We start from the raw sequence: 54,766 nt of genomic DNA, 5'->3' as shown, positions 1-54,766 counted from the left end.
TGGGGATCAGGGCGGGTTCGGCGCGCCGCGCAAGCGGGTTCAGCAGTCGCTCGGCTCCGGTGTTATCATTTCCGCCGACGGCGTCATCATTACCAATCATCACGTGATCAAGGATGCGGACGAGATCCGTGTGGCGCTGGCCGATCGGCGCGAATTCGACTGCGATATCGTGGTCGATGACGAGCGCACTGATCTAGCGGTCCTCAAGATCAAGGACGGCGACGGCGATTTTCCGCATATCCCTTTCGGTGACAGCGACAAGCTCGTGGTCGGCGATGTCGTGCTGGCGATCGGCAATCCCTTCGGTGTTGGACAGACCGTGACGCAGGGCATCGTCTCTGCGGTTGCGCGCACACATGTGGGCGTGTCCGACTACCAGTTCTTCATCCAGACGGATGCATCCATCAATCCGGGCAATTCCGGCGGCGCGCTCGTCGACATGTCGGGCAATCTGGTGGGGATCAACTCCGCCATCTATTCCCGTTCGGGCGGTTCCAACGGCATCGGGTTCGCCATTCCGGTCAATATGGTCAAGCTGATCGCGGATGCAGCCAAGCATGGCGGCAAGGTGCGTCGTCCGTGGATCGGCGCATCGATGCAGGTGGTGACGGCGGATATTGCCGAAGGAATGGGGCTCGACCGGCCGCGCGGCGTGCTCGTCACTCGGATCGCCAAGGGCTCGCCCGCCGATGAGGCGCATCTTAACGTGGGGGATCTAGTGCTTGCGGTCGACGGCGTGCCCGTGGAGGATCCCAATGCGTTCGGCTACCGCCTTGCCACCAAGCAACTCGGCAACAGCGCGGATCTGACCGTCCTGTCGGATGGCAGAAAGCACACGCTCTCCATCAAGCTTGAAGCCGCGCCTGAGAACGTTCCGCGCGACACCCGTCAGATCGGCGGCCGTTCGCCGTTTACCGGTGCGACGGTTGAGAACCTGTCTCCGGCGGTGGCAGAGGAACTGTCGGTTCCCAGCGACGAAGAAGGCGTCGTCATCAAGTCCGTCACCCCAGGCTCTCCGGCCGAGCGTGTGGGGCTTCAACCTGGCGACATCGTTCTGTCGGTCAATCAGGAAGATGTGGTGAACACGCGGGCTCTGGCCTCCATCGCGAAATCCGACCCGTATGTCTGGCGTGTGGAAGTCAGTCGCGACGGCCGCACGTTGAGGTTCGCGGTTAGAGGGTAGAGCTGCAACGGGGCCTGCAAGGCGGGCCCCGTTGCAGCTCTACCCCGGAAAGGGGGACATGGTACCTGAGCTTCATGTCCCCCTTTCCATTCCTTTTTCGCAAGGGTTATGGCTCCGCGTTTTCTCGCGGGGCCATAGTCTTATTTTCAAACGTCAATCGACCATTGTCCGCGGCCCCTCATGGAGCCTATATCCAAGGGGGAACGGACAAGGAACAATATCCCAATGAGCGATCTCTTCGCCGTCTCCGGCATGGCCAATGATGCGCCTCGGCCGCTCGCCGACAGGTTGCGCCCCGAAAAACTCGAGGATGTGGTCGGGCAGGATCACATTGTCGGGCCGGACGGTTCCTTGACGCGGATGCTGCGGTCCAGCTCGCTTGGCTCGCTCATCTTCTGGGGGCCGCCGGGCACGGGCAAGACGACCGTCGCCCGACTGCTGGCCTCGGCGACCGATCTCGGCTTCGACCAAATATCGGCCATCTTCTCCGGGGTCGGCGATCTGAAGAAGGTGTTTGAAGCCGCCCGCATGCGGCGCATGTCCGGACGCGGCACGCTTCTGTTCGTGGACGAGATCCATCGCTTCAACCGGGCGCAGCAGGACAGCTTTCTGCCCGTCATGGAGGACGGCACTGTCACGCTTGTGGGGGCAACCACGGAAAATCCGTCCTTTGAGCTGAACGCGGCGCTTCTCTCGCGTGCCCATGTGATGAGTTTCAAGCCGCTCGACGAGGCAGGGGTGGAGAAGCTTCTGGGACGGGCCGAGGCGTTGGAAGACCGTACCTTGCCGCTCGATGAAGAGGCACGCGCGACGCTCATTCGCATGACGGATGGGGATGGACGGGCCTCGCTGACGCTTGCCGAAGACATCTGGCGGGCGGCCGGCGAGGGCGAGATCTTCGATTCCAAGACATTGCAGGAGATCGTGCAGCGCCGCGCGCCTGTCTACGACAAGTCGCAGGACGGGTACTACAACCTCATCTCCGCGCTCCACAAATCTGTGCGCGGGTCGGATCCCAATGCCGCGCTCTACTATCTGTGCCGCATGATCGATGCGGGGGAAGATCCGCTCTATATCGGGCGTCGTTTCGTTCGCATGGCGGTGGAGGATATCGGGCTTGCCGATCCGCAGGCGCTGGTGATCGCCAATGCGGCGGTGGAGCAATACCGTCTTTTGGGATCGCCGGAAGGCGATCTGGGGCTGGCGGAGACGTGCATCTATCTGGCGTCATCGCCGAAATCGAATGCTGTCGAGGTCGCCTATCTGGCGGCCATGCGCTCGGCAAAGTCGGCCGGCTCCCTGCCGCCACCGCGCCATATCCTCAATGCGCCGACAAAGCTCATGAAGGCGGAAGGGTATGGCGAGGGCTATCGTTACGATCACAACGAGCCGGACGCCTTTTCCGGACAGGACTATTTCCCTGAGCAACTCGGTCGCCAGACTTATTACGAGCCGGTGGAACGCGGTTTTGAGCGCGAAATCCGGAAGCGGCTCGATTACTGGGCGAAGCTCAGGCGCGAACGCGGCGGGGCGTGAGCCCCGGGGGCCTATCCGGCCAAACCTCGCACCAGCCATAGCGCTGCGAAGAGGGCGGCGATGGATGCGACCACGGTAACCAGTACATAGCCCGCCGCGAGTTCGAGCTGACCGCGTTCCCACAGGGTCGCGGCGTCGAGCGAAAATGATGAAAACGTTGTGAAGCCGCCCAGCATGCTTGTGGCGATGAGAAGACGCAGGCTCTGGAAGGAGCCGTCCAGGCGCGCCAGCGTCGCGATGAACAGCCCCATGATGAACGAGCCGAGGATGTTCACCGTCAGCGTGCCATAGGGAAAGCCGCTGCCGAAGTGGCGCATCATGAAGAGACCGACAAAGTGGCGACCCGCCGCGCCGATGCCGCCGCCGATCGCGACGAGAAGAAGATTATTCATGCTTGAGTTTGCCTGCTGCGCCTATTCCGCTGCCTCGGTCGCCTTTTCTGGCGCCTTTCCGAGCCGCTCGAAGCCTTTGACCGCCTCATCGTATTTTTCGGGTCGATCGTAGCCATCAGTCGGTCCCATAAGGAGAAGAAGTTGGCGTAGTTGTATTTGAAACGTGAATGGTGCTGGTTATGGAAGGTGACGCAGACCATGGGGGAGGGCGCGCGCGAAGCTGGGCTCGCCCAGAATTCGAAGCCGGAATGACCGGATCGTGCCGTTGAAATGGTCGTAAAGCCGATGGCCGATCAGGACCAGAGCCGGGATGGGCAGAATCAGCGGCGCCCACAGGTAGTAGCTTTGCATCCCGAAGGCGTCGACCAGATCGTCGTTATAGGTGCTCCACACCGTCGGCGCGACGGAGCGATGGTGTTCCGCATGGAAGCGGTACATCAGTTTCGTGTGCATGAAGCGGTGAGCCCAGTAGAACCAAGCATCGAACACCACGATCGACAGCACGAAGGTTAACGGCATCGACCACCAGGACAGGGCCGGCGGATCGATGAGCGTCAGCCCCTGATATTGCAGGAACAGGCCTCCCGTCAGGCACCCGTCAGTCACCAATAGTGAGATCACCGATTGGCGGATCTCCTTGGCCTTGCGTTTTTCTCCGCGCCGGTTGGGCTGGGTGCGGAGTTCCGGATGGCGGTTCTGGATGGCGACAAGCGTCCAGCCGGTGATGAAATAGAGAAAGAGATTAACGGCATAGACCGCCGCCCACCACGGCAGGAAGGCGAGGAACAGATTGCCCGCGTTGAAAAGCGCGTCAGCCATGGGCGCCGTCTCCGGTTTCCGTTGCCGTCTTGCCGGTATTCGCCGGGTTTTCCATCTCTTCCACCATCGCATCGTATTTCGGGTCGACCGTTCCCATCATCCGGTCCCAGAGGGAGAAGAAGTTTCGGTAATTATAGCGAAAGTCCGAATGATGCGGGTCGTGGAAAGTCGTACAGATAAATGGCGAGGGCCAGCGTGAGGTGGGCGAGGCGAAATACTCGAAGCCCGCATGGCCGATCATGCCGGAAATCTGGTCATAAAGCCGCTGGGCGAAGATCGCCGTTGCGGGCATCGGCAGCAGGAACCAGATGATCAGGTGGTAGCCGTGCTCGATCAGCGTATCCACGGTGGTGGAGGAATCGTTGCTCCAGGCGGTCGGCGCGATGGAGGCGTGATGCGGGGCATGAAAGCGGTAGAAGGTCGGAAGGTGGAGCAGACGGTGTCCCCAGTAGAACCAGGTATCGAAAAGCACCATCGAGACGACGAACATCAGCGGGAGCGACCATCAGTATGCTTCGAGCGGTACGACCGCCCAGCCTTCAAGCTGAGCCAAATAACCCGGCCGACAGCAAGGCGGAGGAGACGGCCAATGCCTTCATGGAGGCCCGGATTTCGCGGCGCATGCGTTTCGAGCCGTCGCGCGTCATCTGGATGCGGCGTTCGGGATGGCGGCGGTTCAGCCATGTGAGAGCGAGGCTGGTCGCGAAATAGACAACCAGCGTCACGGCATAGATCGCGGCGAACAGTATCGCGTACTGGACAAGCAGTCCCAGACCGGCGGCAGCAAAGATCATCTCGATTATCCCGAAATACTGACACCCATCGTGCGACGTTCCGTCGGGACCGGGGATCGCTAGGGTCAGAAAGCGCGAACGTAGTTCACGAGCCGCTGCAATGCAAACCGGCAGCCGGTCGATCCTCCTGGTAATTCGGCAGAGCGGTGCGGTTTTTCTCGCTCATCACGGCAATATGTTCGCGAATGTGGGCGATGAGCGTGGGATCTGCGGTCAGGTTGGCCTCTTCTTCTTCCAGAATGGCCTCAAAGAGGTTTCTGCGCAGGGCTTCGGTCTGAAGCCCTTGCGGGGCGTGTTCGCCGATCGCGGTCAGGACCGTGGAAAACAGCCGGTCGGCGGCATTGAGCCGTCCCCACAGATGGTCGTGCTCGCGCCAGGCCCGGTTGAAGAAGGCTCCGAAAAGCGACAGGGCGACGCCCTTCAGCTTGCCCGGCTCGTCGTTGAGCGCGCCGGGATCCGCCGCGGATATCCGCTCCACGAGGATCTCGTTCACCTCGGTGAATTCCCTGCGATGCATCACGGGGAAGGTCACCAGATCGTAGAACGCGAAGCCGATATAGGCCTCGCTGAGGCGGCGGCGCAGCGGGGCGGCGATGAAGGCGAAGCTGACCACGGAAAAGATGTCGTCATGCAGATCGTCGAGTGTGGGCAGGGCGGTGGTGCGCGCAAAGGCGCCGAAGAAGATCTTGAGCTGCTTGTCGTCGTTGTCGTCGTCCGCACACAGATCGCGCGCGATCTGGCGCAGATCCTCGTCGTGGTGGTTCGGCTGCCAGTAGAGCGCGAGATGCTCGATCTGTTCGTAGAGCGTTGCCTTCAGTTCATCCATGCGTTGAGAGGATTTCTCGAAGGTACGAATTTCAGGGCGATGGTAGAGTCCGTTCAGGCGGCGGATGACGAAGCGCAGACGCCGGATCCGGTAGTCGACGTCCAGATCGCGCAGCAGGTTCACGATGGGCTCCGGTACGGCTCCCATCGCCTCTTCCTGGCCCGCATCAAGGCGGCGCGCCTTTTCTTCCAGACGGTTCAGGTAGGCGGTGATCCGTCGCTCCAACGACCGGGTCAGGGAGAGCGTGTCGTCGGTGTCCGCAAGTCGCGCAATAAGCTCCGCCAGATGGTCGGACAGGGCTGCGAGCTTCAGTTTCAGATAGGGCAGGTGCATGAAGCCCGCCTGATGGTGGGCCTTGGCGTTCGCTTCCCGACGACAGGCGCATATGTGTTGCGTGGCCGGGGCATCGTTGCCGCCGCGGCTCAGGATCGTCGCGACTTCGCTGGTCACAAAAGGGTCGGTCGCGGTGATCAGGTCGCTTAGATGGCGGGCCTTGCGGTTCGCTTCCTCGATGCCCGCCAGTTCGTCCCCGACCGGTTCGCTGCGCGGGATATGGGCGAGCGAGGCGAGGATGATGCGGAAGAAGCCCGGCACCGTTTCCCTGTCGACCGGGCGGCGCTCCGTCTCCGGTATCGCATCGATATAGATCAGGCGGCGCACCACTTCGCGCATGGCCGGGCGCTCGCCGATCGCCGGCGCAAACGGCTTGTTCATGACGACCGAGCCGTCAACGAAGACGCTGGGGATGGGATCGTCCGGATCGATGCCGAGCGTGTGGCGCAGGGACCTGTCTCGATCCGGCCAGGGATCTCCGCGCTCGGCCAGCAATTCGTCCATCTCGGCGACGGTCGCAGGCGGAAAGGCGCCGGGAAAGGAGGCGGTGGCACGCGCGGCGAAAATGAAAATAATGTCGGCCACGTTCTCGCTCCCATGTCGCTGACGATGCCCTTGGCGCGATGGTCGGCGCGGAAGTGCAGGATCCGGCGGTGGTTGGTCTCTTCCAGCTCGGTGGAGCCCTCCACCAGGATCTTGCGGCGTTCTCCGTGAAAATCGGTCAACGTCACGAACAGGTCGAGCCGCTGGCCGCGCGGAAGAAGGCTGGCACCCGGCTTCCAATGGGCATCCATGTGCGCGCAGGCATCGAGCATCCAGCCCGCGAAGCGTTTGTCGGAAAAGGTCGGGGTGAACCAGCGCAACTGGACGAAGGCGCGCAGTTTCTCCCGTGTCTCGGGATCGTCGATCTGACTTTTCAGTGTGGTGGTGACTCGCCTGTCGATGACGGGGGTGACAGAGCGCTTGAGATACCGGATGAGCCCGTCCTGGGGCTTGGCGAGGCGGGTAACATCGGCATTTTCGAGCCACAGGACGCGATGATCGGTGAGCGGCAGGTCGTGGGCGCGCGCGGGCGAGCATGATGCCGTTCACGCCGCTTGCCGAGGCCCCGGATATGGCATCGACCACGACACACAGTTCGACGCGGTTTGAAAGAGCGTCGAAAAGCTTCGCCCAAGCGGCTTCCAGGGGAGACGTTGTGTCGTCGGGGGCCGGATCTGTGCCGTTGTCGCGATGTCGGGTGGCGGAGGCGCGCACAAGGGCCAGCACGTCGCGTGAAACGCCGTGCATGTAGATGGCGAGGGAAACGCCACCGTAGAAAACCAAGGCCAGACGCAGCTCCAGTTCCTTCATGGAAACTTCCTGCAGTCCCCGAACGTCGTGTTGCCCGGACTATCGCTCAACAAACGTAAGCCTATCGTGAATTCACGCCTTTTTGCGCGGATGTATTGTCGCTTGTCATCGTCAGTGATGGGGAGAACCGCTACGGCATCCCCGGATTTGGAGGAGACTGGGTCCTGATTGAGGATGTGTCGGCTCACAATCTCTTCAAGGAGATCTGATCGCCGCGATACTGCGTCTTGGCGTAAAGGTGGTGGCAACGAGGACATGCACTTCCACATGGGAGGCGAGGTGCCGTACCTGTCCGGGCGACCGATACGGGCGGCGCTTTTGAAAACCTGGAGGAACATCATGGTGGGCAGAACGATCAGCAGACGGAAGATGCTTCTCGGCGGAGCCGTCGCGGTGCTCTGGACGGTGGCGCCTATTATTCGGTCAAGGCGGAAACGGATGGATCGTTCGAGGTATCTCATTCGGAAGAAAAATGGCGCAAGCTTCTAACGGACAAGCAGTATGCCGTCCTGCGCGAGGAAGCGACGGAACCGGCCTTCACCAGTCCGCTGAATGATGAAAAGCGTGAGGGAACCTTCCATTGCGCAGGCTGCGACCTGGCGGTGTTCTCATCGAAGGACAAGTTCGACAGCGGGACAGGCTGATCGAGTTTTAAACGGGCCTTGCCCGATGCTGTTGCCTACCGGAAGGATTACAGGCTCTTCTTCGCGTGCACCGAAGAGCATTGCAGTCGGTGCGGCGGGCATCTGGGCCATGTTTTTGATGACGATCCGCCGCCGACCGGCAAGCGGCATTGCATCAACGGTGTGGTTCTGGTCTTCAAACCCGCTTGAGGAACGAATTCTCCCGGCGCGGGAATGGCGTTCCTGTCGCGCTGAGGCTATAAGGCGCGCAAATACCAACGCCAGCGAAAGCACCTCGATATGAGCGGCATCGAAACCCGCACCGTTACCTCAGATGAAGCCGGAATGCGTCTCGACCGGTGGTTCAAGAGCAATTTCCCCGGTCTCGGCTTCGGGCAACTGCAGAAGATCGTCCGCACCGGTCAGGTGCGCGTCGACGGCGGCCGCGCCAAGACCGATACGCGGGTGGCGGCCGGCCAGAAGATCCGCATCCCGCCGCTCGGCGTCGATCCCCGGAAGGTGGAAAAACAGGCGCCGAAAAAGATCTCAGACAACGATCGCGCGGCCATCGAGGCGATGATCCTCTATGAGGACAAGGACCTGATGGTGCTGAACAAGTCCGCCGGTCTGGCGGTGCAGGGCGGGTCCGGCACCAAGCGCCATATCGATGGCATGCTGAGTGCCTTTGCAACGAAGTCGGGCGACAAGCCGCGTCTCGTTCACCGGCTCGACAAGGATACGGCGGGGTGCCTCGTGGTGGCGCGGTCGCGCAAGTCCGCTAAGGCGCTCACCAAGGCGTTTCGTGCGCGCTCGGCCCGCAAGGTCTACTGGGCGCTCGTCAAGGGCGTGCCGAAGCAGCGTCAGGGCAAGATCTCGACCTATCTCGCCTGCGAGGAGCACGGCGAGAAGATGGCGATCGTGCATCACGGGGACGAGGACGCCCAGCACGCGATGACCTTCTATTCGGTGGTCGACAATGCGGGGCCGAATCTCTCCTGGCTGAGCCTGAAACCTGTTACCGGGCGCACCCATCAGCTTCGCGCGCACACCGCCCATATCGGCCATCCGATCATCGGCGATCCGAAATATTTTGATATTGAGAACTGGGAAATGCCGGGTGGCATGCAGAACAAGCTGCATCTGCTGGCCCGTCGGATCATCATTCCGCATCCCACGCGGGGCGGAAAGCTCGACGTCACCGCTCCGCTGCCGCCGCATATGCAGCAGTCGTGGAACCTGCTTGGCTTCGATACGTCCGATTATGATCCGGAAGAGGATGAAGAAGAGGTGTGAGATCCCGGATCTCTGGTCGAGGCACCGTCGTTTTCAGCGCGTCAGCGACCAGCCGACTACCACGACCGACAGGGCGAAACCGGCGGCCACGAGCTTCCAGGCATCCTTGCGACGTTTCAGACCCGGCCACCCGAGCGGGCGGATGATCTGGATGAGCGCAATGAGCGCGAAGAACAGAACGATGGCCTTGGTCACGATTCCCCGCCTGGCTGGAGATCTGTCTGCGGCCGACCAATAGGCGTCCCTGCGGGATGTGTCCAGCGGTGAGGCGGCAGGGCGAACACGGCTCCCGCCCTTGACCGGGGACGGAAAAGCCGCCACATCGGGGCCTCAAGGAACAGCTTCGGCACGCACATGTATCTCATCATATTCGATTGCGACGGCACGCTCGTCGACAGCCAGGACACCATCGTTTCCGGGATGGACGCCGCCTTTTCCGCGGTCGGGCTGGTGCCGCCGCGCGCGGCCTCACTGGGGATCGTGGGGCTCTCGCTGGAAGTGGCAATCGATCGGCTTGTCGAAGACGAGCACCGGCATCTCGTGCCTCAGATGGCGGAGGTCTACCGGGCCTCGAAGATCGCCGAGCGCAAGGTGGGCGGCGGGCTGGATCCGCTTTATCCCGGTGCTCGTGCGGCGATCGATGCGCTTCATGCGCGCGATGACGTGCTTCTGGGCGTTGCCACTGGCAAGGCGTTGCGCGGGGTGGTTCGTATGGTCGAGGTGCACGATCGTCTCGTGACCATCCAGACGGCCGACCGCGCGCCCTCCAAGCCGCATCCGGGCATGATCCTGCAAGCCATGGAAGAGGAGACCGGGGCCTCACCGGAAAATACCGTCATGATCGGCGATACCAGCTATGGCGATACCAGCTATGACGTGGCGATGGCACGCAATGCCGGAGTGACCGGGATGGGCGTTTCCTGGGGCTATCACGACCGCCCGCTTCTGACGCAGGCCGGGGCGGCCACTATTCTTGATGATTTCGCCGATCTGGTGCCGGAACTCGGCCGCAAGTTCGGTTGGCAGATCGAGGGCATCGCATGAGCCGTGAGACTTTCGAAGAGCACGAAGCGCAGGCCGGCAGCGATCCGATACACAAGGCGCAGGAGCTGATGCACCCGGCGCTGCCCAAGCGCTTCTACAAGGACGTGACAGTCGAAGAGCGTGACCAGGGACATGTGGTCCTTCTCGACGCTCGACCAGTCAAGACGCCTGGGAAACTGACCCTCGCGCTGCCTCTGGCCGGTCTGGCGAAGGCGGTGGCCGAGGAATGGCGGGCGCAGGTCGAGGTCATCGATCCCGATACCATGCATCTGACGCGTATCGTCAATTCGGGGATCGAAGCGGTGCCTGCCCGGCACGGGGAAGTCGTCGAGGCGGTGGCCGCTTATGCCGGGTCCGACCTGCTGTGTTATCGCGCCGAAGGCCCGGACCGGCTTGTGGCCCGTCAGACCGATACTTGGGGCCCGGTGCTGGCCTGGGCGGAAAGCGGACTCGGCGCACGCCTCATGCTGGTGGAAGGCATCATGCCGGTCGATCAGCCCGAGGATGCACTCGCCACGGTGCGCGAGGCCGTCGGCCGGTTCGGAGCACTGGAACTGGCCGCGCTTCATACGGTGACGACGCTAACGGGATCCGTCCTTCTGGCGCTGGCGCTTGCCGCCGGTGAGATTGATGCCGACCGAACCTGGGCGGCTGCGCACGTCGATGAGGATTGGAACGCGGAACTGTGGGGGCAGGACGCGGAAGCCATGCAGCATCGGGAATGCAAGCGGGCGGAGTTCGATGCTGCGGTGTTGATTCTGAAGGCGATGGTCGGGCGGCAGGATCCTCGCTGATACGGCGTTCTCGCCGTTTTTCGTGAACGATGCGATTTCGCAGCGTCCTTGCGAGAGGATCGGCACTTTTCTCTATCTATATGATCTTGTAATCAAATTTATTCCATTTCGGATGTTGTCGCCGAGGCCTGATACCCCACATACAAGACTGTATGCAACGACGAGTTGTGCCGTCCGTTTGCCGCTCTGAGCGGCATCCGCGCCGTTCGGGCGAGGATCAGTTTCTCCGACGAATTCCGAAAGGACAAAAGAATGAAGCTCGACTTCACAGGAAAGGTCGCCTTGGTGACGGGGGCGACCAAGGGGATCGGCTTTGCCACGGCAAAGGCGCTCGCAGAGTCCGGGGCCGACGTGATCGTGAACGGCCGCAGCGAGGAGAGCACCTCCGCTGCCGCCGGAAAGATCGGCGCGCGCGGTATCTCGGGGGATCTTTCCTCCGTCGGAGGCTGCGAGCGGTTGGTGAAGTCCATCGAGCACGTCGATCCTCGTCAACAATGCCGGGATCTTCGAGACTTCGGACTTTTTCGAGGGTGATGACGAGGTCTGGGAACAGCACTGGCAGGTCAACGTGATGGGCCCGGTGCGGCTTTGCCGGGCGCTGGTGCCTGCGATGGTGAAGAAGGGCTGGGGCCGGATCATCATGCTGGGTTCGGAATCGTCCTTCAACATTCCCTCCGACATGATTCATTACGGCGTGTCCAAAGCCTCCGACGTCGCATTCGCGCGCGGTCTTGCCAAGCGACTGGTGGGCACGGGCGTGACGGTCAACTCCGTGCTGCAGGGACCGACGCTGAGAGATGGTTTCGCGGCCATCATGGAGGAGGAAATGAAGAAGACGGGCAAGAGCTTGGAAGAGGCAGCCAAGAGCTTCATCATGGCGCACCGTCCGAGCTCGATCATTCAGCGCGCGGCAACGGTGGAAGAGGTCGCCAACATGATCGTCTACGCCTGTTCCGAACAGGCCTCCGCCACCACGGGCGCAAGCCTCCGTGTTGAAGGCGGCGTCATGGATTTTCTCTGAAGTCCGATATTGGTTCGAAAGAATTTGCGCGTTCCCTCTCCGAAGGGCGCGCACGTTTCCTTGTTCCTCACACGTCGAATCGCGGCAAGTGGGAGAAGGCGTCGCGCAAGGCGTCCGACCAGCTGTTTGACAACTGTCTGAAATACGGGTCGTCCTGCTCGATGCGGGTCTGGCGGTTCACCTCCAGCGTATCGCGGTTATAGAGTAGGAGATCGATCGGCATGCCGACGGAGAGGTTGGAGCGCAGTGTTGAATCGGATGAGATCAGCACAAGCTTTGCCGCATCGCCGAGCGTCATGTCGGAACGGGTGACACGGTCCAGGATCGGCCTGCCGTATTTGTGTTCGCCGATCTGGAAGAAGGGCGTGTCGTCGGTCGCCTCGATGAAGTTTCCTGCCGCATAGATCTGGAAGAGGCGAAGGGCCTCCTTGCCGATCTGACCGCCGAGCAGGAAGGAAACGCCGAAATTCTCGCTGTTGGCGGCCAGCGCCTCCCCGTCGATGGTACGGACGTCGCGCACTGCCTGGCCGACCACGCGTGCGACCTGAAAAATGGTCGAGGCGGTCATGATGGTGGGCTGGGAGATCGTTTCGTCGTGGGCGTGCTCGTGCAGCAGCGACACCACGGATTGCGTCACCGCAAGGTTGCCCGCTGCGCACATGGTGATGACGCGGTCGCCCTTTTTTCGAAGATGTGAAGCTTGCGGAACGTGGCGATGTTGTCGAGTCCCGCATTGGTGCGGGTGTCGGCGGCGAATACCAGACCGCGCTCGAGCCGCAACGCGACGCAATAGGTCATTTCCGTTCCTCAGAACGCCCGCGAAGATCAGTTCCCGCTCTGCGCGGCAAGTGGTTGTTATTTCTGTTGCTGTTGCGCGGCACGATCAACGCGAATCTCCACGGCCAGCGCCTCTTGTGCACCGCCCCAGCGTACACCGCGAATCGGAGCCGCGGAACGGGAATCGAGGCCCACCGAAAGGCGTACGTGGTGGTCCGTCGGCGAGATGCCGTTGGAGACGTCGAAGCCTACTCAGCCGAGCTGTTCGATCAGAACCCCCGCCCATGCGTGATGGGCCTCGGAGGATTCGTCGTCCTCCAGAAACAGGTAGCCGGAGACGTAGCGTGCAGGCACGCCCGCATGACGTGCCGCCGCGATGAAGATGTGAGCATGGTCCTGACAGACGCCTTCGCCCGGGTCCAATACCTCGGCCGCAGCCATATGGGGTTCCGTGACGCCGACGCGATAGGTGATCTGATCACGGATTTTGTCCATCAGCTTGTGGAAGCTGGCGACGTCATCCGGTTGGTCGACGAGGGAGGCGAGCTTGCGGATGCCGGCATTTGGATGCGTCAGCTCGGTCTGGCGCAGGTAGACGCGGGGCGGCATCATCTCCGGCAGATGGCCGATCACGCCGTGATTGTCGCGCGTCTCCACCGTGCCCGATGCGGTGATGGTCATGGTGTCGCCAATGCGGCCCTGCGAGATCAGGTGGACCACATTGCCGAAGGCGTCGTTGTAGGCCAGCGCCTTCTCCATGCCCGGGGTCTCGATGTGCCAGTCCAGGATGCTCTGGCAGGTATCGGAGGGCGGGGTGAGGCGCAAGTGCTGAACCGATTGTGAGACCGGTGCGCCATATCGGTAGTGGGTGGAATGGCTGATTTCGATGCGCATCGGTCCGTCCAGCAAGGGCCTGTCGCAGGCTTCATTGGGTGTCAGGTGGAAAGCATCGAGCGGGAAGCCCGGTTCAGGCGAAGTTATAGTTGGTTGCGAGGGCCGTCGTCAGTTTGTTGTTGCACGTAATGAAATTCTGCAGGAATTCGTGCAGCCCGTCGGAGAAGATCGAGTTCATGTCCCCGTTGCGCAAGGTGTCGTAGGTCTCGCGTGCGATATCCATCGAGGGGCTGTGTTCGGCATAAAGCTGCTCCAGCCCAGTCGTGCTCTCGTTCAGCCAGTTGTAGCAATGAAGCAGCGAGCGGGGCATCTCGCGGCGCAGGATCAGGAACTCCGCCACGTGCCAGGGGTTCGGCCGGAGTTGCGGTGGGCGGAGACGGATCTGAGGATCGTCGACCACTGGTAATTGTCCATGCCGCCGCCGATCATCTCGTTTTGCGGCAGGAGCAGGTGGTATTTCACATCGAGAATGCGCGAGGTGTTGTCCGCGCGTTCGATGAAGGCGCCGAACTGGCTGAAATGGAAGGTGTCGTTGCGCAGGCTGGTGCCTAGCATTGCGCCGCGGAACAACATGGAGCGTTCCTTGATCCAGTCGAGTAGGGTCGGCAGCTTGTTGCGCGTCATGTGATGCGGCTTGACGTCGGAGAAAACTCGATCCAGGTGGTGTTGAGGCTCTCCCACATTTCCCGCGTCAAAGCGGTGCGGACGGAACGCGCATTGTCGCGCGCTGTGCGCAGGCAGGAGCGCATGCTCGATGGGTTTTCCCGTCAAACAGCATGTAGTTGACGACGTCGCGCTCGTTCACCTCGTCGTATTTCTGCTTGAAGCCCCAGTCGCATCCGGCGCTGACCAGGGTGGAATTCCAGTCCGCCCTGTGGCCGCCGTTGCTGATGCCGGGAAGCAGTGAGATGCGATAGCTCACATCAAGCAGATGGGCCATATCCTCGGAGCGTCCACATAGCGTGAAAGCCAGGACAGTGAACTGGCGGTACGACCTAGCATGACGCGCCTTTCGTATCTGTCTTATCCATCAATCTTCCAGCACCCAGATATCCTTGGTGCCGCCTCCCTGGCTGGAATTGACGACGAGCGATCCCTTCTTGAGAGCGACGCGGGTGAGCCCGCCGGGCGTGATGCGCACCTTGTCGCCGACAAGAACATAAGGCCGCAGATCCACATGGCGCGGTGCAATGCTTGCGCCGACGAAGGCCGGGCAGGCGGACAGCGCCAATGTCGGCTGCGCGATGTAGTTGCTCGGTTGTGCCTTCAGCTTCTTCACAAAGGCGGCGCGCTCTTTCTTGGATGAGGTGGGCGCCCGACGAGCATGCCGTAACCGCCCACGCCATGGACTTCCTTCACGACCAGCTCTTCCAGGTGCTCGAGCACGTAGGCCAGGCTGTCCTTATCCTCGCATTTCCAGGTCGGGACGTTGTTCAGGATCGGCTTTTCGCCGGTGTAGAACTCGATCACCTCCGGCATGTAGAAGTAAGATCGCCTTGTCGTCGGCGATCCCGGAGCCCGGCGCATTGGTGATGGTCACGTGTCCTGCGCGATAGACGTCGAAAATTCCCGGAACGCCGAGCGTTGAATCGGGGCGGAAGGTGAGGGGATCCAAATAGGCGTCGTCGATGTGGCGGTAGAGCACGTTGACGCGCTCCGACTGGCGCGTGGTGCGCATGTAGAGATAGCCGTCATTGACGAAGAGATCGCGTCCCTCCACCAGTTCCACGCCCATCGTGTCGGCCAGGAAGGCGTGCTCATAGTAGGCGGAGTTGTATATGCCGGGGGTGAGGACCGCGATGGTCGGCGAGCCGTCGCAGGCGGGCGGTGCGACGCTTTCCAGCGTTTCGCGCAACAGTTCCGGATAATGCTCGATCGGTGCTACGCGGTGGCTTTGGAACAGCTCGGGAAACATGTGCATCATCGTTTCCCGGTTCTCCACCATGTAGGAGACGCCTGACGGGGTGCGGGTATTGTCTTCCAGCACGTAGAATTCGTTTTCGGAGACGCGGACGAGATCCGTGCCGATGATGTGGGCATAGACCTGCCGGGCGGGCGTATGGCCGACCATCTCGGGCAGGAACGCCTCGTTCTGAACCACCAGTTCGGAGGGCAGGCGCCGGGCGCGGATGATTTCCTGGCGATGATAGAGATCGTGGATGAGCGCGTTGAGCGCGCACACGCGCTGGTCGATGCCGGCGGAAAGCCTGCACCATTCGCGCGAATCAAGAATGCGGGGAACGATGTCGAAGGGAATGAGGCGTTCGGTTTCCTCGTCGGCGCCATAGACGGCGAAGGTGATGCCGTGGCGGCGGAATATCGTCTCCGCTTCGCTGGAAAGGCGCTTGAGTCTTTGTTGGGAATCTGTTCCAGCCAGTTTTCGAGTTGCCGGTAGGCGGCGCGCGGAGTTCCGTCATTTGTCAGCATCTCGTTGAAAAAGCTCGTGTTGGCCATGAGAGTATGATGTCTCCGTCTCCAAGGTGTCCTTGCGTTAAGAATGCAATACTGGCCGTTTGGTTCGTTCCACTGCGTTAGTTGCCTAAAATCATTGCAAATTCTATCACTCTCGCCAGGGACAAATGTAGCACTGTAAGTGCTCGAAAATTAGGCAAATAAGATGAATTGTGGAGTTCTCAGGGTGCGGCATGTTGCCGATTCCGGCAAACGGCGTGCTTTGCCGGAATCGCCGCGCGTGCTAATAGCCTGCTTCAGAGGAAGGTAGTGGAGGAGTGTCGACGATGAATGAGATCCTGGCGGAGCTCGAGCGGCGGCGGGATGTGGCGCGGTTGGGCGGCGGAGAGCGGCGTATCGAGGCGCAGCACAAGCGCGGAAAACTGACCGCGCGCGAGCGCATTGACATTCTGCTCGATGAGGGATCCTTCGAAGAATACGACATGTTCAAGCAGCATCGCTGCACCGATTTCGGCATGGAGGAGAGCCACATACCGGGCGACGGTGTCGTCACCGGCTGGGGCACGATCAGCGGTCGAACGGTCTATGTCTTCTCCAAAGACTTTACCGTCTTCGGCGGTTCCCTTTCGGAAACCCATGCCCAAAAGATCACCAAGATCCAGGACATGGCCTTGCGCAATCGCGCCCCGATCATCGGTCTGTTCGATGCGGGCGGCGCGCGTATTCAGGAAGGTGTGGCTGCGCTCGGGGGTTACGGCGAGGTCTTCCAGCGCAACGTGACCTCGTCCGGCGTCATCCCGCAGATTTCGCTCATCATGGGACCGTGTGCGGGCGGTGACGTCTATTCGCCCGCCATGACCGATTTCATTTTCATGGTGCGCGATACCTCCCACATGTTCGTCACCGGCCCGGATGTGGTGAAGGCCGTGACGAACGAGACGGTCACAGCGGAGCAACTGGGCGGGGCTTCGATCCACACCACCAAGTCGTCTATCGCCGACGGCGCCTATGACAACGACGTCGACGCGCTACAGCAGATGCGGCGTCTGATCGACTATCTGCCGATGAACAATCTGGCGGACGGTCCGGAGATTTCCGTTGTCGACGATCCGTCGCGCTTTGAGAAGAGCCTGGACACGCTGGTCCCGGCCAATCCGCACAAACCCTACGACATGAAGGAACTGATCTGCAAGGTTCTGGACGAGCGCGATTTCTTCGAGTTGCAGGAGAAGTTCGCCGCCAACATCGTGACAGGCTTCGGGCGCATCGAAGGACGTACGGTGGGGATCGTGGCCAATCAGCCGATGGTGCTGGCGGGCGTGCTCGATTCCGATGCCAGCCGCAAGGCGGCGCGTTTTGTGCGCTTCTGCGATTGCTTCAATATTCCGATCGTCACCTTTGTCGACGTGCCGGGCTTTTTGCCGGGAACGGTGCAGGAATATGGTGGGTTGATCAAGCACGGGGCGAAGCTGCTGTTCGCCTATGCGGAAGCGATCATCCCGAAAGTGACCGTCATCACCCGCAAGGCATATGGCGGCGCCTATGACGTGATGAGTTCCAAGCACATCCGCGGCGATATCAACTATGCCTGGCCGACGGCCGAAATCGCCGTGATGGGGGCCAAGGGCGCGGTGGAGATCCTTTATCGCGCGGAACTCAACGACAAGGAAAAGATCGCTGAGCGGACCAAGGAATACGAGGATCGCTTCGCCAACCCGTTCGTGGCTGCCGAGCGCGGTTATATCGACGAGGTGATCATGCCGCATTCCACGCGGCGGCGGGTTTCCCGGGCGCTGGCAATGTTGCGCACCAAGAAAGACGAGTTACCGTGGAAGAAGCACGACAACATTCCTCTGTAAAATGTCGGCGGGAGGAGAGAGGGAGCGCGGCCTCGTCCTCCTCTCCGCATTCTGTGCGTCAGTCGTACATTTTCAGGATGGTGATCGGCACACAGCGAAACCCGGCGAAGCACTGGCGAGAATCGTTTGAGGGCACGTAGGCGGGCTGGGTGATCTCCATACGCAGACAATAGCCCTTGTCGGCGACGACCCGCTCGTAGGTGTGGGCCCCCGTCGTGACCGTGATTGCGCCTCTATCGCGCACGAGAGCCTGCACTTGTGCACAGGTTAGAGTGTGTGTGTCGGCGCGCGCGTAGGCGGTTCCGGCCTTTGTGCCGAGGGCGGCGGCAGTGAGGAAAAGAAGCGTGCCGACGAAGGGGCTGCGCATTGAATGTCTCCTGTCATGGTCGCGTTGGGTGAGGGGCGGAAATGTTTGGCTTTACTTCCCTTTAGCTCCCCGCCTCGTCGCGCATGGCGGTCGTTGATTTTTTGCTGATAAGCGATCTTCGGCTGTAACACCATGATGCAGGTTACGAAAAAGCGACGTGACGGCATTCAAGGAAGACGACGAAGCGCAGCGCACGACCGTCTTTGCGGAAACTCTTGGAAATAAATAAATGCCTGACGGGGCGCGAGTTTTCTGCATAATCTCGCCATCATGTTCTCATCTGCCAATGTTCTTGTCGTCGAAGACGACCGTGAAATTAGAGCTCTCGTCTCTCGCACCCTGAGCGCTGAGGGATGGTGCGTTACACAGGTTGCTGATGGGCGGGAAATGGATGCCTACCTGAATTCGTCACGCATCGATCTGATCGTTTTGGATGTGATGCTGCCGGGCGAGGACGGGCTGAGCCTGTGCCGTCGTCGGCCATTCCAATTCTCATTGTTTCGGCCCGTGGCGACGACGTCGATCGGGTGGTCGGGCTTGAGATCGGAGCGGATGACTATCTGCCCAAGCCGTTCAATGCGTGCGAGCTTGTCGCTCGGGCGCGGGCGCTTCTGCGTCGAGCGATGCTGTCGGCCAACGAAGTGGTGGTGCGCGGCAAGCGGCTGATCTTCTCCGGATGGACGATGGATACCCGCCAGCGTATCCTGACCAATGTGGACGGCGCGCTGGTCATGCTGACGCCGGCGGAGTTCGATCTGCTGCAGGTACTGGTGGAGCGTGCGGGGTGGGCGCTCAGCCGCGAACAGCTCATCGATTTGACCCAGGGACGCGTTGCCGGTCCCAATGAACGCAGCGTGGACATCCTGATCAGCCGGTTGAGGCGCAAGATGGAAAGCGATACGGGCCAGCCCCGGTTGATCCGTACCGTTCGATCGGGTGGCTACGAGTTCGTCGGTGAGTCCGTGGAGGCTGCCGCGGAATGAGTTTGCGCTTGCCTCTGCCGCGCGGTGTCGCCGGGCGGATGGCCGTTGCGCTCGTTGCGTCTTTGATCGTGATCCACGGGGTTATCTTCCTCTATTTCGCCTTTGGCAGCGGCAAGAGCGAAGACGTGCCCGGTCAGATGCATCGGGTTGCCGCGGCTGTGTGGTTCTCGACCGATTGTCGGGCGAGAACCGCATGAACAGCCTGCAAGCCCTCAACGAAGGTGATCCCGACCTCAATCTGGTTCTGACCGATCAGGAGGTTTCGGGATTCTACTGGTCGGGGCAAGATGTTCCGATCCCCCTTATCGAGGAATTGGGCCCTCAGTTCGATATCGGCCTCTCCACCCAGGAGCGGGTTGACGATACGACCCGGATGGCCTTCCGGCTGGATGACGGCAAGATCCTGCTGGCAACGGGGTTCTCCTGCCGCCGGTGCCAAGCTGGGGCGGCCCTGTGATCGTGACAGGGTTGTTTCCTGCGGTCACTCTCATCGTTCTCATCGGTTGGGCTGCTCACGAGTTGATCCGTCCGCTGCAGCGGCTGGCCGCTGCGGTGGAGCGGTTCGGCAGCGATACGGTGGAGCCGGAAGCTCTGCCGCGTGAAGGTCCAGCGGAAGTCCGCCGCGTGGCCTCTGCTCTCAATCGGATGCAGCACCGGATTGATCATCTTTTGAAAAATCAGGTGCGCATGCTGGCCGCGATCGGTGCGGCTTCGCGCCGATTATGTAGAGGACGATGCCCTCCGGCAGGCCTTCGTCGACAATCTCGACCACATAAATGTGCTGTTGCAGAGCACGCTCACCTATCTGCGCGAGGGGCGCAGCGGCGAGGCGACGGTATCGGTCGATCTGGCGAGCCTGCTGTCGACCGTCAGCGATCAGTTCGCCGATCTCGGTCAGGATCTGCCTTTGGAGGGTGTTTCGGGCCGGGTGCCGGTCGAAGGGAGGCCGTCGGAATTGCTCCGCGTGTTCTCGAATCTGGCCGACAAAGCCTTCAAGCACAGTGGAGACGGCATGATCCGTCTGGTGGTGGAGGACGGTATGGCCCGCGTCGATGTGGTCGATTACTGGCCCGGCATAGCCGATGAGAACAAGACCGCGATGCTGGAGCCTTTTGTGAGCGGTGATGTCGCGCGCAACAAGGACTGGGCCATGGGCTTCGGGCTCGGACTGGCAATCTGCCGGTCGATCGTCTGGGGATACGGCGGCGCGTTCACGCTGCTCGATACGCCTGGCGGCGGATTGACCGTTCGGGTGGAATTGCCGCTTAAACGTAAGTGAGCATGGCGCAAGAGAGGCGGGATTTCCCGCCTCCGGCCCTTCAGGACTGCTCGCGCTCGATGGAGACCGACACGCTACCGGTGGCGATGGGAAGCGGGGCACCGGGTTTGTGCACGCGCACGGCAACCCGTTTGATGCGCTTATCGGCCAGAACGGCGTCCGCGATTGTCTGGGCGAGGCGTTCGATCAGCTTGAACCGACGTCCCATCACGACTTCTTCGACAGTGCGGGTGATGTGCGCGTAGCAGATGGCGTCGTCGTAATTGTCGCTTTCGGCTGCTTTCGACAGGTCTGCCCAGATGGTCAGATCGACGTGAAAGCGCTGGCCGAGGCGCGTTTCTTCGTCATAAACGCCGTGATAGGCGAAGAAGTTCAAATCTTCCAGAATGATGCGGTCCATCGGGGTGCCCGGTACGTGTGGGGGAAAGGCGGGCTTTAGCGCATTGTGCGCTCAAAGGCCAGCGGTGGTCTTGCCTCCCGCGGGACGTCCGCCTTCCTCCGTTCAGAAGAAGTCGTTGAGAAACGGCACCAGAAGCGCGGTCATCAGACCGTTCAGCCCCATTGCAAGACCTGCGAAAGTGCCCGCAAGCGCGTTGTGACGGATTTGGGCGCGAGCGACATCAGCAGGTTGCGCGGTGCGCCAAAGAGCCAGGCGGTGCCGACGGCCGAAACGATGGCGGTTGCGGATCCTGCCGTCAGCGCGAGCATAATGGGAATGACCGCGCGCCGGATTTGCGGAAGGTTGTCCACCAGCGGAATGGCAAGCGCGACCGTGGCCGGTCCGAGCATGAAATGAACGAACTGCGCCCCGCTGAAGTAGGTCTTGTAGTCCGTGCCCGACAGACTGAGCACGAGGACGATGATCGCGGTCGAGATCACGACCGGATTGACGAGCGGGTGACGCTTGGCGCGCAGGGCGATCCAGTCCGCAATCGTGTAGGCGGTAAGGGTGACCGCCAGCCACATCAGCGGCTGTTCGGCGAGATAGACCCAAAGTTTTTCGACATTCACCATGACGGGTCTTCCTCTAGCGCTCGTTCTTGTGGCCGGGAGTGGCGCGCAAGGTCGCCCAGCGGAAAACGATCGCGGTGACCGTCATGGCGAGGATTGTGGAAACGACGACGGAGGCCGCAAGGGCGAGGCTGTGCGCTTCCAGCACATGCACCTGGGTGATGATGCCCACGGAGGCGGGCACGAACATCAGGGCAAGGTTACACAGGATGCCGGTGGCTGCGCCTCGGCATTTTCCGGGACGTTGCCACGAATGCTCAGGCCAACTGCGAGAAGGACAAGGCCGGCGATCGGGCCGGGAAGGGGCAGGCTCAAGAGACGGACGATGATCTCGCCCATGAGCTGGCACAGGAGAAGGATGGTCAGAGCTGCTATCATGAAAGCACGTTTGACGCGTCGGCTGAGCCGCGCGTTTTCATGGTGACGAAACAATTTGGAGGTTGGTGCAAAACCGAACTCGGTTCTACCGTGGATTGCCGCAATGTATAGTCATGCATCCTGGTTGCCGCCATTGCGCCAAATCCCGGAAATTTAGCACAAGGCGCCATGTTTAGATCAACGTCCACCTATCCACCCCTTAATTGCCTGAAGCAAGTTGCCGACAATGTCTGGATTGTCGACGGTCCGACGATTCACTTCAGATTGCCTTGGCCGAAACTGACGTTCGCCACCTGGATGACCGTCGTCCGGCTTTCCAACGGCGACCTGTTCGTCCATTCGCAGACACCGCTCACACCGAAGCTCAGGAGCCAGATGGAGGCGGAAGGTCCGATCCGTCACCTGATCGGCCCCAACCGGATCCACTATTGGTGGTTGCCGGAATGGAGGGCGGCCTTTCCGTCCGAAGACGTCTGGCTTGCCCCTCGCATCCGCGAGCAGGCCGATATGCGTATCGACTTCCCGGCCTTCGAGATCGATACCGATGAAGGGTATCCGTGGGACGCGGATATCGAAACCATTCTTGTCCCCGGCGCCTTCATGAGCGAGGTCGATTTCTTTCATCACCCCAGCCGGACGCTGGTCCTCACCGATCTCATCGAAAATTTCGAGCCGGAAAAGGTGGGAAGCTGGCCGAAGCGCTTGCTCTATCGCCTGGGCGGTGTGCTCGATCCGCACGGCTCCATGCCGTCCGACCTCTGGCGGACCTTCGCGGAAAACAGGGGTGACCTGCGCCATGCGGTGGAGCGGATGATCGCGCTTGATCCGGAACGGGTGATCCTGGCCCACGGGCGCTGGTACGAGCGGGATGGCGCGGTGGAATTGCGCCGCGCCTTCGCCTGGCTGCTCGATTGAGTACGTGGAACGCTTCGTCTTCTCGTCAATGACCGATCGTGCGCGGTTGGCTGCAGGCGTGATGCGTGCATTCCATCTCAAGCGTCGTATGACTGACGTCGAATTCCTGCATCAGCCGGGCCTTCGCCGCCGCCTTGATTTCGTCGGCTCTGGTCCAGCATCCGTCGGCGATGACGAGATGGGCGTCGACCGCATTCTGGTGCTCGTTCATCTGCCACAGGTGAACGTGATGGATATCGGCAACGCCGTCGACGGCGCGCAGGGTTTCCAGCACGGATTCAGCGGCGATATGCGGTGGGCTTCCCAGCATCAGGATGCGGATGACAGGACCGATCTCGACAAATGACTGCCACAGGATGTAGCCGGCGATCATCAAGGTCACGATCGGGTCGATGAGCCGCCAGTCATAGAGCAGAATCAGCGTCCCGGCGAAAATGACGGCGACGGATCCCAGCGCATCGGCAACGTTGTGCAGGAAAGCGGCGCGGATGTTCACGCTGGTCTTCGACATGGTGAAGGTGAGGAGGGCAGTCCCCAGGTCGATCACGAGTGCGACGGCGGCAATGATGATGACAAGCCAGCCGTCGACCACTTCGGACTGAATGAAGCGCAGCATAGCTTCGTAGACGAGATAGAGCCCGACGATGATCAGGCCGGTGTAGTTGATCAGAGCGGCGACAATCTCGATCCGGTCGTAGCCGAAGGTCATCTGTGCATCGGAGGGGCGGCGGGCGATCTTGCGCGCGCCGAAGGCGATGACGAGGGAGATGGAATCGGAGAAATTGTGCAGCGCGTCTGCGATCAGAGCCAGGCTTCTGGCCATGACGCCGCCGATGATCTGGACGACGGTTAGCAGGAAGTTGATGCCGATGGCGAAAGCAATCCGCAAATCGCCGGCATTCGGATCGACGTGATGATGATGGCCATGACCATGCGAATGCGCGTGGCCGGAACAGTGGTCATGCACGTGGTCGTGATCATGCGTGTGGTTGTGGCTCACAGCGGCCTCCTTTGACAGGCGGTTTTGCTTCCCCTGACGCTCTGATTACAAGATGGAGGCGACGTTACACTATTGTCTGCGGTGCCGTTTTCTGTGCGGTCGCACGACGCGAACTTCTGGGCAGCCGTCAGGCCAGACGCCGCGGCTGGTGTCGGGAAATCTGCGGCATGTCTTCGGGCGGGGCAATGCCTTCGGTCAGATCCTCGGCAAAGACGCTTTGACCGCGGCCGTTGCTCTTTGCTGCGTAGAGCGCGTGGTCGGCGGCGGCGAGCAGTGCCGTCTTTTCCGTATCTGCATGACGGGCAATCGCAATTCCGATACTGGCGCCGACATCCGTGGTCGCCTCTTCGTTCACGGAGATCGGGGCGGACATGGCGGCAATTGCCTCGCCGCACAGTGTGGAAAGTCGCAGCCGGTCGACCTGACCGGAGATGAGCGCGATGAACTCGTCGCCCCCGGTGCGAGCCACCAGACCGTTTCCGCCGACAATCTGCGAAAGCCGTTCTCCGACCGTGCGGATGACGATGTCTCCCGCCGCGTGGCCGTAGGTGTCGTTGACGGCCTTGACGCGGTCGAGGTCGAAGGCGAAAATCGCGAAGAGGAGATCGGGAAGTTGCGCGAGCGCCTTGTACAGTGCGGTTTCAAACTGATGGCAGTTGGCGAGTCCCGTCAGATGGTCGTGACTGGCCAGATGTCGGTTGTGCCTTTCGCTCTCCTCAAGACGACGGGAAAGCCTGCCGATCCGGCGCGCCACGAACAGGGCCGCCAGGGCGAGGGTGGTGGCGATGAGCGCGATCAACGGTATGACCGTCGACCAGATCTGACTGCCCGGCTTGTGGGCACGCCAGGTGAAGGTACCCAACGGTTCATTGTCGATTGAGAGGAGCGGCTATCCCGTTTCCGCGGTCGTCTGGCCTGTCGACTGGCCTGGAGTGAAGGCGATGTCCTGGAAACCCAGTTGAGCGTTCAGGTTCTCGGTCAGGGTTGCGTCGATATATTTCGCCGAGACGAGGATCGTCGGCGGGTCGTCGGGCAGGGCGACGGTGCCGTCATCCGGTACGATCGCCATGGCGCTGATCATGGCGGGCCGCCCGTCGACCGTGGCGAAGCCTGTGGCGGACGCCCGGCCTGCGTGGTGGCGACCTTGCGCTGGCCGTATCCACCGGGGATGGAGATGCGGTTTTCCGTGTGCCGGCGGGCGGCTAGTTCGGCGATCAGGCGGACGTCGTGCCCCCCCCCGGGGAGTGTTTTGCCGGAAAAATCGACCTCGTTGCGCCAGGCTTCGGCCAGGACCTTGCCGTCGGCCGCGATGAACCAGGATCGATCGTGGCGGAAGTCGTGCCAAAGAGAGTCCACCATCTCCTCTTGCACGTAGATCTTGTCGAAGGTCAGCACGACGTTGGCGACGGTGCGATCCCAGCGGGCAAGCGTGTGCTGATCGCGCGTTATCAGGAGGAAGCGGCTGCGCAGGGTATTGTCGAAAAGGCGGCGGTCACCGGCCGAGGCTTCCTTGGCGGCGATCTGGGAGGCCAGATAGCCGAGCAGCAGAAGGGACGTGGCCGTTAGGGCAATCAGGCCGCCGAACGCAAGGAAGACAAGTCGGGCGAACCTTGGGGTCTGCCTGCGTTTGGTGTTGATCGTCATGGTGAGAGTGCTCCCCCCTTCGCTGCGGCGCATTACCAGTTTTACCTCGAGCGAAATACTGATGCGGAGCCGTTAATTTTACGTGCGCGGTTGTACTTAAGGGTTGTGCTTGGCGGGGCTTGCAGCTTTTTCGCGTCGCTTCCGTTCAGGACGAACGCGCGAACCATCGATTAGGTGGTTTCCTTGCCTTCCGTATAGTTGCGTGGCGCTTGAAGCGGGCTTACAACGCAGCCTGAGGAGCCGATAACGGGCTGGGAGGTCCAATGTTCGATAAAATCCTGATCGCCAATCGCGGCGAGATCGCATGTCGTGTCATCAAGACGGCGCGGCGCATGGGTATCGCGACTGTGGCGGTCTATTCGGATGCGGATGCGGACGCGCTGCATGTGGAAATGGCCGATGAGGCGGTTCATATCGGCCCGGCGGTCGCCGCCGAAAGCTATCTCGTCATCGACAAGATCATAGCCGCGTGCAAGCAGGCGGGTGCCCAGGCCGTTCATCCGGGATACGGCTTCCTGTCGGAGCGTGCGGAATTCGCCGAAGCGCTGGCGGCCAACGGCACCGTCTTCATCGGGCCGAACAAGCGTGCCATCAAGGCGATGGGCGACAAGATCGAATCGAAGAAATTCGCCAACGAGGCCAAGGTTTCCACGGTGCCGGGTTATCTCGGCGTGATCGAGAGCTTGGAAGAAGCGGTTCAGGTTGCCTCCGAGATCGGTTATCCCGTGATGATCAAAGCGTCTGCGGGCGGCGGCGGCAAGGGCATGCGCGTCGCCTGGAGCGAGAAGGAGACCCATGAGGGGTTTGAGCGCGCGCGCTCTGAAGCTGCTTCTTTCTTCGACGATAACCGGGTTTTCATCGAGAAGTTCATCGAGAACCCGCGTCACATCGAAATTCAGGTGATCGGCGACAAGCACGGCAACGTCATCTATCTGGGTGAACGCGAATGCTCGATCCAGCGGCGTAACCAGAAGGTCATCGAGGAAGCGCCGTCGCCGTTGCTCGATGAAGAGACCCGCCGGAAGATGGGTGAGCAGGCCGTCGCTCTGGCGAAAGCCGTCGATTATGACAGCGCGGGTACGGTGGAATTCGTCGCCGGGCAGGACAAGAGCTTCTATTTTCTGGAGATGAATACCCGTCTTCAGGTGGAGCATCCGGTCACCGAACTCATCACCGGCATCGATTTGGTGGAGCAGATGATCCGGGTTGCGGCAGGCGAAAAGCTGTCGATCGCGCAGGATGACGTAACGTTGTCCGGATGGGCGGTGGAAAGCCGCATCTACGCCGAAGATCCGTTCCGCAACTTCCTTCCCTCCATCGGCCGGCTCGTGCATTACCGCCCGCCCGCCGAGAAGTCCCATGTCGGCATGACAGTGCGCAACGATACCGGGGTCGTGGAAGGCTCCGAGATCTCGATGTTCTACGATCCGATGGTCGCCAAGCTGATCACGCACGCGTCGACCCGCGCAGACGCGATCAAGGCGATGGGGCTGGCGCTCGATCAGTTCGTCATCGACGGTATCGGCCACAACATCCCGTTCCTCGCGGCGCTGATGAAACATCCGCGCTGGCGTTCGGGGGAGCTTGCCACTAGCTTCATCGCTGACGAGTACCCGGAGGGGTTCGTCCCCGTCGAGCCGACCCATGCGGATCATGTGGTTCTGGCTGCCGTTGCGCTTTCCATGGAGGTCGTGCGCAAGGATCGGCTGACCGGACGCCTGCGGCCGCATTCCGGCAAGCTTCGGCGCGAATGGGTGGTGAAGATCGACGGCGAATATATCGATGTCGGGTTGGCGGAAGGTTATCCCGATCTGCCGGTTGAAATCGACGTAACCATCGAAGGGCAGACCTTCCCGGTGACCAGTGACTGGGTGCCGGGCGATCTGCTATGGAAGGGCCGTGTCGGCAGTGAAGTGGTCGCCGTCCAGGTGCGTGCGGTCGAAAACGGCTGGAAACTGGACTGGCAGGGCTGTTCGACGGAAGTTCACGTCATGCTGCCGCAGATGGCGGAACTCGATCGGCTGATGCCGGAGAAGGTGCCGGCCGACACGTCCAAGATGCTGCTTTGCCCGATGCCGGGGCTCGTTGTTTCCATTCACGTGGAAGAGGGCGAAACGGTCAGCGCGGGGCAGAGGCTTGCCATCGTGGAAGCGATGAAGATGGAAAACGTTCTGGTAGCGGAGCGCGAGGTCAAGGTTTCCACGATCAAGGTGGGGCCGGGAGACAGTCTCGCGGTCGATGCCGTGATCATGGAATTTGAATGATCTCAACCCTGTCTGGCGATAGTTGCGGGCGTGCCGTTCTGTTCGATCTGGACGGCACGCTGACTGATCCCTTTCCCGGTATTACCCGCTCCTTCCAATATGCCCTGGAATGCATGGGCGTGGAGGACGTCCCCGATGCGGATGACCTGCGGTACATCGGGCCGCCGCTTTCCAACAGTTTTGCGGTGCTGCTCGGCAAGGACGATCCGCAGCGGATTCAAGAAGCAATCGGTCACTATCGCGTGCGCTACGGCGAGACGGGATTGTTCGAAAATCAGGTGATCGACGGCGTCCGCGAGGTTCTGAGCGCATTGCAGGACCGCGGTCATGCGCTTTTATGTGGCGACCTCGAAACTGCTCGAACGGCGGTCCGGATCGTGGAGCATTTCGATCTGGCGGACTATTTCTCCGGCATTTACGTTCTCCGGCATTTACGGCGCCCGTCCCGATGGCAGTCTGGATTCAAAGTCCAAGTTGATCGGGTATCTCCTGCGCGAAGAAAAGGTCGATGCGTTGCAAAGCATCATGATCGGTGATCGCAAGCACGATCTTGTCGGCGTGCGCGCCAATGCCGTCGCGGTGATTGGAGTGACTTACGGCTACGGGTCTCGCGAGGAACTGCAAGCCGAAAAGCCGATGGCGATCGCCGACATCCGACCGAGGTCGGGGATCTGGTCGTGGAATGGAGCGCAAACGCGACGCCCGTCTGATCGATGCGGATAGAGCGGGAGGCCGGCCATGAACGCCAATGACGAGCCCGAGATGCGCGCCGTGCACGTCCTCATCAGCGGACGTGTGCAAGGTGCGGGCTATCGCGCCTGGTGTGCTGACAAGGCTCGAGCATTAGAGCTTTTCGGCTGGGTGCGTAATCTGCGCTCCGGTGAGGTGGAGGCGGTCTTTTCCGGCAGGTCGGAGAGTGTGGAGGCGATGCTGGCCGCTGCTTTCGAAGGCCCCGGTTGGGCGCGCGTCTTTGGTGTTCGAATGCTGGGCGAGGCTGGCCTCGTCGGTGGAGCGTTCGAGGTGTGCCGCTCCGAGTAGCGGGCGATATATATCTATGGTTTCGCGGGCTCAGGTGCGCTCAGCCAAACTTCCAGGGTGTCTTGCGGGATCTGGAAACGGCTCGATGTGATGTGCCTCAGGCCTATTTTCGGCGCTTGTCCGTCCACCTCATCCACTTCCTGCTCCAGAAGTTCCGCCGCCTTCAGCGCACTTTCCTGAGAAAATCGGACCTCGTTGAAGCCGCGGGCGTTTGCCGTCCACTTTCCTCCATTCGAGGTGTCTTGAACATTCCAGCTCAACGCGGCCAGTTTGGCTGCAGTCTCGCGTACGGCGTCCCGCTTCAAAGGTGTTGCGAACTGGATGAACACCTTGAAGGCGCTGCGGTCGATGGCGGGCTTCGGCAATGCCGGTGGAGAGGGGCGTTTGGCCTTGGCCGCAGTTTCCGGCGCACTTGTCACTGCGCTTGCAACCACCATGGGACCGAGATGGGTATTGGCCGCGATCTTGAGGTTGGATTCGCAGGGGTTCCAGGCCTTGATCAGACAGATGGCCGGCGGCAGGATGTTCAAGGTCGGCATAATGGCGGCAACGAACAGGCATTCGGTGTAGGCCATGACGATGATCAGGACGAACCAGGACAACACCATTTGTTGCAGGGCGTTGCTAAGAATCTGGCGGATCAGAATTAGCACAAGACCGAAGGCGAGAATATAGATTCCCGCAATCATTGCGGAATCCAGGTCGACTGCCCACGACATGAAAATTGTTGCCGCGGCCAGTGCCGCGAGGCCTGCCATGATGGGAAGTATGAACCTCTTGTCCGCCTTGAAGGTGGTCGTGAGAATGTCTATCGGCGTCATGACAGTCCAGAAAGGCTATGGGAAAACTTCAGAAGGAAATGAATGCCGCTGCTCTAAACAGAAAATGACGTTAGGGAAAGTATTTAAAGTATCTGATGAGGTCTTGGAACGGACGTTCCTGCCCTTAGAAACCTCTCCGGAACCGTGTCAGGCCGAGATCGTCTCGCCGAAAATCTCTTCGAATTCGCCGCGCATGATCGAATCTACCTCCGCCATGGTGACGGGGAGGCCTAGATTCACCAGGCTGGTCGCGCCGTGGTCGGAGATGCCGCAGGGCACGATACCGGAGAAATGTTCCAGCTCCGGCTCCACGTTCAGACTGATTCCGTGGAGCGTGACCCATTTGCGCACCCGGATGCCGATTGCGGCGATCTTGTCTTCCGCATCCAGCGCTTTTTCCGGTCGGCGAACCCATACGCCGACGCGGTCATTCCGGCGCTCACCGCGCACGTGAAACTGCCAGAGCGTCTGGATCAGCCACTCCTCCAGCCCGGCGACAAAGGCGCGCACGTCCTGCTTGCGGCGCTTGAGGTCCAGCATCACGTAGGCAACCCGCTGGCCGGGCCCGTGATAGGTGTACTGGCCGCCGCGCCCGGTATTAAAGACGGGGAAACGGTCGGGACTTACAAGGTCTTCTTCATGCGCACTCGTACCGGCGGTGTAGAGAGGTGGGTGCTCCAGCAGCCATACGCGCTCCGGCGCGCTGCCCTCCGCGATAGCCGCGGCGCGCGCTTCCATGGCGGCAAGAGCCTTCGGGTATTCGACCAGTTCGTCCTCGACATGCCATTCCACCGGGCCTGAGCCGGGCTGCGGCAGCATCGACACGGTCAGGGAATCGCGCGTCTCATGGGTCATGCATTAATACCTGTTAACCATCGAGTAACGCCTGGCTGGCAAGGTTTTGTTAACGACCCGAAACCGGGTATCTGTTTTCCCGTCTTGAGGTTGCCACAGGGGAAGCGTACACTCCATGTCTCTTGAGCGCCTTCATAGGCCCGGATCGTTTGTATGACCAGCGTAGACAAGATTTCCGTCCATATCTCCGTCGTGCTCGGGCGTGCGGAGATGCCGATCCATTAGCGCATGGGCCGCGGCGCGGTGATCGAGCTCGACGTTTCCGAGGACGACGACGTGGAGATTCTCGCCAATGACATCCCTGTCGCGCGCGGTCAGGTGGTGCTTCGCGGGGACCGGATCGGCATCTCGATTACCGAGGTTTTGATCCGCTCGCCGGAATTCCGTCCACAGCCTGAGAATGTCCGTATCTGATTTTCCCCAAATGCTTCTTGAACAGGGGCAGGGGGTTTGATACATGGTCCTCCGCCGAGGGTTCGCCCCCGGCTTCAGTCACATGCGGTCGTGGCGGAATTGGTAGACGCGCAGCGTTGAGGTCGCTGTGGGGTAAAACCCGTGGAAGTTCGAGTCTTCTCGACCGCACCACTCTTCACCTGTCCCGATATCGGGTGAAGCATCCGGATGAAGCGAGCATTCGGTGTTCGTTTTGGAAAGCGGCGGCCCTTGGGTCGCTTTTTTTGTTTTCCGCCAATACGCCTTCTTTTCGAAAATCGACATTCCAGCACTCATCAGCATGAAAAGGCTGTTCCTTAAGCGCCGATAATTTCGTAGCTTTTGCGGGTTGCTCCCGTACCTGTGCGACGCGTACCGGCACGCTCATCCCAACCGCAAACATACCAACCGCAGGAGGAGGAGATCGTGGCTGAGACCGATTCTGTCGATGCTACCGACATCGCCCCTGCGGAAATCGCCTTTCGCGATGAGAATGGCTATGTCTCCAAGGAATTCGTGGCCCTCGTCGAGGAGGCCGTGGAGGCCGATGACGAGGAGCATACGCTTGAGCTTGCCGGCAATCTGCATGAGGCCGATCTCGGCGATCTGATCGAGACGTTGCATGCCGAAGAGCAGGTGAAACTGGTTCGCCTGCTGGGCGATTCCTTTGATTTCGCTGTTCTGACCGAGCTCGATGATTCCGTCCGTGCGCGCCTGCTGGAGGAAATGCCCGCCCGCAACGTGGCGGAGGGAATCGGCGAACTTGATCCGGACGATGCGGTCTACATCCTGGAAGACCTGCCGCAGGAAGACCAGGAAGCGATTCTTCAGGAACTGAAGCAATCGGACCGGCTGCAGCTGCGTCGCGCACTGGATTATCCGGAAGAATCGGCCGGTCGGCGCATGCAGAGCGACTTCGTCGCCGTGCCGCCGTTCTGGACTGTGGGGCAGACGATCGACTACCTGCGCGAATCCGATGCCCTGCCGGATGATTTCTACCAGATCTACGTGATTGATCCGGAGTTCCGGCTGGTGGGCACGGTGGCTCTGGACAAGCTGTTGCGCACCAAGCGCAGCGAGCAGATCAGAGGCATCATGGGCGAGACGGTGCATGCCATCCTGGCAACCGAGGATCAGGAAGAGGTGGCGACGACATTCGAGCGCTACAACCTGATTTCGGCGGCCGTGGTCGATGATTCGAACCGGCTTGTCGGTGTGCTGACCATCGATGACATCGTCGATGTCATCCAGGCGGAGGCCGAAGAGGACATCTTCGCGCTGGCCGGTGTCGGTGGCGATGCGGAGATTTCCGACTCCATCTTCGAAACCGTGTGGGGGCGTTTCGTCTGGCTTCTGGTCAATTTGGGGACAGCGGTTCTGGCCTCGTTCGTCATCGGGCTGTTCGACGCGACCATTCAACAGATGGTGGCGCTCGCGGTGCTGATGCCGATCGTTGCCTCCATGGGCGGCAATGCGGGCACCCAGACCATGACGGTTGCCGTTCGCGCGTTGGCCACCCGGGATCTGGGCAGCTTCAACACCATGCGCATCATTTTGCGTGAAACGGCGGTGGGGCTCATCAACGGCGTGCTGTTCGCCGTCTTGATCGGTGCTGTGGCTGCTTTCTGGTTTTCGAGTACGCAGATCGGCGGGGTCATCGCGGTGGCGATGATCATCAACATGCTGGCGGCCGGGGCGGCGGGGATCCTTATTCCTCTCACCCTGGACAAGCTCGACATCAACCCCGCCGTCGCCTCGTCGGTCTTCGTGACGACGGTTACGGATGTGGTCGGATTTTTTGCATTTCTGGGCATTGCGGGCCTGGTGGTTCGGGCTCAACTGAACAAGTCGGGGGGCAGGGCGCGGGAGCGGGTCGCAGGGGGCAAGGGAGGGCCCGTGATGCAGACACCCAAGATCGGCGGCATTTTGGAAACGGTAGTCTATGTGAACGACATGGAGGCCGTGCACGGTTTCTATTCCGGCATGCTGGGGCTTCAGCGCATGGATGGGGGCAGTCGGCTCCATGCCTACGATGCGGGGCCCGGCGAGACGTTGCTGGTCTTTCGGCGCGGACGACGGACGAGGACATCAAGTCACCCGGGGGGACGGTGCCGGGGCATCACAGCGTGTGCCACAGCCATTTCGCATTCAAGATAGCCAAAGCCGATCTCGACGCGTGGCGGAGGACCCATTTGCGGGAAAACGATGTCACAGTCATTTCCGAGGTCGTCTGCCTGCAGGCGGCACGAGCCTTTATTTCAGAGAGATACCGGCGGCAAAGTGCTGGAACTGGCGGCCCCGCCGCTTTGGGCGAACTACAAGGAATAGGCTGCTTCACGTCGGCGAAGACGGGGTGGGGCCCCATTTCGCGACGGGGCTTTTCTCTCTTGTCCGCATCAAAGGGCTGGCGGATTTGTGCGTTGCCCTTTAGGTTTCCTTGGTAATTTCCGCCAGAAGAGGAAACTGTTGAGCTCGTTGCATCCGGTTTGACCGATCTCGTCTGCAATCGGCGTCAGGCCGACGTCTGTCGTCGATTTCCGGCGGCAGTGGGACCGGTGCTGGTGAAGCCGCATGATCGCCAAAGTCAGGCGGACAGGGAGATCCGCCAGGGAGGAGAAACGCATGATCCCCAACGCACCCGCAGCGTTCAATTTCAATCTCGGCGAGACGATCGACATGCTGCGCGATAGCGTGCAGTCCTTTTCGCAGGATCGCATCGCGCCGCTTGCTGAAAAGATCGATCGCGACGACTGGTTTCCGCTGGAACTGTGGCCCGAGATGGGAACGCTCGGCCTGCACGGCATTACGGTGGAAGAGGAATGGGGCGGCGCAGGGCTCGGGTATCTCGAACATTGTGTGGCGATGGAGGAGGTGAGCCGGGCCTCTGCTTCCATCGGGCTTTCCTATGGCGCGCATTCCAACCTGTGCGTCAATCAGATGCGGCGGTGGGGGAACGAGGCGCAGAAGAAGCGCTATCTCGAAAAGCTGATCACGGGCGAGCATCTCGGCGCGCTTGCCATGTCGGAACCCGGAGCCGGATCCGATGTCGTCTCCATGAAGCTGAAGGCGGAGAAAAAGGGCGATCGTTATGTCTTGAACGGATCGAAGATGTGGATCACCAACGGTCCGCAGGCTGATACCCTTATCGTCTACGCCAAAACCGATCCGGATGCCGGGCCGCGTGGCATTACCGCTTTCATCATCGAAAAGGATTTTTCGGGTTTCTCGGTGGCGCAGAAGCTCGACAAGCTCGGCATGCGGGGCTCGGAGACCGGCGAACTGGTGTTCCGCGATTGCGAGGTGCCGGAAGAAAACGTGCTGGGTGAGGTTGGCAAGGGCGTCAATATCCTGATGTCGGGTCTCGACTACGAGCGTGCCGTCCTGGCCGCCGGATCGATCGGCATCATGCAGGCCGCGATGGACGTGGTGATTCCCTATGTCCACGAACGCGAGCAGTTCGGCAAACCGATCGGGACTTTCCAGCTCGTGCAGGGCAAGGTCGCGGACATGTATGTGACGATGAATGCCAGCCGGGCCTATGTCTATGCGGTGGCGCAGGCCTGCGACCGTGGGGAGACGATCCGTCAGGATGCGGCCGGTGCCATCCTCTACGCTGCGGAGAATGCCACGAAGGTGGCCCTGGATGCGATCCAGCTTCTAGGGGGCAACGGCTACATTAACGAATACCCGACCGGTCGTCTTCTCCGGGACGCCAAGCTCTATGAAATTGGGGCGGGGACAAGCGAGATCCGGCGCATGTTGATCGGGCGTGAATTGTTCGAAGCATCACGTTAGATGCTTGTTTCGGCTGGCTGGTATCAACCCGACCGACAAGAAATCATTCCGGTGGCTTTGCATTCTCGCTGTAGTCGTCCGTTCGTTGGAAGTCAGTTCAAGATTTCGATCTTGAGACTTTCAGCGCTCGGGCGGCTTCCATTGGCCAATCAGAGGCGTTCATACTCTGGTATGAGAGCATCTCCGGATCTGTTTTCTCTCGCGATATGTATAGATGTATATTGTAATATCAGACCATTCTGCCCGAAGTGCTATGACGTAGCGGCAATATTGCGCTTTTGAGAAAACTTTTCTGTTAAGTAATTTGACAATGTTTCCAACTTCCGGTCATTAACACCCGCTCAGGGGTGTGCCCGGCTCGCCGTTTCTGAGAAAACGCGGTCGGGGCGGGAACCATAGTATGCGGTTGGACATCTTTACACTTCTTGTTCTGTTGGGAACGGTTTGCCTGACCGTGGCGTTCGCCTTTCTGGTGAATTGGTGGCGAAATCCTTCTGACCGTCTGCTCGGCTATTCGACCGTCACTTTCGGGCTGACCGGCAGCGGAATGCTGCTGCTTGCCTTGCGCGGTCACGTCCCGAATTTCCTGAGTATCGATATCGACAATATCCTCATATTCGCCGCCCTGGCGCTTGGGTGGAACACCTTCCGCTTCATGAACGGTCGTCGCGTATTGATGGCGCCGCTCGTCTTGCCTGTCGTGGTGTGGTTCGTCTCCTGTCGGATCCCGGCCATCTATTCGGATACGTCCATGCGCACGGCAATCGCCTCTCTTCTGGCGTGCGGGCTGTTCTGCGGCTACTGGTGCGAGTTCATGCGGACCCACGCCACCAAGGCGTCGAACCGGAAGGTTCTGCTGTTTGCGGCGGGCGCGAATGTGCTCGTTTTCGGGGCCAAGGGGATCTACAGCCTGGTGACTGGGCAGCCGAACAAGTTGCTTGACGGCAATATCTGGCTCGCTCTGGCCTTGTTCGCGCCGGTGATCTTTGTGGCGTTGATGGCGATGGCGGGGTTCTGGCTCTGGCAGGCGCGCGCGGTCGGGCAATTTGCAGCACGAGGTCGAGATCGATCCCCTGATGGGCGTCCTCAACCGTCGCGCGTTCGACCGCAATGCGGAGATGCTGTTGAAGCGGGTTTGCTCGCCGCACGACACAATGGCGCTGCTGCTGATCGATATCGACCATTTCAAGGTGATCAACGACGACTACGGGCATCTGGCTGGGGATCAGGTTCTGCGGGTGTTTGCCGGGCACTGCAGGAATTGCTCCGCAAGAGCGATCTTCTTGCGCGCTATGGTGGGGAGGAGTTCGTCGTCCTGCTGCCGGAAGCGGATATCGAGGATGCGCGGCAGGTGGCGGAGAAGCTCTGCACGCACATTGCCGATTTGTAGGTCGAGTGGGGGGAGACGCGTCTCCAGGTCACGACGAGCATCGGTGTGGCGGCTACCCAGGGCCGATCCACAACATTGCTCGATTTGATCGATCTCGCCGACCGCGGGGCTTTACGGCGCCAAGGACGGCAGCCATAATCGTGTGGCGATCGCCGCCCCGGTTTGAGGCAAAGGGACGAACGATTGGCCGCGAAGTGTGGTGCGTCGTGCTTGCTGGCGGGCGGAATGGCCGGGGCAGGGCGGCTATCCCTGTTTTTATCGCCGCATGCCTTTCTTCTCCTGGTGCAGGACCCCATGTTGAGAGTTGTGAATGTTGACTAACCTTTTTACGAAAAGGTTGGGTGGGGATGGTTTGCGAGGCGCGACGGCATCTCATACACATGGAGTTGGAAAACGGAGCGGCCGATACGCCGCCCTGCAATCAATGGAGCCTATCCAGCGCATGAACACTTATTTCACGTCGGTTCCTCCGCACCTCGATGACGAGGAAGAAGACGAGGAAAAGACCAAGACGCCTGGGTCGATCCAGGTCGACAAGCATCTTTTCGATTCGCGCACGGTGCTCATCATCGGTCAGATCTCCATGGAGCTTGCCCGCGATGTCTGCGCGCGCCTGCTGGCCTTGGCCCAGGTCTCCGACGATCCGATCAACGTGATCGTTTCGTCGCCCGGTGGGCACGTGGAATCGGGCGATATGATCCACGACACGATCAAGTTCATCTCGCCGAAGGTGCGCATGCTCGGCATGGGCTGGGTGGCGAGTGCCGGGGCGCTGATCTATGTGGCCGCGCCCAAGGAAGATCGCTATTGCACGCCCAATACGCGCTTCCTGCTTCACCAGCCCTCGGGCGGTGCAGGCGGTCCGGCGACGGATATCGAGATCCAGGCACGCGAGATGCTGCGGATGCGTGACCGTCTCAACAAGATCTTTTCGGTTGCGACCGACCAGTCGATCGAGCGCATCGACAAGGATACCGACCGCGACTACTGGATGACGCCGGATGAGGCCATCGAATACGGTCTCGTCGGCAAGGTCGTGCAGTCCGCTTCCGAACTCGGCTGAAGCGGCGACTGCACATGATCGAAAAACAATTTGCGCGGCGGGCGATTGCGTCCGCCGCGATACTGTTCGTCTCCGGCCTGAGCTGCCTCTCCCTTCTCGTCTCTTCCGCTTCGGCACAACCACCCTATCACCAGAGCTACTGGGCTCTGGCGGATCTATAGTGCTCAATGTGGAAATGGATCCGGATTCTTGATCGCTGGGAGGGTTCGCACCAGTACAGGCGGCATTCGCCTGCACTGGTGCGAACCGGAAACCCCTGCGGCCGAGTGGGGAAAGGGGCGGACGCCGATGAGCAACGGCCGCTGATGTGAGGTGGAAACCCACAACAACGCCGGCAATGTCCGGTCCGAGCTGTTGGCTCCCGAACAATGATTGCCGTTCCGGCGAGCCAGACCCGCAATCGGTTTGGCTCGCCGGAACGTTTGCCTTTTTAGGCCAACTGCCGTTCCAGCATGTAATCACGCACCAATTCGATCACGGCCTGCGCTTCCTGCCGGAGCGTGGGGGCGATGCGGCTTGCGTGAAGGGTCGTCTGGAAGTGGTTGGCAAAGCGGTTGTAGTGGTGATCCGTCTCTAGCAAGGATTTGAAATCCGAGCGTATGGAGTCGCCTTCGTAAAACGGCGATCCCTCGAATATGAATACCAGCAGGGAATTCAGTCGATCGTGAACCCAGGAATGGTCGATCCTGTCCAATTCCTCCGCAAGAATGTCGTCGTGGCGCATCAAATCGATAAGTATGAATGTAAAACGCTCAATAACTTTCGCGTCCGTCTAATCTCAGATAGAGCGTCGTCATTGCCGCACCTCGAAAACCAGCTCTATGCCTCCAGCGGAACGGAGCTAAACATTTCAGTGCGGACACTACTGTGACTATTCGCACGTTTCGGGAGATTCCCTTTGATTTCAGTGGCTTGACCGGTGACGGAGAGGTTATTCGTTTCCTGCCGATCGCAGGCACGCTGCCCTGATATTGTCCGCTGGGCACGAAGGAAGAAATTCTCGTAAAAACGCCCAATGAATAGTCACTTTTCGCGAATACGTTTCCTGCTCACAATACGTGCAATACGAAATGCTACGGGTTCCTTCCTTAATATATATGAAAATCAACGGCTTATTCCCGTCATAAGCCGCGTTTTGAGGTTGATTTCCCGTTCCCTCCACAGGCGATCCCTTTTCAAGCTTGCGAAGAAGTTACCAAGTCGTTAAATGAGCGCAGCTTCACGGTGCCGGGTGCCGGTTTTAGATCGGTGGCCTTTGGCCCTGTTCAGCAATTAGGAGTTCTATGGACGACCACGTGCAGAAGTCCTGCTGGGGGTTCATGACCTGGACGGTTTTGACCCTTGGAGGCGCTATGTTGCTCATCTACCTGTTCGGCAGGTTCGACCCTGCGGTAACGGCAAGCGCCGCTCAATAGCTTGCAGCTGGTACGATGACTCTAGTAAGAAGGGGCGCGGTAAGAAGGGGCGCGGGGCGGACCGTGCCCCTTCTTCGTTTTTTCTCCCCCTTTCCACATTCCTGTCCTCTCGAATTCTCGGCACGTGCGGGATTGCCTCTTGTGAATCTCGTCAAGGCACACGACACTCCGTCGCTCAAAAAGGGAGGGGTTCGATAGCGATGAAAAAGGGATACCGCCAGCTCATCGAGGAGGCTGAGGCGGAAACCGTCACGTTGCCGGTGGAGGAGGCGATCACGGCTTTCGGTGAGGCGGATACGGTTTTCGTCGATCTGAGGGATATCCGCGAGTTGTCCCGTCAGGGGCGCATGCCCGGGGCCGTCCATGCCTCACGAGGCATGCTCGAATTCTGGGTCGATCCCGACAGTCCCTACCATCGCCCGGTCTTTTCGGAGCCCAAGCGCTTCATCTTTTTCTGTGCCGCCGGGTGGCGGTCGGCGCTGGCGACCAAGGCCGTGCAGGACATGGGACTGGAAAACGTCGCGCACATTGCGGGCGGATTCGGCGCATGGCAGGAAGCCAGCGGTGCGGCTGAGCTTCCCGATCCGAAGTGGTAATTCCTTTGGGGGGCGTGTGAGGAGTGTCAGGCGTGAAGATTGTCATCGGCAACAAGAACTATTCCACCTGGTCGCTGCGCGGCTGGCTCGCCCTGAAACAGACGGGGGCGGAATTTACGGAGGTGATGGTTCCGCTCGATACGCCGAATACGCACGATGCAATCCGTGATTATTCGTCGGCGAGGCGCGTGCCGGTTCTGATCGACGGAAGCCTTTCGGTCTGGGACCGTCTGGCGATCGTCGAATATCTGGCGGAACGGTTTCCTCAGGCGGGATTGTGGCCGGCAGATCGGGAGGCTCGGGCTCACGCCCGTGCGGTCGTTGCAGAGATGCATTCCGGCTTCACCGCCTTGCGCGGCTACTATCCGATGAATATCCGTCGGGTTCCCGCGGCACGCTCGCGTGTCGACGATGTGGAGGCCGATGTCGCGCGGATCGTCGAGATCTGGCGCGAGATGCGGACGCGGTTCGGCGCGGGGGGATTTCCTGTTCGGATCTTTCAGTGCGGCCGATGCGTTCTATGCGCCCGTTGTCAGTAGGCTCGTCACCTATGACGTGGCCGTGGACGATGTGGCCCGCGCTTATATAGATGCGGTTCTCAACCACCCGGCCATGCGCGAATGGTATGAGGCCGCTCTCGCGGAGGCCTGGATCGTTCCGTCCGATGAAGTCGATTGAAATCATAAAACAAACATAGTCCGGCGACCGGGGGGGACCTTTGCGGTGGCACTGTTAAAGTCTGAAATCTCTTCTTCTTCCGATCTCTTTCGCGCTCAGGCAGCGGAAATGGGGGCCTTGGTCGAGGATCTGCGCGCGCGGCGGGTGGAGGCGGCGCTGGGCGGTCCGGAGCGGGCACGCGAACGGCATGTGGGGCGGGGCAAGCTGCTGCCGCGCGAGCGCGTAACGCGTCTTCTGGATTCGGGCGCGCCGTTTCTTGAAATGTCGCCGCTGGCAGCCACCGGCATGTATGACGCTGCGATCCAAGGCGCGGGCGTGATTACCGGTATCGGGCGTGTTTCGGGGCGCGAGTGCATGATCGTGTGCAACGACGCGACCATCAAGGGCGGCACCTACTATCCGATGACGGTGAAGAAGCACCTGCGCGCTCAGGAGATCGCGCTGGAGAATCGTCTGCCGTGCATCTATCTGGTCGATTCCGGCGGGGCCAACCTGCCGAACCAGACCGACGTCTTTCCCGATCGGGAGCATTTCGGGCGGATATTCTACAATCAGGCCAACATGTCGGCAGCGGGCATTCCGCAGATTGCCGTGGTGATGGGATCGTGCACCGCGGGCGGTGCCTATGTGCCGGCGATGTCGGACGAGACGATCATCGTGCGCCAGCAGGGAACTATCTTTCTGGCCGGTCCGCCGTTGGTGAAGGCTGCGACCGGGGAAGAGGTCTCGGCCGAGGATCTCGGCGGGGCGGACGTCCATACCAGGATTTCCGGTGTGGCCGATCATTATGCCGTCGATGATGATCAGGCGCTTGCCATGGCGCGGCGTGCGGTGGCAAACCTCAACTCGGTGAAGCCTGCGACGCTGGACCTCGCTCCGCCTTGCGAGCCGCTCTACGATCCGAGCGAACTCGATGGGGTCGTTCCGAGCGATCTGCGCAAGCAATACGATATCCGCGAAGTCATCGCCCGCCTGGTCGACGGCTCGCAGTTCGACGAGTTCAAGAAGCTCTACGGCACGACTTTGGTGACAGGCTTTGCGAGAATTTTCGGCGTGCCGGTCGGAATCGTTGCCAATAACGGCATTCTTTTCTCCGAGTCAGCTCTTAAGGGCGCGCATTTCGTTGAATTGTGTTGCCAGAGGCGCATTCCGCTTCTCTTTTTGCAAAACATCACCGGATTCATGGTCGGGCGCGAATACGAGGCGGGCGGTATCGCCAAGGACGGCGCGAAGCTGGTGACGGCCGTGGCCTGCGCCAGGGTGCCGAAAATCACCGTCATCGTCGGCGGCTCCTATGGAGCGGGCAACTATGGCATGTGCGGGCGCGCCTATTCTCCGCGCTTCCTCTTCATGTGGCCGAATGCAAGGATTTCCGTGATGGGCGGAGAGCAGGCGGCCTCCGTTCTGGCGACCGTCAGGCGGGACAATATCGAGGCCGACGGCGGGGAGTGGAGTGCGGAGGACGAGGAGACCTTCAAGGTTCCCATCCGTGCCCGCTACGAGGAGGAAGGCCATCCCTATCACGCCACGGCGCGACTTTGGGACGACGGTATCATCGCGCCGTCCGAGACGCGTCGCGTGCTGGGTCTTGCCTTCTCCGCAACCTTGAATGCGCCGATTGGACCGACTCCCCTCGGAGTATTCCGTATGTGATCTTCGGCTTTGTGTTAAAATATCAGAGTAATAACCCCTAGTGCAAAATTACGTTTATCAAACGTAACGATAGGAATATAAATTGAACTATTTCATTTATTTATAATTTAAGTTCCTTCTGGTAATCGGTTTGAGAAGTTGGATAATTCTTGGATCGGTGCTGCGATGCTGTCTGGGCATTTCATAAGAGAGAATGTAAAGGACACGGCTCTCGTTCCGGCCCTGTTGAGTTCGATTCATCAGGACATTGCGCTTCTTGATGACGATCTCAATGTGATCGTCTTCAGCCGCATGGCGAAGGATCTGCTCGATCCGCCGGAGTGTCTGTTCGATACGGCTCCGAACCTGTCCGATATCATCCGCTACTTCGCCCTGCGCGGAGATTACGGGCCCGGCGATATCGATGAATTGGTGGCGCGGGTCACGGCGGAATCGAAGAGGACGAAGGTTGAGGCCTTCGATCGCGCTTTGCCGAACGGCCGGATGCTGAAGGTTCAGGTGACGCCGCTTCCCGAAGGGGGGCAGGTCACCGTCTATTCCGATATCACCGACTATCGCAAGGTGGAGCTGCAGCTTGAAGAAAGCCAGCTTCAGCTTGTGAGGACCCTGCAGAGCCGGTCGCGGGAACTGGAACTCAGCCGCGATCTTCTCTCCTCCGCGGTGGACGCGATCCCCGATGCTTTGGTGATGACAGACGGTCGGGGTCGGTTGATGCTCGCCAATTCCAACATGAAGAGCCTTTACCCCGAGATCGATGCCCATCTCGCGGTTCAGGCGCATCTCAAGGATGCGTTTCCGTTCGAATGGGCGAGGTACAGGATCTGGAGGATTTCTTCTCCCAGGTTGCCGTGGAAAGCGATCAGCGGATGTTCGACCGCTGGTTCCGCATCCAGGTCTCCAGCGTGGCTACGGGCGGGTACATCGTCGTCTTTTCCGATGTCTCCGACTTCAAGGAGCAGCACAAGAAGCTGTGAGCTCATACCGATCAGCTCGTGAAGCATCTGCGCAAGGAGAAGAGGCTGAACGAAATGCAGCGGCAGTTCGTTTCCATGACCTCGCACGAATTCCGCACGCCGCTGGCGATTATCGACGGCGCCGCCCAGTGGCTGAAGCGCGGGCTCGGGCATCTGGAGCCGGAGGCAGTGCTTGAACGGCTGGACAATGTCCGTGAGGCCGTGCGGCGCATCAACTACCTGATCAAGCGGTTCATCGATTTCTTGATTTCACAGGACGACTCTCTGGAAATCTCGCCGGAACGGCATGAATTCCTGACGATCATCCAGACGGTGTGTGAGCAGCAGCAGGCGGGTCAGAAAACCCACGAGATCATATTGAATGAGACGATCGGGAATCTGGTGCTGAATATTGACCGGCGCATGATCGAACAGTGCCTGGTCAATGTCATCGGCAATGCGATCAAGTACTCGCCGGTAAAGGATAAGGACGAGGGGCCGGGCAAGGTGCTGGTCGACGTCTTCCGGGACGACAAGTTCGTGTCGATCACGGTCTCCGATTTCGGCGTCGGTATTCCCAAGAGCGAGATCAAGAAGGTGTTCGGCCGGTTTTACCGGGCCTCCACCTCGAGCGGCATTCCGGGAACCGGCATCGGGCTCAATCTGACCGAGATGATCATTTCGCGTCACAAGGGGCGCGTGGCGATTTCGAGTGAATTGGGCAAGGGGAGCACGATCACCTTGCGGTTGCCGATCATGGCACCGGATACGAAGGCGGCGGAAACGGATGCCTTGTCGCAAGACGCAGACAAGACCAAAGCCGAGACCGGCAAGGTGGAAGCGGCGTAGCCCGCAAATATCGCCGGGCGGAAGGGTTTCGCCCGGTTCGAGGAGGACGTGAGTGGTTATTCGAAGCGAAGGGGATCGGTGATGAGTGGAGAAATCAACATCCTGTGCGTCGAAGACGAAGAGCTGGTGCTCGGCGATCTGGTCGGGGAACTGGAGGATTCCGACTATGGCGTGATGCCTGCGTGCAACGGCCGCGAGGCGCTGGATATTCTCCAGACCATGAAGCCTGATCTCATTCTGTGTGACGTCATGATGCCGGAAGTGGACGGTCCGACATTGCTGAAGACGATCCGCGAGACGATGCCTACATTGGGTCAGGTGCTGTTTATTTTCCTCACCGCGTGTTCCTCGCGCGAGGATGTGATCGATGGCAAGAAGCTCGGCGCCGACGATTATCTGGCCAAGCCTGTCGACTACGACATGCTGCTGGCGACGAGCGAAACGCGGCTTGCGGGCGTCAAGCGGATGGCGGAGCACTCCCGTCAGCAATTGGCTAAGCTCTACAAGGTCTACAAGGAAACGCAGAAGGAAAAGCCGCCGATCCAGGTGTGCGTCGTCACGGCCAATACAAAGACGATCGTGCCGATCACGTCAGCGCTCAGCGAAGTCGGCTGCATGGTCACGGTGATCCCGGAGGATACGCTGCATGCCAATACCTTCGTGGAGCAGAGCTTTGACGTGAGCTCCCTAGTTTATTCCAAGAAGGTGCATTACCTGCTGCAATATTTGGAGAATTCGGCGCATAAGAACAAGGTGTCGAAGATCGTCGTGTTGGTGCCTTCCGGCTTCAACAAGAATGCCAAGGAAGCCCTGCACGAACTCGGGATCGACGGCCAGATCGAATTCCCGTTCCGGCCGGTGGAGATCTTCAAGGTGATCGTCGACAAGCTGTCTCAGCGTGCTCCGTCGGCGAACAAGCCCGTATCCTCACTCGCCGGATAAGGAGCGAGTGAGGGGAATGGCGTTTTCGGATTTTGCTCAGATGAATGTGGTCGTGCCCTTGGCGACCACGTAGACACCGGCGCAAATCACCACGGCGGAAAAGATCCGGGTCAATGAGTGCTTGCGTTTTCCCAAACGCCCTGCCGCGCTGGTGCCGATGACGCCGCCTGCGATGAATTGCAGGGCGAGCGACCAGTCGACAAGACCCGCCAGCGCGTAGTTGGAGGTTGTCGTCAGGCCGAAAGTGGTCACGGCCACGAGCGAGGAGCCGACCGCGTTCAAAATGGGCATGGCGGTCGCCGCAATCAGACCCGGCACGATCAGGAGGCCGCCGCCGATCCCGAAAAATCCGGAAAGAGCGCCGACGCCAAAAGCAGTGAGGATCAGACGCGGTAGCAGGCGTTTGGCGTTGCTTCGGTCGAGATGAACGTCGGGATTTGTCATGGGAAGCAGGCCGACGCAGCATCGAAATTCCCACCACGATCATGATCAGGCCGAACAGGGCGAGGAGCTTCTCGCCGTCGATCGCCTTGCCGAGGGGTGAGCCGAGAGCCGCGCCGACAAGACCGCTGGTGGCGAAAACCAGCGTGCACGGCCGTTTCACCGTCCGCGCATGCGCATGACCGGCCAGCCCGACCGCGGCATTGACAGCGACGGCCAGCGCGCTCGTTCCGATCGCAATGTGGGGCGCGGGAACCCCGACGACATAGACGAGCAGCGGCACGGCCAGAACCGAGCCGCCGCCGCCGATCAATCCTAGCGACCCTCCGACAAGAGCGCCGCTGGCCAGGGCTGCTATCATCCGAACTGGCCGATGCCGGTTGTTCCGGGAAGTTGCGGACGGTTACGGTTCCACGGCAGCAGCGAGACGAAGAAGGCCATCGGGCAGAAGTTGGTGGAGCCGGAAAAGAGCAGGCCGCACCCTACAAGCAGGGAGAGAAGATGCCAGGCGGGCGCCACGTAGGTGCCGAGCACAAAGTCTGCGATGGCAAGAACGCCCGCTACCATCAGGGCCTGGCGCAGGATGGAGATCGGCTTGCGCTCCTGCCGTTCGATCGGCAGACCTGCAGGCTTCCAGGCGCTGAGGCCGCCTTCCAGCACATAGGCGTCGCAATCGGTGCAACCGGCCAGCGCGGGGCTGTTGGCATTGGTGCGCGCACCGGTGGCACAGAGGAAGATGAACTTGCTGCTGTTGCTGGTAACCGGCTTTCCGTCCCGCATCTCCGACATGGGATGGGGGAGGGAACCGGGAATGCGTTCGCGGTCGAATTCGCAGGCTTCTCGCACGTCGATCAGAACCGCGCCGGCTTCCACCAGCGATTGCGCCTTGCGGGCATCTATCGATTTCAGGTTCATGGTCGGGTCCTCATTGTGATCGCGATCCGTCGTCCGGGAAGGGACTGATCGCGGAACCTGTCGTGATGTGTGTCCGTTGTCGGGTCGGTGTCGTGAAAAGGGAGAACGGCGGGGCTCAAACCTCGCAGAAGACATCCTTGAGCAGCACCAGAATTCGTTCGGCGGCCGGGTTGTCGATACGGTAGTAAAGCGTCTGCCCATCGCGGCGGAACGTGACCAGGCCCTCCGCCCGCATCTTTGCCAGATGCTGCGAGAGCGCCGACTGGCCCAGGCCGATCGCCTTGGTCAGGGCGGTGACCGAAGCTTCGTGATGGGCCAGTTCGCAAAGGATTTGCAGCCGGCTTTCGCTGGCAATAAGCTTCAGCAGGCGTGCCGCATCACCGGCGCGCGCAGAGAGATCATCCGTATCGCTCAAGGGACGCATCGCTCCCATCCTCGACGAGATTGTATATTATATATTTCTAACATTAGAATGTATGAATATATTTGTCAAGAACGTGTATATGCGGTCCCTTGCCGATCAGAGAATAGGAAGGGGGCGCAGGAAACCGACAATCCAGAAACGGCCAAGGAGTGAACCATGAGCGCCCCGGAGATACAGGCCTTTTTCGACGAGCCGACGAACACGGTCAGCTATCTCGTCGTCGACCCTGCAACGCACAAGGCGGCGGTGGTCGATCCGGTCCTCGACTACGACCACAAGTCCGGCAAGGCATCCACCCGATCGGCCGATGCGATCCTGAAAACGGCTGCCGACAGGGGGCTGGAGATTGTCTCGGTTCTGGAGACGCATGTCCATGCGGATCACCTGTCCGGCGCGCCCTATACCAAGCTCAAGATCGGCGCCAAAGTCGCCATCGGCGAGAGCATTCGCGAGGTGCAGAAGATCTTCCGTCCGGTCTTCAATGCGGACGACGTCTCCGGCGACGGCTCGGAGTTCGATCATCTGTTCTCCGACGGTGAGATTTTCGAGATCGGTTCGCTGAAGGGGGGAGGTGATCGCCACGCCCGGTCACACGCCCGCCTGCATCTCCTACAAGATCGACGGTGCGGTGTTTGTCGGCGATACGCTCTTCATGCCGGACTACGGGACGGCGCGGGCGGATTTCCCCGGCGGCGATGCGCGCCGGCTCTATCGTTCCATTCACCGATTGCTGAGCCTGCCTGAAGATACCAAGCTCTACATGTGCCACGACTACAAGGCACCGGGCCGCGACTCCTATGCCTGGGAGACGACGGTGGCGGAAGAGCGGGAGAGCAACATCCACGTGGGCGGGGCAAGAGCGAGGACGACTATGTCGCCATGTGCGAAGCGCGCGATGCGACCCCGGCCGCGCCCAACCTGTTGATGCCTTCCATTCAGGTGAACATGCGCGCCGGTAAGCCGCCGCCAGCCGAAGCGAACGGCGTTTCCTATCTCAAGGTGCCGGTAAAGCTCGCCGGCTGAGTGGGACGTTGATCGGCTCGTTTTCGACCAACCTCATTTGGTGTGTTGTGGCGTGGAACCGTCGCAACACACGCTTTGCGCGTGCTGGCGTTTGCTGCCGCTGTCACTCAATCTGACATAACGTAAAGCGGTACTTGCAGTTCTTGCCCGACTGGGCTTTCCTCGCCCCCAAAGGGAGCTTGCGTGACAGGCCAGAGGGAACGTTCAGGGGACACATGTTTTCATCGCTTTTGATCGCCAACCGTGGCGAAATCGTCTGCCGGATCATCAAGACCGCCCGCGCGCTGGGAGTGCGCACGATTGCCGTCTATTCGGAGGCGGATCGCGACGCGCTGCATGTGCGGCTGGCGGATGAAGCGGTCGCCATCGGACCTGCCCCGGCCTCCGAATCGTATCTCGACAGTGCGAAGATCCTTGCCGCGGCGAGACAGATCGGGGCGGAGGCCATTCACCCCGGCTACGGATTCTTGTCCGAAAATGCCGCCTTCGCCGAGGCATGCGAGAAGGCAGGCGTAATTTTCGTCGGCCCGCCGGCCTCCGCCATTCGTGCGATGGGGCTCAAGGACGGCGCGAAAGCGCTGATGGAAAAGGCCGGGGTTCCCGTTGTGCCCGGCTATCACGGAGATCTGCAGGATCCGGCCTTTCTCAAGCAGAAGGCCTACGAGATCGGTTATCCGGTTCTGATCAAGGCTGTGGCAGGCGGCGGCGGCAAGGGGATGCGCCGGGTGGACAAGGCGGTCGAATTCGATGACGCGCTGGAATACGCCAAACGCGAGGCTCAGAACGCCTTCGGCGATCCCCGCGTTCTGATCGAGAAGTTCGTCACCAATCCGCGCCATGTCGAGATCCAGGTCTTCGCCGACGGGCATGGTAATGCGGTGCATCTTTTCGAGCGCGACTGCTCTGCGCAGCGACGCCACCAGAAGGTGATCGAGGAAGCTCCCGCACCGGGCATGACCACTGAGGTGCGAAAAGCGATGGGCGATGCGGCCGTCGCGGCCGCGCTTGCCGTGGGCTATGTCGGCGTCGGTACGGTGGAGTTCATTGCGGACGGCTCGGGCGGACTGAAGGCGGACGGTTTCTGGTTCATGGAAATGAACACGCGCCTTCAGGTCGAGCATCCGGTCACCGAACTGGTGACGGGAACCGATCTCGTCGAATGGCAGCTTCGGGCGGCCTCCGGCGAGACCTTGCCGCGCGCGCAGCAGGACCTGACCTTGAATGGTCATGCCGTTGAAGTGCGCCTCTATGCCGAGGATCCGGATAACGGCTTTCTGCCGTCCACCGGTACGCTCGATCTTCTGCGTTTCCCACAAGGCGAAGGCATCCGCATCGATACCGGTGTGGAGGAGGGGGCTGCGGTCTCGTCCTTCTACGACCCGATGATCGCCAAGGTGATCGTGCACGGGGCGACGCGAGACGCGGCCATGGAGCGGCTTTCCGCAGCTCTCGCGCAAACGGCGGTTGTGGGCCCGCGCTGCAATCTCGCTTTCCTGCGCAAGCTGGTCGATCATCCGGCCGTGCGGGCTGGCGGGTTCGATACCGGGTTGATCGATCGCGAAATCGAGACGTTGACCGGCGGCGAGGTGTCCGATGCTGCAATCGCGGCAGCCGTTTCCATCCTGAACGGTTTGGTAAAAGAGCCGGAAGTCTCCAGCGGCTGGTCTGACCCATGGTCGATCTGCGATGCCTTCCAACTTTCCGGGGATCGCGAAGTGGGCGTGCGGGTCGTCGTCGATGGCGTGGAACGCGAAATGCGGATGGACTGGCGCAATGGCAAGCCGGTCGTGCCGACCGTGGAAAACGCAGAGGTTGTTCGCATCGCCGATGGCGTCGTGGCGCTCGAAGGCGGTCGTGCGGTAAAGGTTGCGCTTGCCGACAGTCTCTTGCGTGAGGCGAAGGACGATAGCGGTCATGCCGCCGTCAAGGCGCCGATGCACGGCAAGGTGATTGCCGTCTTTGTGGAGGAAGGCAGCGAGGTTTCTCGCGGCGACCGACTCTTCATCGTGGAGGCGATGAAGATGGAGCATGCGGTGAATGCCCCTCGCGACGGCCGGGTGGAGCGTGTCGCAGCCGGAGAGGGCGACCAGGTCGAGGAAGGGGCCGTGATCGTGGTCTTGGAAGAGATGGAGCTGGAGGCAACGGGTTGATCTCGGCCCTGTGCAAAAGGAGGCTTCGGCTTTGCGCTGGGCCTCGCTCCTGATAAATTACCTCCCATGGTCCTTCATCTCGTCAAGCTCTGTGTCGGCATTGAGTCCGTTGAGGACCTCCAGGCCTGGATCGATTTCACGCGCGACGAGGCCCGGGTTGCGGGCCGCGAATTCGAGCGGACGCACGTGACCCGCATGGTGCCGACCAAGCGCGACGAGATCCTCGACGGGGGCTCGCTCTACTGGGTGATCAAGGGACAGATACAGGTGCGCTCACGGCTGATCGATATCCGGCCGTTCACCGACGGCGCGGGGATCAAGCGCTGCGAACTCGTTATGGATCCGCGCCTGATCCGCACCGAAACCCAGCCGCGACGGCCCTTTCAGGGCTGGCGGTATCTCAAGCCGGAAGATGCTCCGAGGGATGCCCATGTGGTCGCGGACGCGCCCGACATGCCTGCGGACATGCGGCGTGAGCTGGCCGAACTCGGTTTGCTGTGAAGGGAAGGAGAGTGCGATCCGCGCTCCCGCACCTACGCCTCGGCGGCAACCGCCATGTTGTCGATGAGTCGCGTTGAGCCGATGCGTGCGGCGACGAGCAGGCGGCGGGCAGCGCCGAACTTCGGTGCTGCCAGTGTCGCGGCATCGCACAAGGCGAGATAGTCGACTTCGAACCCTTCACGCTCCAGTGCCGTATGGCCGTCGGCAAGGGCCGTCTCGACCGGAGCGCCCGCTTCCAGAGCCACGACCACATACCTCAGGATCGCCGGCAGGCGGCTTGCACTGCGCCGGGCGGCGCCGTCCAGATAGGCGTTGCGTGAGGATAGGCCGAGATCGTCGGCTTCGCGCACCGTCGGGCGGCCGATGATCTCGGTGCCGATATTGAGATCCGCGGTCAGGCGTTTGACCACGAGAAGCTGCTGATAGTCCTTCTCACCGAAGAACGCGAAATGAGGGCGGGCGGCGAGCAGCAGCTTCGTCACCACGGTGGCGACACCGGCGAAAAAGTGAGGGCGGAAATCGGTTTCCAGTCCGGCGGCCGGGCCGCCGACGGTCACCGAGGTCGCGAACCCTTGCGGATACATCTCCGCGGCGTTGGGAGCGAAGACTACGTCCACGCCGCGCCCGGTGAGCTTCTTCACATCCTCGGCTTCCGTTCGCGGGTAAGCGTCGAAATCCTCGCTCGGACCGAACTGAGTCGGATTGACGAAAGTGGAGACGACCACTGCGTCGGCCTTGGCTGCAGCGGCCTCGACCAGCGAAAGATGACCGGCGTGGAGCGTGCCCATGGTTGGAACCATGGCTATGCTGTGGCTCTGTTTGCGGCAGTCGTCGGACCAGGCCTGAAGCTCTTTGGTGGTGCGAATGAGACGTGGGGTCGCCGGGGGCCGTCACGGTGCTGTCTCCGGATCGTTGTTATGGGAAAAGCTCTGTTGCGGAGGGGTTTAGCAGAGCGTACCGGCAATTGCACCCGTGTTGATCGGGGCGGGCGCACCGCATTTCCTGAACGCGATGCGGGGGCGATCGCTTGCGAGCGGGCAAGCGAGGCTCCAAATTATGTCGGAGAAAACAGTCACGTGGAGGAGAGGATGGGCGAGAAGAAGATCCCGGCACGACGAGAGGCCGGGCCGCTGCCTCAGGAAAAGCCTCGATTTTCTTATTCCAAGATCGACGCCTTCTTGGAACAGACGCACGCGCGAGATCCGCCTCAGACGACAGGGCGGGGGCGTCTTGTCTTTGCGCTCGATGCCACGATGAGCCGTCAACCGACCTGGGACAGTGCCTGCGCCATTCAGGGCGACATGTTTGACGTGACCCCCTCCATCGGCGGACTGGATGTGTGGCTCGTCTATTTTGCGGGCTTGGCGAATGCCGGGCAAGCAAATGGGCGGGAGATGCGACGAAACTCGGATCGTTGATGAGCCGGATCGACTGCCGGGGCGGACATACCCAGATCCGGAAGGTGCTGCGCCACGCAATCAACGAGACGAAGACGCGCAAGGTTCAGGCGCTGGTCTATGTGGGCGACTGCATGGAGGAGAAAGCCGACGATCTGTGCGCGCTCGCCGAGGAGCTGGGATTGCTCGGCGTGCCAGCTTTCGTCTTTCAGGAAGGGTCGGATCCTGGAAATCGCGCGGCTGACGGGCGGGGCGTTCTGCCGCTTTTCGTTGGCTTCGGCGAAGGAGTTGCGGGACTTGCTCGCCGCGGTCGCGACGTATGCGGCGGGCGGTCGTGCCGCTTTGGAGGATCTGAACAGTCGGGGCAATGCCGGAGCCCAGCTGCTTATCGAACAGATGCGGAGCTAGCGGGCATGGCATTTTTTGTGATCGGCGTTGTCATCCTGCTGTAGTGTAGCTGCTGTTATTCGCCAATTCATTCATTTCGGCCGATCCGGCGCAGCTCGCTTTCTGGATCAAGATGGTGGGCGGGATCGTGCTGCTGGGGATTGCCGCGGCCTTTCTCATTACCTGACGATTGGCTGTTGCCATTCCCGTCGGCGCGCTGGCTTTGTCTGTCCTGGGATGGGGCAGCGCGCCCGGTTTCGGGCGTACGCGCTCCCGGCCTTCGCCGGGCAAGCGCTCCACGGTGCGTTCAGCGATGCTGGAAATGGTGCTCGATCAAGATTCGGGTGATCTGCAGGGGAGCGTGATCGCGGGCGCCTTTGACGGGCGAAGCCTCGAGGCGCTGTCACGCGACGAGATGGTCGAGTTGTGGCGCGAAACGGCAGGGGACGGCGAAAGCCGTTCCTTACTCGAAGCTTATCTCGACCGCAGGCATCCCGGATGGCGTGTAGACTTCGAGGCGGATAGCGCACCGTGGCAGAACGGCCCGACGAGCTCTGGCGCCATGAGCGAGGAGGAGGCCTATCAGGTGCTTGGGCTTTCGCCCGGCGCCGGGGAGGCGGAAATCCGAGCGGCCCACTGACGTCTTCTGCTTAGATTGCACCCCGACCAGGGGGGCTCGACTTTCCTTGCGGCCAAGATCAACGAGGCCAAGGACAGACTTCTCAGAAATCATGGATCCTTCCATACGCAAAACTAGCTGGAGGTCGGAAAGCAAAGGCTTTCCAAGAAACGACCGGTGCGATGAACGCCGCTCCGGCCGCAGGCGACAACAATTCGAATTCACTGTGTGGCGTAGCAACCGACCTTTACGCGCTTGAGAGACCGGCATGTTGCAACGGCTGCATCCTGGTTGGGAAAGCCCGCGAAGCGGGCGCGATAGAGCGTCTGGCCATTGCTCTGAATGGTCTGGGTGAAGGGCGTGCGGCCCTTGAGGACCTTGCCCGCCTTGTCTTCCGCCTTCTTGAGCATTTCGAGCGCGCCGGCTTCCGACGGGGTGGCGGCGATCTGTACGTGCCAGCCGGCGGGGCGGACGGGGGTTGGATCAGTCGGCGTGGAGGCAACCGTGATCGTCTTGGCCTTGGGCTGTGCCTTTGCGGCGGAGAGGTCTTTCAGCTCCGCCGTTTCAGCCAGAGCATGGGCCCGTGCGATGGCGACGTTGATGGCCTTGGGCGCCGGCACGATGCTGGCGGTCTCGATCGTGGATTCGGAATCCGCGTCGCCCTCGGCCAGAACCGGGGGAACGAGATCATCGGCATTTTCAGGCGTATCGGGCTCGGTCACTGCGACCGGCGGCAAGGGAATGTCGGCGACGACAATCGGCTCGTCCGGTGCGGACGAAGTGTCGTCAGGCTTGGCGGAGGGCAATGGTGCACGACGAGCGACGATGATGAAATCCCGTTTGGTGGCACGGCTGGCCTTGGGCAGATAGGTTGCGATCAGCTTGCACATCTGGGCGTCGCGGGAGCGGCCGGTGCGTCCGCCGAACACGACGGCAACGATGTGGCGGCCGTCCTTGCGAACGGAGGTCACCAGATTGAAGCCCGAAGCGCGGATGTAACCGGTCTTGATGCCGTCGACACCCTCCACGTGGCCGAGCAGGTGGTTGTGGTTGCCATAGCGGCGGCCCTTGTAGGTGAAGACCCGCGTGGAGAAGTGTTTGTAATACTTGGGGAACCGCTCCTGGATGGCGCGCCCGAGGCGGGCCGTGTCAGCGGCGGTCGTGTATTGGTGGCTGTTCGGCAGGCCGGACGCATTGCGGAACTGGGTGTTGCGCATGCCGAGCTGATGGGCCGTACGGGTCATGCGCCTTGCGAATGCGGGTTCGGACCCGGCAATGTTTTCGCTGACCGTGGAGGCGACATCGTTGGCGGACTTGGTAACCAGCGCGCCGATCGCATCGCGTACGCGGATCGTCTGTCCGGGACGCAGGCCGACCTTGGAAGGCGGCATTCCGGCCGAGTGCCGGGACGCCTTCAGCTGCGTGCTGAGCGACATGCGGCCCGCTTCCAGCTCCTCGAACAGGATATAGAGCGTCATGATCTTGGTTAGCGAGGCAGGGTAGCGGTGCGAGTTAGCGTGGTTGGCATAGAGGATCTTGCCGGTCTTTGCGTCCACCACGATGCCTGCGTATTTACTATTGGCCGAAGCCGGAGGAGCCACGGCAAACGTGGCGGCGGTGGCGATGCATAGCATCACCCAGACCTTGATCGGCGTCGACAGCGCAGCGGAGCGGCGGTTACGCGAATGCATGATCAAGACAACCCCATTACCGACCGGGTTTGCTTGCTTCCCAGCCTGAACACATTGACGCTTTCGGGTACGTGACGCCATGGTTCCTGTTTACCCGTGCCGTGCGAAATGCAATGCCCGCTTTGTTTCCTAGTGCCTTCAGCTACTTGGCGAAGACCGATCCAGTCGGTCCGTTCGACCGTCACCGCGATGTCAGGACAGGATGAATAAACGCGGTTACGAATCTGTAAAGTTGGGGAGACAGCTTGTGCTTATCCGTCTCGCTTCGGGACGAGCGATTAAACTATTGCAATGCAATATTAAAACCTTGACATTTTTTGTGCAGTGCATTATTTCTGAGCTATTGTTTCAGTGTCCGGTCGTTATCCGGGGGTGTCTATCTGCGTGCAAAGCGAAGGTGGGGTTCAACCAGATGATTAACGGGTTTGATGAATTGCAGAAGGCCAACAAGGACAGCATGGATATGGCGTCCAAGAGCTTTGGCGCTTTTTCCAAGGGTCTTCAGGCGATTGCGACCGAGTATGCCGATTTCTCCAAGAAGTCCGTAGAGGACTGGACCGCTGCGTTTGAGAAGATGGTCGCCGCGAAATCGCCGGACAAAGCCTTCGAAGTGCAGTCGGATTATATGAAGAGCGCCTACGAGAACATGGTCGGCGAGTTCAACAAGCTCTCCGAGATGTATCTCGATCTCGGCAAGGAAGCCTACAAGCCTTTCGAGGGAATGATCGGCAAGGCCGCTTCCAAGTAGGCATTCGTCACTGACACAGCGATGGTTTTGGAATGTTCGAGGTCCGGCACGCCGGGCCTCTTTGTTTTTGTGCTCTCTATTTCATATCGGATCGACGTTGTTCAACCCGGGATCCTCCATCGCAATTTTTCGCGGGGCCAGACGGTTGAATGCGCGAATTTTAATGGCTTTGACGCTGCGAATGCGGACAAGCCCC

56 protein-coding genes, 1 tRNA gene and 10 pseudogenes (1 of these 67 cut by a window edge) are annotated in these 54,766 nt (G+C 60.6%); 36 read left to right on the top strand and 31 right to left on the bottom strand.

The annotated features are described in order from the left end of the window. Both QNJ43_RS02835 and QNJ43_RS02830 read left to right on the top strand, forming a co-directional pair. Positions 1–1,183: the 3' portion of a DegQ family serine endoprotease gene (locus QNJ43_RS02835; RefSeq protein WP_346432822.1), read on the top strand. It extends 152 nt beyond the left edge of the window; the window shows 1,183 of its 1,335 coding nt (coding positions 153–1,335); its start codon lies beyond the left edge, outside the window; the stop codon is at positions 1,181–1,183. A gap of 225 nt (positions 1,184–1,408) precedes the next feature. Beyond that, positions 1,409–2,719: a replication-associated recombination protein A gene (locus tag QNJ43_RS02830; protein WP_300467193.1), complete on the top strand. Its 1,311-nt coding sequence runs from the start codon at positions 1,409–1,411 to the stop codon at positions 2,717–2,719. 11 nt (positions 2,720–2,730) lie between these two features. Here QNJ43_RS02830 and crcB read toward each other — a convergent pair whose 3' ends face one another. The 6 genes from crcB to QNJ43_RS02800 all read right to left on the bottom strand — a co-directional run bounded on the left by crcB (position 2,731) and on the right by QNJ43_RS02800 (position 7,173). Further along, on the bottom strand, positions 2,731–3,111 hold the full coding sequence (gene crcB / locus QNJ43_RS02825) for a fluoride efflux transporter CrcB (RefSeq protein ID WP_300467192.1): 381 nt from the start codon (positions 3,109–3,111) through the stop codon (positions 2,731–2,733). Further along, positions 3,108–3,383, bottom strand: a complete 276-nt coding sequence (locus tag QNJ43_RS02820; RefSeq protein WP_300467298.1) for a sterol desaturase family protein — start codon at positions 3,381–3,383, stop codon at positions 3,108–3,110. The genes crcB and QNJ43_RS02820 overlap by 4 nt, the downstream gene beginning before the upstream one ends. After that, a complete protein-coding gene (locus tag QNJ43_RS02815; protein WP_300467190.1) occupies positions 3,289–3,930 on the bottom strand; it encodes a sterol desaturase family protein in 642 nt (213 codons plus the stop codon). Before QNJ43_RS02815 ends, QNJ43_RS02820 begins: the two co-directional genes overlap by 95 nt. Beyond that, a complete protein-coding gene (locus tag QNJ43_RS02810) occupies positions 3,923–4,420 on the bottom strand; it encodes a sterol desaturase family protein (protein WP_300467188.1) in 498 nt (165 codons plus the stop codon). Before QNJ43_RS02810 ends, QNJ43_RS02815 begins: the two co-directional genes overlap by 8 nt. Before the next feature lie 49 nt (positions 4,421–4,469). Next, positions 4,470–4,724, bottom strand: a complete 255-nt coding sequence (locus QNJ43_RS02805; protein WP_300467186.1) for a hypothetical protein — start codon at positions 4,722–4,724, stop codon at positions 4,470–4,472. A gap of 85 nt (positions 4,725–4,809) precedes the next feature. Beyond that, positions 4,810–7,173 carry a patatin-like protein gene (locus QNJ43_RS02800; RefSeq protein WP_300467296.1) on the bottom strand — a complete coding sequence of 788 codons (2,364 nt, stop codon included), beginning with the start codon at positions 7,171–7,173 and terminating at the stop codon, positions 4,810–4,812. 402 nt (positions 7,174–7,575) lie between these two features. On the opposite strand from QNJ43_RS02800, the pseudogene msrB reads away from it, so the two are divergent. After that, a pseudogene (gene msrB, locus QNJ43_RS02795) lies at positions 7,576–8,069 on the top strand (peptide-methionine (R)-S-oxide reductase MsrB). 90 nt (positions 8,070–8,159) lie between these two features. Continuing rightward, positions 8,160–9,152 (top strand): RluA family pseudouridine synthase, encoded by a 993-nt coding sequence (locus QNJ43_RS02790; RefSeq protein WP_300467184.1) that lies wholly within the window; start codon positions 8,160–8,162, stop codon positions 9,150–9,152. Positions 9,153–9,185: 33 nt separating this feature from the next. Here QNJ43_RS02790 and QNJ43_RS02785 read toward each other — a convergent pair whose 3' ends face one another. Then, positions 9,186–9,347 carry a hypothetical protein gene (locus QNJ43_RS02785; protein WP_300467182.1) on the bottom strand — a complete coding sequence of 54 codons (162 nt, stop codon included), beginning with the start codon at positions 9,345–9,347 and terminating at the stop codon, positions 9,186–9,188. A 159-nt stretch (positions 9,348–9,506) separates the two neighbouring features. Between QNJ43_RS02785 and QNJ43_RS02780 the strand changes: the two genes are divergently transcribed. The 3 genes and pseudogenes from QNJ43_RS02780 to QNJ43_RS02770 all read left to right on the top strand — a co-directional run bounded on the left by QNJ43_RS02780 (position 9,507) and on the right by QNJ43_RS02770 (position 12,011). Then, the gene (locus QNJ43_RS02780; protein ID WP_300467180.1) at positions 9,507–10,196 is read left to right on the top strand and encodes an HAD-IA family hydrolase; all 690 of its coding nucleotides are present in this window, start codon (positions 9,507–9,509) and stop codon (positions 10,194–10,196) included. Then, positions 10,193–10,990 carry an ATP12 family protein gene (locus QNJ43_RS02775; protein WP_300467178.1) on the top strand — a complete coding sequence of 266 codons (798 nt, stop codon included), beginning with the start codon at positions 10,193–10,195 and terminating at the stop codon, positions 10,988–10,990. Before QNJ43_RS02780 ends, QNJ43_RS02775 begins: the two co-directional genes overlap by 4 nt. Before the next feature lie 252 nt (positions 10,991–11,242). Further along, positions 11,243–12,011: pseudogene (locus QNJ43_RS02770) on the top strand (SDR family oxidoreductase). Between the two features lie 67 nt (positions 12,012–12,078). Here the strand turns inward: QNJ43_RS02770 and QNJ43_RS02765 are convergent. The 6 genes and pseudogenes from QNJ43_RS02765 to QNJ43_RS02740 form a co-directional block, all read right to left on the bottom strand. Continuing rightward, positions 12,079–12,809 (bottom strand): annotated as a pseudogene (locus QNJ43_RS02765) (peptidase). A 231-nt stretch (positions 12,810–13,040) separates the two neighbouring features. After that, positions 13,041–13,697: a transglutaminase family protein gene (locus QNJ43_RS02760; protein WP_300467176.1), complete on the bottom strand. Its 657-nt coding sequence runs from the start codon at positions 13,695–13,697 to the stop codon at positions 13,041–13,043. A gap of 58 nt (positions 13,698–13,755) precedes the next feature. Then, positions 13,756–14,022, bottom strand: a complete 267-nt coding sequence (locus tag QNJ43_RS02755; RefSeq protein WP_300467174.1) for an alpha-E domain-containing protein — start codon at positions 14,020–14,022, stop codon at positions 13,756–13,758. Next, a complete protein-coding gene (locus QNJ43_RS02750) occupies positions 14,007–14,306 on the bottom strand; it encodes an alpha-E domain-containing protein (RefSeq protein ID WP_300467172.1) in 300 nt (99 codons plus the stop codon). The genes QNJ43_RS02755 and QNJ43_RS02750 overlap by 16 nt, the downstream gene beginning before the upstream one ends. Next, positions 14,303–14,622 (bottom strand): annotated as a pseudogene (locus QNJ43_RS02745) (alpha-E domain-containing protein). The gene QNJ43_RS02750 and the pseudogene QNJ43_RS02745 overlap by 4 nt, the downstream one beginning before the upstream one ends. Before the next feature lie 90 nt (positions 14,623–14,712). Further along, positions 14,713–16,020: pseudogene (locus QNJ43_RS02740) on the bottom strand (circularly permuted type 2 ATP-grasp protein); the annotation flags it as partial. 400 nt (positions 16,021–16,420) lie between these two features. On the opposite strand from QNJ43_RS02740, the gene QNJ43_RS02735 reads away from it, so the two are divergent. Continuing rightward, entirely contained in the window at positions 16,421–17,953 is a 1,533-nt protein-coding gene (locus QNJ43_RS02735; RefSeq protein ID WP_300467294.1) for an acyl-CoA carboxylase subunit beta, read from the top strand. 58 nt (positions 17,954–18,011) lie between these two features. On the opposite strand, the gene QNJ43_RS02730 is transcribed toward QNJ43_RS02735, so the two are convergent. Then, complete coding sequence (locus tag QNJ43_RS02730) at positions 18,012–18,320, bottom strand: hypothetical protein (protein WP_300467170.1); 309 nt, start codon at positions 18,318–18,320, stop codon at positions 18,012–18,014. A 270-nt stretch (positions 18,321–18,590) separates the two neighbouring features. On the opposite strand from QNJ43_RS02730, the pseudogene QNJ43_RS02725 reads away from it, so the two are divergent. The 4 genes and pseudogenes from QNJ43_RS02725 to QNJ43_RS02710 all read left to right on the top strand — a co-directional run bounded on the left by QNJ43_RS02725 (position 18,591) and on the right by QNJ43_RS02710 (position 20,582). After that, positions 18,591–19,303, top strand: a pseudogene (locus tag QNJ43_RS02725) (response regulator). Beyond that, positions 19,300–19,500: a hypothetical protein gene (locus tag QNJ43_RS02720; protein WP_300467168.1), complete on the top strand. Its 201-nt coding sequence runs from the start codon at positions 19,300–19,302 to the stop codon at positions 19,498–19,500. Before QNJ43_RS02725 ends, QNJ43_RS02720 begins: the two are co-directional and overlap by 4 nt. Then, positions 19,497–19,760, top strand: coding sequence for a hypothetical protein (locus QNJ43_RS02715; RefSeq protein WP_300467166.1), 264 nt, complete (start codon positions 19,497–19,499; stop codon positions 19,758–19,760). Before QNJ43_RS02720 ends, QNJ43_RS02715 begins: the two co-directional genes overlap by 4 nt. A 246-nt stretch (positions 19,761–20,006) precedes the next feature. After that, entirely contained in the window at positions 20,007–20,582 is a 576-nt protein-coding gene (locus QNJ43_RS02710; RefSeq protein ID WP_300467164.1) for a HAMP domain-containing sensor histidine kinase, read from the top strand. A gap of 40 nt (positions 20,583–20,622) precedes the next feature. Here QNJ43_RS02710 and folB read toward each other — a convergent pair whose 3' ends face one another. The 4 genes from folB to QNJ43_RS02690 form a co-directional block, all read right to left on the bottom strand. After that, positions 20,623–20,982 (bottom strand): dihydroneopterin aldolase, encoded by a 360-nt coding sequence (folB, locus tag QNJ43_RS02705; RefSeq protein ID WP_300467162.1) that lies wholly within the window; start codon positions 20,980–20,982, stop codon positions 20,623–20,625. A gap of 152 nt (positions 20,983–21,134) precedes the next feature. Continuing rightward, on the bottom strand, positions 21,135–21,596 hold the full coding sequence (locus QNJ43_RS02700; protein ID WP_300467160.1) for an LrgB family protein: 462 nt from the start codon (positions 21,594–21,596) through the stop codon (positions 21,135–21,137). A 13-nt stretch (positions 21,597–21,609) separates the two neighbouring features. Further along, positions 21,610–21,777, bottom strand: a complete 168-nt coding sequence (locus QNJ43_RS02695) for a CidA/LrgA family protein (protein WP_300467158.1) — start codon at positions 21,775–21,777, stop codon at positions 21,610–21,612. Positions 21,778–21,782: 5 nt separating this feature from the next. Beyond that, positions 21,783–21,971 carry a CidA/LrgA family protein gene (locus QNJ43_RS02690; protein WP_300467156.1) on the bottom strand — a complete coding sequence of 63 codons (189 nt, stop codon included), beginning with the start codon at positions 21,969–21,971 and terminating at the stop codon, positions 21,783–21,785. A gap of 297 nt (positions 21,972–22,268) precedes the next feature. Between QNJ43_RS02690 and QNJ43_RS02685 the strand changes: the two genes are divergently transcribed. Beyond that, positions 22,269–22,886, top strand: coding sequence for a DUF4336 domain-containing protein (locus QNJ43_RS02685; protein WP_346432821.1), 618 nt, complete (start codon positions 22,269–22,271; stop codon positions 22,884–22,886). 25 nt (positions 22,887–22,911) lie between these two features. Here QNJ43_RS02685 and QNJ43_RS02680 read toward each other — a convergent pair whose 3' ends face one another. The 4 genes from QNJ43_RS02680 to QNJ43_RS02665 all read right to left on the bottom strand — a co-directional run bounded on the left by QNJ43_RS02680 (position 22,912) and on the right by QNJ43_RS02665 (position 25,563). Beyond that, positions 22,912–23,853: a cation diffusion facilitator family transporter gene (locus QNJ43_RS02680; protein ID WP_346432834.1), complete on the bottom strand. Its 942-nt coding sequence runs from the start codon at positions 23,851–23,853 to the stop codon at positions 22,912–22,914. 160 nt (positions 23,854–24,013) lie between these two features. Continuing rightward, on the bottom strand, positions 24,014–24,748 hold the full coding sequence (locus tag QNJ43_RS02675) for a GGDEF domain-containing protein (RefSeq protein WP_300467149.1): 735 nt from the start codon (positions 24,746–24,748) through the stop codon (positions 24,014–24,016). A 27-nt stretch (positions 24,749–24,775) separates the two neighbouring features. After that, on the bottom strand, positions 24,776–25,045 hold the full coding sequence (locus QNJ43_RS02670) for a CHASE4 domain-containing protein (RefSeq protein WP_300467292.1): 270 nt from the start codon (positions 25,043–25,045) through the stop codon (positions 24,776–24,778). Then, entirely contained in the window at positions 24,964–25,563 is a 600-nt protein-coding gene (locus QNJ43_RS02665) for a CHASE4 domain-containing protein (protein WP_300467147.1), read from the bottom strand. The genes QNJ43_RS02670 and QNJ43_RS02665 overlap by 82 nt, the downstream gene beginning before the upstream one ends. Before the next feature lie 230 nt (positions 25,564–25,793). Here QNJ43_RS02665 and QNJ43_RS02660 point away from each other — a divergent pair, with 230 nt between their 5' ends. From QNJ43_RS02660 to QNJ43_RS02645, 4 genes are read left to right on the top strand one after another with little or no spacing between them, the layout of a single operon-like run. Next, positions 25,794–27,794, top strand: coding sequence for an acetyl/propionyl/methylcrotonyl-CoA carboxylase subunit alpha (locus QNJ43_RS02660; RefSeq protein ID WP_300467145.1), 2,001 nt, complete (start codon positions 25,794–25,796; stop codon positions 27,792–27,794). After that, positions 27,791–28,330 carry an HAD hydrolase-like protein gene (locus tag QNJ43_RS02655; protein WP_300467143.1) on the top strand — a complete coding sequence of 180 codons (540 nt, stop codon included), beginning with the start codon at positions 27,791–27,793 and terminating at the stop codon, positions 28,328–28,330. The genes QNJ43_RS02660 and QNJ43_RS02655 overlap by 4 nt, the downstream gene beginning before the upstream one ends. After that, positions 28,320–28,517, top strand: a complete 198-nt coding sequence (locus QNJ43_RS02650; protein WP_346432833.1) for a hypothetical protein — start codon at positions 28,320–28,322, stop codon at positions 28,515–28,517. Before QNJ43_RS02655 ends, QNJ43_RS02650 begins: the two co-directional genes overlap by 11 nt. Positions 28,518–28,532: 15 nt before the next feature. Beyond that, positions 28,533–28,832, top strand: coding sequence for an acylphosphatase (locus QNJ43_RS02645; protein WP_300467139.1), 300 nt, complete (start codon positions 28,533–28,535; stop codon positions 28,830–28,832). A 14-nt stretch (positions 28,833–28,846) separates the two neighbouring features. On the opposite strand, the gene QNJ43_RS02640 is transcribed toward QNJ43_RS02645, so the two are convergent. Then, positions 28,847–29,653 (bottom strand): hypothetical protein, encoded by an 807-nt coding sequence (locus tag QNJ43_RS02640; protein WP_300467137.1) that lies wholly within the window; start codon positions 29,651–29,653, stop codon positions 28,847–28,849. Positions 29,654–29,800: 147 nt separating this feature from the next. Then, positions 29,801–30,508, bottom strand: a complete 708-nt coding sequence (gene lipB / locus QNJ43_RS02635) for a lipoyl(octanoyl) transferase LipB (RefSeq protein WP_300467135.1) — start codon at positions 30,506–30,508, stop codon at positions 29,801–29,803. 228 nt (positions 30,509–30,736) lie between these two features. On the opposite strand from lipB, the gene QNJ43_RS02630 reads away from it, so the two are divergent. The 7 genes from QNJ43_RS02630 (at position 30,737) to QNJ43_RS02595 (ending at position 37,349) form a co-directional block, all read left to right on the top strand. After that, on the top strand, positions 30,737–30,922 hold the full coding sequence (locus QNJ43_RS02630) for a FliM/FliN family flagellar motor switch protein (protein WP_300467133.1): 186 nt from the start codon (positions 30,737–30,739) through the stop codon (positions 30,920–30,922). A gap of 84 nt (positions 30,923–31,006) precedes the next feature. Continuing rightward, positions 31,007–31,093, top strand: a tRNA-Leu gene (locus QNJ43_RS02625). A 273-nt stretch (positions 31,094–31,366) separates the two neighbouring features. Continuing rightward, the gene (gene mgtE, locus QNJ43_RS02620; protein WP_346432820.1) at positions 31,367–33,097 is read left to right on the top strand and encodes a magnesium transporter; all 1,731 of its coding nucleotides are present in this window, start codon (positions 31,367–31,369) and stop codon (positions 33,095–33,097) included. 465 nt (positions 33,098–33,562) lie between these two features. Continuing rightward, entirely contained in the window at positions 33,563–34,735 is a 1,173-nt protein-coding gene (locus tag QNJ43_RS02610; protein WP_300467129.1) for an isovaleryl-CoA dehydrogenase, read from the top strand. A gap of 454 nt (positions 34,736–35,189) precedes the next feature. Then, positions 35,190–36,125 (top strand): diguanylate cyclase, encoded by a 936-nt coding sequence (locus QNJ43_RS02605; RefSeq protein WP_300467127.1) that lies wholly within the window; start codon positions 35,190–35,192, stop codon positions 36,123–36,125. A gap of 442 nt (positions 36,126–36,567) precedes the next feature. Beyond that, positions 36,568–37,188 carry an ATP-dependent Clp protease proteolytic subunit gene (locus tag QNJ43_RS02600; protein ID WP_300467125.1) on the top strand — a complete coding sequence of 207 codons (621 nt, stop codon included), beginning with the start codon at positions 36,568–36,570 and terminating at the stop codon, positions 37,186–37,188. Between the two features lie 14 nt (positions 37,189–37,202). Next, positions 37,203–37,349 (top strand): hypothetical protein, encoded by a 147-nt coding sequence (locus tag QNJ43_RS02595; protein ID WP_300467123.1) that lies wholly within the window; start codon positions 37,203–37,205, stop codon positions 37,347–37,349. A 269-nt stretch (positions 37,350–37,618) separates the two neighbouring features. Here QNJ43_RS02595 and QNJ43_RS02590 read toward each other — a convergent pair whose 3' ends face one another. Next, the gene (locus QNJ43_RS02590; protein WP_300467120.1) at positions 37,619–37,912 is read right to left on the bottom strand and encodes a hypothetical protein; all 294 of its coding nucleotides are present in this window, start codon (positions 37,910–37,912) and stop codon (positions 37,619–37,621) included. Between the two features lie 891 nt (positions 37,913–38,803). Here QNJ43_RS02590 and QNJ43_RS02585 point away from each other — a divergent pair. The 3 genes and pseudogenes from QNJ43_RS02585 (at position 38,804) to QNJ43_RS02575 (ending at position 41,530) form a co-directional block, all read left to right on the top strand. Next, positions 38,804–39,199: a rhodanese-like domain-containing protein gene (locus tag QNJ43_RS02585; RefSeq protein ID WP_300467118.1), complete on the top strand. Its 396-nt coding sequence runs from the start codon at positions 38,804–38,806 to the stop codon at positions 39,197–39,199. A gap of 23 nt (positions 39,200–39,222) precedes the next feature. Continuing rightward, positions 39,223–39,877 (top strand): annotated as a pseudogene (locus tag QNJ43_RS02580) (glutathione S-transferase family protein). Between the two features lie 108 nt (positions 39,878–39,985). Beyond that, positions 39,986–41,530 carry a carboxyl transferase domain-containing protein gene (locus QNJ43_RS02575; RefSeq protein WP_300467290.1) on the top strand — a complete coding sequence of 515 codons (1,545 nt, stop codon included), beginning with the start codon at positions 39,986–39,988 and terminating at the stop codon, positions 41,528–41,530. Between the two features lie 96 nt (positions 41,531–41,626). Here the strand turns inward: QNJ43_RS02575 and QNJ43_RS02570 are convergent, their stop codons facing one another. Then, positions 41,627–42,310, bottom strand: coding sequence for a hypothetical protein (locus QNJ43_RS02570; RefSeq protein WP_300467116.1), 684 nt, complete (start codon positions 42,308–42,310; stop codon positions 41,627–41,629). A 23-nt stretch (positions 42,311–42,333) separates the two neighbouring features. On the opposite strand from QNJ43_RS02570, the gene QNJ43_RS02565 reads away from it, so the two are divergent. The 3 genes from QNJ43_RS02565 to QNJ43_RS02555 all read left to right on the top strand — a co-directional run bounded on the left by QNJ43_RS02565 (position 42,334) and on the right by QNJ43_RS02555 (position 44,274). Continuing rightward, the gene (locus tag QNJ43_RS02565) at positions 42,334–42,504 is read left to right on the top strand and encodes a hypothetical protein (protein ID WP_300467114.1); all 171 of its coding nucleotides are present in this window, start codon (positions 42,334–42,336) and stop codon (positions 42,502–42,504) included. Positions 42,505–42,522: 18 nt separating this feature from the next. After that, on the top strand, positions 42,523–43,332 hold the full coding sequence (locus tag QNJ43_RS02560; RefSeq protein WP_300467112.1) for a HAMP domain-containing sensor histidine kinase: 810 nt from the start codon (positions 42,523–42,525) through the stop codon (positions 43,330–43,332). A gap of 81 nt (positions 43,333–43,413) precedes the next feature. After that, a complete protein-coding gene (locus QNJ43_RS02555) occupies positions 43,414–44,274 on the top strand; it encodes a response regulator (protein ID WP_300467109.1) in 861 nt (286 codons plus the stop codon). 36 nt (positions 44,275–44,310) lie between these two features. On the opposite strand, the pseudogene QNJ43_RS02550 reads toward QNJ43_RS02555, so the two are convergent. The 3 genes and pseudogenes from QNJ43_RS02550 to QNJ43_RS02540 form a co-directional block, all read right to left on the bottom strand. Next, positions 44,311–45,076, bottom strand: a pseudogene (locus QNJ43_RS02550) (sulfite exporter TauE/SafE family protein). Beyond that, positions 45,073–45,630, bottom strand: a complete 558-nt coding sequence (locus QNJ43_RS02545) for a rhodanese family protein (RefSeq protein ID WP_300467107.1) — start codon at positions 45,628–45,630, stop codon at positions 45,073–45,075. Before QNJ43_RS02545 ends, QNJ43_RS02550 begins: the two are co-directional and overlap by 4 nt. A gap of 115 nt (positions 45,631–45,745) precedes the next feature. Continuing rightward, positions 45,746–46,063 (bottom strand): metalloregulator ArsR/SmtB family transcription factor, encoded by a 318-nt coding sequence (locus QNJ43_RS02540; protein ID WP_300467105.1) that lies wholly within the window; start codon positions 46,061–46,063, stop codon positions 45,746–45,748. Between the two features lie 147 nt (positions 46,064–46,210). On the opposite strand from QNJ43_RS02540, the pseudogene QNJ43_RS02535 reads away from it, so the two are divergent. From QNJ43_RS02535 to QNJ43_RS02525, 3 genes and pseudogenes are all read left to right on the top strand, one after another. Next, a pseudogene (locus tag QNJ43_RS02535) lies at positions 46,211–47,077 on the top strand (MBL fold metallo-hydrolase). Between the two features lie 215 nt (positions 47,078–47,292). After that, a complete protein-coding gene (locus tag QNJ43_RS02530) occupies positions 47,293–49,227 on the top strand; it encodes an acetyl/propionyl/methylcrotonyl-CoA carboxylase subunit alpha (RefSeq protein WP_300467103.1) in 1,935 nt (644 codons plus the stop codon). A 66-nt stretch (positions 49,228–49,293) separates the two neighbouring features. Further along, positions 49,294–49,728: a DUF1489 family protein gene (locus QNJ43_RS02525; protein ID WP_300467101.1), complete on the top strand. Its 435-nt coding sequence runs from the start codon at positions 49,294–49,296 to the stop codon at positions 49,726–49,728. A 32-nt stretch (positions 49,729–49,760) separates the two neighbouring features. Here QNJ43_RS02525 and panC read toward each other — a convergent pair whose 3' ends face one another. Then, positions 49,761–50,594, bottom strand: coding sequence for a pantoate--beta-alanine ligase (gene panC, locus QNJ43_RS02520; RefSeq protein ID WP_300467288.1), 834 nt, complete (start codon positions 50,592–50,594; stop codon positions 49,761–49,763). Positions 50,595–50,816: 222 nt separating this feature from the next. On the opposite strand from panC, the pseudogene QNJ43_RS02515 reads away from it, so the two are divergent. Both QNJ43_RS02515 and QNJ43_RS26625 read left to right on the top strand, forming a co-directional pair. Next, a pseudogene (locus QNJ43_RS02515) lies at positions 50,817–51,533 on the top strand (VWA domain-containing protein). 169 nt (positions 51,534–51,702) lie between these two features. Continuing rightward, positions 51,703–52,152 carry a hypothetical protein gene (locus tag QNJ43_RS26625; protein ID WP_346432819.1) on the top strand — a complete coding sequence of 150 codons (450 nt, stop codon included), beginning with the start codon at positions 51,703–51,705 and terminating at the stop codon, positions 52,150–52,152. Positions 52,153–52,352: 200 nt separating this feature from the next. Here QNJ43_RS26625 and QNJ43_RS02505 read toward each other — a convergent pair whose 3' ends face one another. Continuing rightward, positions 52,353–53,822 (bottom strand): D-alanyl-D-alanine carboxypeptidase, encoded by a 1,470-nt coding sequence (locus QNJ43_RS02505; protein ID WP_300467099.1) that lies wholly within the window; start codon positions 53,820–53,822, stop codon positions 52,353–52,355. 412 nt (positions 53,823–54,234) lie between these two features. On the opposite strand from QNJ43_RS02505, the gene QNJ43_RS02500 reads away from it, so the two are divergent. Beyond that, positions 54,235–54,570 carry a phasin family protein gene (locus QNJ43_RS02500; protein WP_300467097.1) on the top strand — a complete coding sequence of 112 codons (336 nt, stop codon included), beginning with the start codon at positions 54,235–54,237 and terminating at the stop codon, positions 54,568–54,570. Positions 54,571–54,766: the final 196 nt, after the last annotated feature.

The organism is Breoghania sp. (assembly GCF_030066895.1).
Taxonomy (GTDB): domain Bacteria; phylum Pseudomonadota; class Alphaproteobacteria; order Rhizobiales; family Stappiaceae; genus Breoghania.
The sequence above is the reverse complement of the archived record's forward strand: the minus strand, read 5'-3'. Positions and strand labels throughout refer to the sequence as shown.

Bases quoted from the DNA above. Each gene is read 5' to 3' on its own strand.
- QNJ43_RS02830 (WP_300467193.1), top strand. From the start codon at position 1,409: ATGAGCGATCTCTTCGCCGTCTCCGGCATGGCCAATGATGCGCCTCGG.
- crcB (WP_300467192.1), bottom strand. From the start codon at position 3,111: ATGAATAATCTTCTTCTCGTCGCGATCGGCGGCGGCATCGGCGCGGCG.
- QNJ43_RS02815 (WP_300467190.1), bottom strand. From the start codon at position 3,930: ATGGCTGACGCGCTTTTCAACGCGGGCAATCTGTTCCTCGCCTTCCTG.
- QNJ43_RS02810 (WP_300467188.1), bottom strand. From the start codon at position 4,420: ATGTTCGTCGTCTCGATGGTGCTTTTCGATACCTGGTTCTACTGGGGA.
- QNJ43_RS02805 (WP_300467186.1), bottom strand. From the start codon at position 4,724: ATGATCTTTGCTGCCGCCGGTCTGGGACTGCTTGTCCAGTACGCGATA.
- QNJ43_RS02800 (WP_300467296.1), bottom strand. From the start codon at position 7,173: ATGCACGGCGTTTCACGCGACGTGCTGGCCCTTGTGCGCGCCTCCGCC.
- QNJ43_RS02790 (WP_300467184.1), top strand. From the start codon at position 8,160: ATGAGCGGCATCGAAACCCGCACCGTTACCTCAGATGAAGCCGGAATG.
- QNJ43_RS02780 (WP_300467180.1), top strand. From the start codon at position 9,507: ATGTATCTCATCATATTCGATTGCGACGGCACGCTCGTCGACAGCCAG.
- QNJ43_RS02775 (WP_300467178.1), top strand. From the start codon at position 10,193: ATGAGCCGTGAGACTTTCGAAGAGCACGAAGCGCAGGCCGGCAGCGAT.
- QNJ43_RS02750 (WP_300467172.1), bottom strand. From the start codon at position 14,306: ATGACGCGCAACAAGCTGCCGACCCTACTCGACTGGATCAAGGAACGC.
- QNJ43_RS02735 (WP_300467294.1), top strand. From the start codon at position 16,421: ATGAATGAGATCCTGGCGGAGCTCGAGCGGCGGCGGGATGTGGCGCGG.
- QNJ43_RS02730 (WP_300467170.1), bottom strand. From the start codon at position 18,320: ATGCGCAGCCCCTTCGTCGGCACGCTTCTTTTCCTCACTGCCGCCGCC.
- QNJ43_RS02720 (WP_300467168.1), top strand. From the start codon at position 19,300: ATGAGTTTGCGCTTGCCTCTGCCGCGCGGTGTCGCCGGGCGGATGGCC.
- QNJ43_RS02715 (WP_300467166.1), top strand. From the start codon at position 19,497: ATGAACAGCCTGCAAGCCCTCAACGAAGGTGATCCCGACCTCAATCTG.
- folB (WP_300467162.1), bottom strand. From the start codon at position 20,982: ATGGACCGCATCATTCTGGAAGATTTGAACTTCTTCGCCTATCACGGC.
- QNJ43_RS02700 (WP_300467160.1), bottom strand. From the start codon at position 21,596: ATGGTGAATGTCGAAAAACTTTGGGTCTATCTCGCCGAACAGCCGCTG.
- QNJ43_RS02690 (WP_300467156.1), bottom strand. From the start codon at position 21,971: ATGATAGCAGCTCTGACCATCCTTCTCCTGTGCCAGCTCATGGGCGAG.
- QNJ43_RS02685 (WP_346432821.1), top strand. From the start codon at position 22,269: ATGACCGTCGTCCGGCTTTCCAACGGCGACCTGTTCGTCCATTCGCAG.
- QNJ43_RS02665 (WP_300467147.1), bottom strand. From the start codon at position 25,563: ATGCGCCGCAGCGAAGGGGGGAGCACTCTCACCATGACGATCAACACC.
- QNJ43_RS02660 (WP_300467145.1), top strand. From the start codon at position 25,794: ATGTTCGATAAAATCCTGATCGCCAATCGCGGCGAGATCGCATGTCGT.
- QNJ43_RS02655 (WP_300467143.1), top strand. From the start codon at position 27,791: ATGATCTCAACCCTGTCTGGCGATAGTTGCGGGCGTGCCGTTCTGTTC.
- QNJ43_RS02650 (WP_346432833.1), top strand. From the start codon at position 28,320: ATGATCGGTGATCGCAAGCACGATCTTGTCGGCGTGCGCGCCAATGCC.
- QNJ43_RS02645 (WP_300467139.1), top strand. From the start codon at position 28,533: ATGAACGCCAATGACGAGCCCGAGATGCGCGCCGTGCACGTCCTCATC.
- QNJ43_RS02640 (WP_300467137.1), bottom strand. From the start codon at position 29,653: ATGACGCCGATAGACATTCTCACGACCACCTTCAAGGCGGACAAGAGG.
- lipB (WP_300467135.1), bottom strand. From the start codon at position 30,508: ATGACCCATGAGACGCGCGATTCCCTGACCGTGTCGATGCTGCCGCAG.
- QNJ43_RS02630 (WP_300467133.1), top strand. From the start codon at position 30,737: ATGGGCCGCGGCGCGGTGATCGAGCTCGACGTTTCCGAGGACGACGAC.
- QNJ43_RS02610 (WP_300467129.1), top strand. From the start codon at position 33,563: ATGATCCCCAACGCACCCGCAGCGTTCAATTTCAATCTCGGCGAGACG.
- QNJ43_RS02600 (WP_300467125.1), top strand. From the start codon at position 36,568: ATGAACACTTATTTCACGTCGGTTCCTCCGCACCTCGATGACGAGGAA.
- QNJ43_RS02595 (WP_300467123.1), top strand. From the start codon at position 37,203: ATGATCGAAAAACAATTTGCGCGGCGGGCGATTGCGTCCGCCGCGATA.
- QNJ43_RS02590 (WP_300467120.1), bottom strand. From the start codon at position 37,912: ATGCGCCACGACGACATTCTTGCGGAGGAATTGGACAGGATCGACCAT.
- QNJ43_RS02585 (WP_300467118.1), top strand. From the start codon at position 38,804: ATGAAAAAGGGATACCGCCAGCTCATCGAGGAGGCTGAGGCGGAAACC.
- QNJ43_RS02575 (WP_300467290.1), top strand. From the start codon at position 39,986: ATGGGGGCCTTGGTCGAGGATCTGCGCGCGCGGCGGGTGGAGGCGGCG.
- QNJ43_RS02570 (WP_300467116.1), bottom strand. From the start codon at position 42,310: ATGCGCCTGAACCGCGAGATGGGCATCGATCTCGGGGTAAAGGCTCTT.
- QNJ43_RS02565 (WP_300467114.1), top strand. From the start codon at position 42,334: ATGGGCGAGGTACAGGATCTGGAGGATTTCTTCTCCCAGGTTGCCGTG.
- QNJ43_RS02555 (WP_300467109.1), top strand. From the start codon at position 43,414: ATGAGTGGAGAAATCAACATCCTGTGCGTCGAAGACGAAGAGCTGGTG.
- QNJ43_RS02545 (WP_300467107.1), bottom strand. From the start codon at position 45,630: ATGAACCTGAAATCGATAGATGCCCGCAAGGCGCAATCGCTGGTGGAA.
- QNJ43_RS02540 (WP_300467105.1), bottom strand. From the start codon at position 46,063: ATGGGAGCGATGCGTCCCTTGAGCGATACGGATGATCTCTCTGCGCGC.
- QNJ43_RS02530 (WP_300467103.1), top strand. From the start codon at position 47,293: ATGTTTTCATCGCTTTTGATCGCCAACCGTGGCGAAATCGTCTGCCGG.
- QNJ43_RS02525 (WP_300467101.1), top strand. From the start codon at position 49,294: ATGGTCCTTCATCTCGTCAAGCTCTGTGTCGGCATTGAGTCCGTTGAG.
- QNJ43_RS02505 (WP_300467099.1), bottom strand. From the start codon at position 53,822: ATGCATTCGCGTAACCGCCGCTCCGCTGCGCTGTCGACGCCGATCAAG.
- QNJ43_RS02500 (WP_300467097.1), top strand. From the start codon at position 54,235: ATGATTAACGGGTTTGATGAATTGCAGAAGGCCAACAAGGACAGCATG.